Genomic DNA, 57,671 nt, shown 5'->3' on the forward strand with positions numbered 1-57,671 from the left:
CCTCACCAACTTCTTCAACCGCATCAACACCACCATCGAGGAGCCCGCCGGCGCCACCTGGTAACCGGCGCTGCCGACACCTCCCCGCGGTGGCCGACCGCGGTGGCCGACCGGCTCCCCGCGGTCGTTGGTGGCGGTGACCGCGCGGGAGAACCGGCAGAAGGCCGACAAGGACCCGGCTGGATGGTGGGTGCCGGCCAAGGACGCTTTTTGCACCTACCTGGTCGACTGGGTCGCCACCAAGACCCGCTGGAAGCTGGCCGTCGACCAGACCGAGAAGAAAGCCCTTCAAGCGCGGGCCACCGAGTGTCCGCTCACCACCCGGGTCAGCACCGAGATCGCCTCCTGAACCGAAGGAGGGCCAGTCTCCTGGTGTCCGGCTGAAGGGGCCACTACCGGCGGCCTGCTCGGCGGGCGAGGCCCGGCGGCTGGTCCAAGACTCGTGCCTTGTGGGCCAGACGCCGGGTCCGCCGCCGGACCACTGAACAGCGTCACGCGGCACTCCTTCACGTTCCGAGAGCACGTACACGTCCTCGGGGCAGTGCGCCTTGCCCACGGGGCGGCCTTCTACCAGCACGGTTCGGCCGCCATCGGCCATCGGCCGGCGAACCTCGGCGTGGGGTGCCGCCGGGCGTGCGGCCGGTGGCCCGGCTGGGTCCTGGCGCATCGACGCCAGGACGAACTCGACTGGAGGCGGCACTGGTGTGGGCGCATGCGCGCGTTGCTGACGTTTGTGACCGGACTGGGGAAGCACTCCGGGACATGCACTGTGGACCTCCGCGCCGCGGGAGACCGCCTCCGCAAGCTTCAGCAGCTCGTCTCCCACGCTGCGCAGGTCGGCGGCCACACGCGCCCTCATGCAGGCATCGTCACCGTCCTGTGTCACCAGCGCCGAATAGGCCCTGTTGAGGCGCTCGACCATAAAGCCCACTCTCTGGCGTGCCGCATCCCTGCCCCAGGTGTTGCCGACCCCGACGTCTTCCTGACTCACGTGAACCCACCTCGTCCTGAGTGCCAGGCCGTTCCGCTAACGACAACGAGCGCCCACCAGGCATGACATCAAGCCCCGGCCCACCACGAGGCACACCGCAGGGAACGGTCGGCTGCACCGGCATGCGCCCTGCTGGGACCCGCCAGCTCTGACGGTGCCGCCTCCAGGGCTGATCAGGTCGCGCCTTGGCGATGAAGCGGCTGCAGGTCAGCCAGTCCTCGTCTCGCTGGCTTGGCATCCGGGATGTGACGGCGGGCAACCCCGCCGCCGTGCGCGCAGCGTCAGCTCGCGCCATCGCTGTTCCTTCCAGCGGCGGCAGCTGAACCGTGGCTTCTCGCGGATGGTGTCGGCGGTCTGGTCCGGGATGCCGAGGAAGGACCTCGCCCTGGGGACGAGTTCGCCGCCGTAGGCAGAGTCGGCCCAGGCGGCGGTCACTTCGGGGCGGGCGAGCCGGATGCGGAAGAGGGGTCGCGGGCCGGGCCGCCGTCGCGGTCCATGGCACCACCGCCATGCACGCGGCTGACGCATCAGGTCTCATGGATTCGTAGACTGTGCCCCATGAATGCGATTACACACAGTGTGCGCATCGCTGCTCCTGGTGATGGGGTGGTGGTAGGGCTCCTGGCGGAGGACGCGCTGGAACACACCGATGAGACGGTGCGTGGAACTGGGCGTCCGGAAAAGAACCTGCTGGGGCATATTGACGCGCGCGGAGGAGCCATCCGCACTCGCCACGGTCATGCCGTCTGCCGCGTGGCAGTCGACCAGCAGAACAGGGTGATCGGGATGGCCCATGTCTGTCCGCCGCTTGAGTGGATCGAGGACCACCCCATGGCCCTTCGCTCTGCCTTGGGCCGAAGCGTCATCGAGTTGGGAATGCTCGCTGTCGATGCGAGGCACCGAGGACAAGGAGTCGGAAGGTCGCTGCTGGCAGCGGTGGAGGAAGACGAACGAACACGTGGCGCTGACGTGCTCTTCGCGAAGGTGGCGTGGGACAACTGGACTTCCCTGCGCTGGTACCGCGATCAAGGGTTCACCATCGCTTCTCCCGGTGAAGCATTCCTGGTCCATACCCCAGCCGGTGAGAGCAATCTCGTTGACCGCGGGGACGGACATGCTCTGGTGTTCAAGCCCTTGGCCGCAGGCGTCCACATTCTTCGGAAGCGCCGGTTCTCGCACTCCTTCCTCCATCTGTCAACTCTCCCTGTGGATTCATCGCATGGGCGGTGGCTGTTCGCTACAGGGTCACCGGTCGCCACCTAGCTGATTGAGGCAAGCGATGAGAGCCAGCCGGACACCAGCGTGAATTCCACCAGGCCGCCGTGAGCCATCCGAGCACCTGGCGGGGCAGCGTCCGGGCCGGTAGGCCGCAAAGCCCGCCTGGGAGCCAGCGTCACGCCGGTTCCAAAACGGACTCCGCTCGGCGGGGGCTCCTGGCGGGCGACGATCGTTGTCAAGGCGTTCGTTGGCTTCTTCCGGCGGTCGATCTTCTGTGCTGCCCTGATCGCGCAATCCATCACGTGCTCCACCTCTGCTCCCGTGCGGTCGAGCATGTTGCGGACGGCCAGGAGCGCTTGCCATGCGGCCACCCGGGACACGGTCTCCTCGACCGTGCCCAGTTCCACCGACAGGTAGTGCGCGAAGCCGAAGTGCGCAGCGCGCGCGCTCCTCTCCCGGGCGGAGGCCCTGCCAGCTGCGGCGAACCAGACGCCGGCCTCCTGGGCGCCGAGGGAGGTGACGACGATGTGCAGAAAGGACTCGACGTATTCGAGGGTTTCCGAGGAGCGATCGCCTTCAACGAAGGGACCGATGCAGCCCTCCTCCATGCCGAGGAGGAAGTGGATGGTGAACCTGTAGGTCATTGACCCATGCCTACCGCTCTCCGCCGGGTTCGTGAACTGCGGCACGCGGCGCTCGTCGACGAGAGCGTCCGTACGGACGTTGACGCGCACCGCTACGTCACACGATTGGCAGGTTCCGGCCGGGAGCAAGGTAGCGGTGAGGGAGTGAGCCGGGTACACCAGCTCCCGCGCAGGCTGCCACTGTGCCGGCCCTTGAACGGGACGCCATGACGACAGGCTGGCCTGACGGTGGCTGTCCTCACGAGCCCGAGTCGTTGCGACGGCCCCGGCGCTTCTGTTCCCGCAGGTGCACTGTCCGTGCTTTCACCGAACGGGCTGCTGCCAGATGCCCCACTTCCCCCGCTGACAGCGGCACTTTCTACCTGGCCAGGCAGCGCACACGGCGGCGTGAACCGAGTGCTGCAGACTCAGCAGGCGCCGGGCACCGGTGCCATCTGGTGCTGGGGGATCCTGCAACGGGGTCGGCCGCAGACCGCGCCGTCTACCTTGACCGCCCGGCAGAACTCAGCGTGCCTCTTGCAACGGTCGTCGCCTGGGGCGGGCTCCGTCCGGCACATCCGGAGGGCGCCGTCGCCTGTCCAGGTGCAGCGGCCGAGGTCGGCCGCGCGCTCGGGCGTGTGCAGCGCACACGGCGTGTCCGCGGTCTTGACCGGATTGAAGCACCATGTCTTCGGCATGGCCTCGGTGGGCAGAACGGCGTCCAAGGGTTCCATGCAGAGCGGATGAGAGAACAGCTCAAGCTGCCTGGCCAGCTGAGGTTCGTCCTGGGCCTGTGCCAGGTCGGCAAGGGCCAGTAGGAGCTGGGAGGACGCCTCGACGTACCACTCCGCATACTCGTCGCCGTTGACAAAGCCGGGAGTGGGACGAAGCCGGGAGGCGGCTTCGAGGGTCCTCACGACGGAATCGGTGATATCGATCATTTCGACCTTGCCAGGAGCGAGAGCGGACTGGTGCTGTTGACCGGGCCGGCAGCCTGGTCGTATCCGCAACGAGGCTCGCTCCCGAAAGTGACGTCAGGTTCGACGTCTCTCGCAGGGCCCAGGTCATTCCGCTGCGTGCACCAGCAGAGTGCAGCGTCGCGCGGCTTCGGCATCCTCCTGCACTACCTCGGTCTCGGCGGCGGTGAAGCCTTCCTGGCTGAGAGCTTTGGCCCATGCGTGCTCCTGGAGGATCCAGCAGCGCATGGCGGGCGTGATTTCGGCCTGTCCGGGTCGCCGGTGCGGTAGCGGGCGAGGTGGGGGAACACGAGCCGCCTATCGGGCGCAGTGCGTGGCGTGCGGTCCGGCAGTCGCATCACCCGATCGGATGGCCGTGCGAGAGGGACAGCGACGCCCCAGGGCTGTCACTCACGTGGTGGCGATGGAAGCCCTGGGGCGCAGGCGGCCCGGTTGTTGCGGGAAGACTGCCTACGGCCCGGCCACTGGGCAGTCGAGTCTGAGGGTGCCTGGCGTCTTCCGGTGAGTCAGTCTGTGGTTTCGTCGGTGTCCCAGTCGATGGTGCGGCGGTATTCGGGGTGGTTTTTGTCCATCTGGATGCCGGCGTGGACGGGCAGGGGGTGGCAGGTGCGGTGTTCCCAGGCCAGGGCGTGGTTGCACAGCCGGGCTGCGGTCAGGGCGTAGGGGAGCGCTTCTTCCCCGTCGGGGTGCTGGATGACGGCGATCTCCGTGGCGGTGAGGTTGTACCAGGTCTCGGCCTGCTGCTCTTTGTCGTCGCATGCCCAACGGCTCTGTGTGCGCCCTGACTTGGCAGAGGGAGTTTTGCCGTCCATCTGTGGGGGGCGGCGACTCATGATGAATGTGGTGCCGGTGTTGTTGAGCTGGAAGAGAGCGTTGCTGGTCTTGTCGCCGTCGCTGGCCTTGCCTTCATCGTCGATCTCGTGGAAGACCGCGGGCAGGGGGATGCTCGGGTCGGCGCTGGAGGTGGTGCGGATGACGGCGCGTGGCCGGTGTTCGGGTGCGAGTGTGGCGCCTGGGAGTGCGGGCCTGCCGTTGGCGCAGCCGTCGTCGTCGGGGTGCAGGTCGGCGTTCTTGTTGGCCAGCAGTGGCCAGACGGGCCGGGTGGAGTCACCGGAGACGTAGAGGACGTAGCCGTTCTCAAGGTGTCGGCTCAGCTCGTACAGGGCCTGGTCGATGCGTCGGGGAAGAGTTTCGTCGCCGCGGCTGCCTTCGGGGATGGGACGGCTGCGGGACAGCGACTGGGCGCGGGCGTAGTTGAACCAGCCGCCGCTGCCGTCTCGGCTGGCGGGCAGGTATGCGAGGGCCTTCCAGTGTTCGCCGACGGGTACGAACGCGGTGAGGGCCCACATGAGCTTGGGTTCTTCGGTGCGGTTGACGTGCTTGTCGCCGAGCTGGGCGCGCATGTGGAGGCCGAGGTGGGCGACACGGTCCTTGAGACCGCTTCCTGTGGAGATGGTGCGGGTCAGGCGGGGATGGACCAGGCCGGCGGAGCGCAGCATGTCGCCGATGGCGTGGTGTCCGGGGAAGTCCGCAGCGAGCTCCATGCCGAGGGCCTCCAGCGGGGAGGTGGCCTCGCGGGCTTTCTTCTTCGAGCGCCGTTTCTTGGTTTCGGGGGTGAGGAACTGAGCGATGACGCCGTGGCGTGCGAGATGCCGGGAGACCTCCGGCTTGGCGTCCAGCTCATAGGGGTCGATGGCGCCTTCCTCCCCTCGGCGGGCCGCTCGGCGCTGGCGGCCCCATTCTTTGGCGTCGTATTCGGTTTCGACCAGGGCCAGGATTCCGGTGTCCTCTGCTGCGAGGCCGGGCAGGGCGTCGGTGAGTGCGCCGCGCCGGTCATGGTGGCGGCCGTGGGCCAGCAGTTCCGGGGCCCGGTGCAGCAGCACCTCGGTGTGGCACCCCAGGGGAACGATGTCGTCGTCGGGCATGCCGTCGGCGAGGTCGGGCCGGTTGAAGTGGTAGGCCAGCAGACGCTGCATGCGGGTGCGCATTTCCTGGTGCTCGTACAGGGCCAGGACGCGCAGCTTCGAGCAGCCTGCGGCGGCCATGATGTCTTTGAGGTCGGTGTCGTCGAGCAGCGTGGTATCCCGGCCGTACTCGGTCTTCCGGGCGGCCACCGAGAGGACCTTGGCGACCTGCGTGCCGTGGACGAGGTTCTGGCCGGTGACGGTGGCCAGGTGGTCGGCCAGGGCGGTGACGGTGTGCAGGCCGACGCCCTTGCCGATGGGGAACGATGTCGAGAAGGGGATGAGCGCGCGGAAGTTGCCGGGCTCGCCGGACAGATCCATGGCGCCTGTGGGCAGGAATTCGGTGTCCTGGGGGCTGCGGGGGAAGACGGGCTCGTCCATCAGCCGCACCCAGGCGTCCAGAGCCAGACGGCTGGTGTGCTCCAGGTGCGTGTACTGGCCCTTGCCGCCCAGGTTCAGGCAGAGCAGGGGGCGGCTGGGGGAGCGCGGCGCCCACCAGGCGGTGCGGGCACTGTTGATCGTGTTGCTCAGCCGGGACACGCGGGGTGTCAGGACCACCAGCGGCTTTGGCAGCGCGTGCAGCGATTTCATCGCTACCTCTACCCGCAGGGCGGCATAGTGCCGCCTGATCTTCCACCCCTCCGGCTGCAAGATCTCTTCGGCCGTGTTCTTGGCGCTGTCGTTGGTCTTCTCCTTGGCGGGGCGGGCGTCGAGCCAGTTGTTCGACCACAGGTGCTCGGTGTCCCAGACCATGACGTTGTTCTCGGTGTCCGGGCGCAGCGGGATGGTGCGGCCATCGACCTTCAGGTCGGTCTTGGTGACCAGGGAGGCGAGGTTCCAGCTGGCCGCGTCCCACACCCAGCCGTCTGCGTCCACGGCGCGTTGTCCGATGCTGACGTGGTCCCAGATGGCTACCTGTTCGGGCTCCACGGAGGCGAACAGGTCGGCCAGGCTGCTGCTGTAGGCGAGGGAGATCTCGTCCGCCGGAGTCTGGAGCAGGGCCTGCTCCCACAAGGCCACCACGGCGCGCAGGTGCGCTGCCGGCAGTCTTGTGGACAGGGCGAGGAACTGGGGAGGGTTCTTCTTGCTGGTCGGGGACAGGGAAGCGCTGGTGGAGCCGCTGGCGCGGAGCACCGTCAACAGTGCGGCATAGGGCAGATTGGCCTTTGAACCGGTTTTTCCTCGGTAGATGGCACGCAGTTTGTTCCATTCGTGTTCGATCTTGTCCGGGAAGCGGTACAGCCACGCTGTGCCCATCAGTTCGCGGGTCAGAGGGCTGGCTAGCAGGGACATGCGGGTGGTGTTCTGGGGCATCACTCAGGTCCTTGGTCGTCCCCGTTCGGGGCGGGGATGAGGGTGACGGGGTTGGGCGGCAGGTCCTCGCTGTGGGCGAGGTCGAGCCAGGCGGTGAGCGTGGAGCCGTAGACGCGGCGCAGGAGGTCCTGCTCGCCGGTGTCGAGTTGTCCGTAGTAGGCGCGAAGCAGCCGGGGGAAGTCGCAGCCCAGCTGCTGGTTGAAGAAGGCATGGTCGACCAGGTAGAGCTCGACGGGGGTGCCGCCGCGGCGCGCGCGCCCGGCCAGCTGGATGAGTTCGACGAGGATGCCGGCCAGGATCTCGGTCTTGAGGAACTTCGGCATGAGGGAGAACCGCGGGTCGGTGCGCAGCAGCAGCTCCCGGTGGCGGATGGCGGCGATGCGCTGGGAGGCGAGCATGGCGGCGGGGTCTGGGCTGAGGGTGCCCGCGGCGATGCCGCAGGCGTTGATGCTCGCGTACATGACCGCGGGCTCGTGCAGGTGCGTGATGGGCCTAACGCCGACCCACACCGAGGCGAGCGCCGAGCGGTCGGTGTGGGGGATGAGGATGTTCAGGCCCCGTGAGACCACCGAGATCGGTGCACAGATCACCTTCACCCTCGGGTGTGTGGCGGGGAGGTCTTCGAGCTGGTCGATGGTCACCCGCACCACACCCTCAGGCAGAGTCACAGCCCGCGTGGAGGAGCCCTGGTTGTTGCTGACGAGGACCGCGACCCATTCAGGACGGCCGCACGCAGCAGCGATCCCGGCGGCCATGACCTCTGCGTGGAAGTAGGAGTTCCCGGCCAGCAGCGCCAGCTCCCGGCGCGGGTCGTGGCGGGCGACCTTTTCCAGGTGTGACGACATGCGGGTGTGCCAGAGCCGCTCGGCGAGAGTGCGCAGCTCGGAGGGTTTGCGCCTCTCCTCAACGCCGCCGATCGCGATGGGCTGCCAGCCGGCATCGGTGGCCGACACACTCCCGGCGTGGGCGGTGACCGCCCCGTCAGTGGCATCCGTCATCACGTAGGCGGGGAGGGTATGCACATGCTGGAGAGCAGCCCGCGGGAAGAACGCGGTGGCGGAAAGGCCGAGCACGCTGCGCCGTACCCCGGCGGTCGCCAGTGCGACGGTGTCGCCGAGGCGGACGGTGGAGGTGTGCGGGTCGCCGCTCAGGGACTGCAGTGACAGGCGTCCGGTGCCGCTGGCGTTCTTGTCGAGTTTGAATCCGTACAGGTTCTGCCCGAGCGGTCCGTAAGGGATGGGCTCGTCGCGGGTGATCAGCCCCATCGTGGAGACCAGGTCGGTGGCCGCATTCAGCTGCCCGAGCAGGGGGAGGACCGACCACTTCAGGGTGTGGAGCTCATTGTGGAGCGCTCCGAGCCAGGCCCGCACGAGAAGGTCGTTGACCAGTGCGGCCCGTTGGGAGGCGGGCAGATTGAAGGGAGCCTCGGCCAGGATGCGCGCGATGGAGTCCTTGAAGACCGCCAGCTTTCTGCTGCGATGGGTTCCTGGAATCTTGCCGGCCAGGGCCTGGCCGATCTGGTCGGCGAGCGGCTGCCAGCCCTCCGGCAGCTCGGCGCTGGTCCTCTCGCCGGGGAAGAGGGCCAGGTATGCCTGGTGGACATCTTCGGTGACCTCAGCATCCGCACTGGCGCCGGTCAGGGTGCGGCACAGCTCGGCGTCCTTCTTGCCCACCATGTACCAGCCGGACCCGGGCCGGTTCTGGCGTTCTTGTTCGGACTCCAGATACAGATGCCCGGTCAGGATGTTGTCCAGGAAGGTTTCGCTCAGCCGGCGCGCTTCCATCAGCGGGCCGGTCACCAGCAGGTTCTCCAGCGCCGACAGGCCGCCTCGGTGCCGGTCGACCTCTTCCAGCCGTCCCGCATGTCCCCGGCCGCGGCTGATGAGGGTGAACTCCTGCGCGCCGTAGGTGCACCAGGTGGACTGGAAGGCGTCGACCTCATCGATGATTACGACGCGGCAGCGGCGCAGCACGAACTCCAGAACGCTCATGTTGCTGACGACCCGCTCACCGTCCACCTCGACGGGCACCTTGCAGCGACCGCGGATCAGGTTGAGGTGGTTGGTGACGATGATGTCGGCCTCGGCGGCCTGCCGGATGTGCTCGAAGCGCTGGCAGATGCCCATACGTGGACACAGGTGCTTGCCACCGCCCTCCGGCTCGACGGGACCATCGACCCACTCCAGCCGGGTGCAGGGCAGCGTCGTGCGATCCAGCCGTGGGCCGTCCACCTGCCAGCCGGTCATCTCACATCCGCTGGCGAACCGCTCGAACCTGCCCTCACGGCCCTGGGCGAACGCGAGCGTGGCCTGGTCGTCGATGCTTGAGGACGCCACCCACGGCACCACCCGCAGCGGCTTTCCGGCCCGCTCGGCAGCGTCCTGCACAGCGCAGACCGTCTCCTCGACCATCCCATTGTCAGCAGCCAGCTGTTCGGCCGTATTCAGCCCCTCGCGGATGCGGCCCACCACGATCAGAACCGGGCCCTGGCCACTGGCCGCCAGCAGGTGTGCCGCATCCCGCATCAGCACGCTCTTGCCCACACCGGTGGGCGCATTCAGCAGCGTCATGGCCCCGGCCGGCAACCTCAGCTCCGCCGCTGTGCGGCCGTAGGCATCGGTGAGCCGGTCGAAGAACCCCTGAAGCAGACCAGGTTTCCATCCGAACGTCTCCGGCCAGGCCGCGGCCTGACCCACCACGCGCTCCATCACCGCTCTCCGGGGCAGATGGGCCTCCTTAAGGAACGGCTCTGTGTGCAGCCGGACCGGGGACACGAAGGCGTTCTTCTCGCTGGCAGGGATCTCCACCGTGTACAGCCGATCGCGGCCGAAGGACCACAGGCCCTCGCCGGCCGTCGGCAGCGGCGCCTCCAGACTGGCCCGGTAGCCCTCGGCCTCCTGAACGAGGTGCTCGGCCAAGGTGAGGGGCTCTTGCGCATGGCAGGCCACCAGCCAGTGGGCCTCATCCGCGTTCGAGGTCTCCGGGATCTTGAACAGCGCCGCGGGGGCCACGGCGTACTCCAGGGCCGCCTCGCGGAACGTCTCCGGCTGCGCCAGGTCGCCCTCCTGCTTGAGCGCCTGCCACAACCGGCCCACCAGCTCATATTCAGGGCGCGGCAGTGACCTCCACTTGCCCCACACATCGGTGCGCCGGGCAGCGAACATCTGGGCGAAGTCCAGCGGCACGCCGCGCCGCCCCTCGACGGTGCCGAAGGCGAAGTAGCGCTCGGACAGGGCGAGACACGCTGCGATGGCGCAGCGTTGCAACGCCTCGCGGACATCACCGGCCCTCACAGTTCTGCCCGGCACCAGCGAAGCACCGTGGTGACGAAGTCCTTGTCGGTCATCACCTCAAGGTCCGGCCGCCCGGCCAGGCGCTCCCGCAGCCGCGGAAGGTCGGACCGGCGCCGGTGGGGGACCACGATGATCAGCGGAACCGCTGCGCCCAGCACGGGACGCTCGAGTAGCGCATCGGCCAGAGCGTCGAAGGACCGCCACGCCTTCGCATCCACCCGCCACTCCCTGGCCACCAGCGGGTCGGTGGCCATGATGCGCAGGTCGTAGCGGTCACCCTCTGGGTACATGAAGACCTCAAGGCCGGCGATGTCTGTCAGCGCGTCCCGGATCGCGAACTCCATGCGTCCCGGCAGCGTCAGATACCGCCACACCGTCCGGGAGACCGCCAAGTAGTCGCCGGCGGCCGGGAAACCTTCTACTCGACCGGCTGAGCAGCCTCCGCCCTCCAGGACCGGAGGCCCGCTGCCGCCACGATCCTGGCGGCAGGTGTACTGCGCCCCTTCCAGCAGGTGGGCGTCGCAGGAGACGGCGAAGACCCCGCCCCCGGCAGGCTGCGCGCGCATCGGCCAGGCGCACACAGGGCACGGGAAGCACCAGCCCGCTGCGTTGCACCACGGCCAGGACGAGACCGGCTCGAAGAACCCGAACCGGCCCCACAGGCCGCCCCACTTCTCCCACAGGACACCCTGCTCCGCCACCGGATGGCTCGCCAGCAGCTCACGCACCTTCGCGTAGTCCTCCGGGGGAAGGCGCCGGATCTCCGAGTACAGCTGCTGCTCCTCCTGTTCGGCGCGCAAGCGCGCCCAGGGCCAGTACTCCATCAGCGCCTGCTGCGACACGAAGTGCTCACGTCCCAGGTCCTCCACGGCATCGCACAGAAGGCCGTCTGAGTCCACCAGCCTCACCTCGCCCAGCGGGTCCTCGCCTTCACCCTCGATGGGCAGGAGGGGCGTGAGCCCCTGGCGCAAGCCGCGCCGCAGCGCGCGCATATCCAGGGCAGCCGCTGACCCGGCGCCGTGTGTCGAGCGGAGAACTCCCAAGCAGTCGATGAGCCGGGCTGCTCGCTGGCCCGGATCACCTGTGCGGTCCGCCTCCGCCACGGCGGCTGCGCAGCACGCGGTCACCGCCAGGTCGCGGCGCCATCGGTGGCTGTTCCGTTCCACAAGACCCATGACGGGTGGATAAACGAAAGAGGTGATGAATGTCGCGTACGGTGCCGATCATGGACACCAAAACCGCCCTATCGGCTCAGTACGAGTCCGCCGCCAGCACCGTCCCCTCACACGAGACCGCCGAGCCCTGGCTGTGGGCGGACGCCCCGGACACCCCCCTGGCCGAAGACGCTCACCCATGCAGCGGCAAGTGGCTCTGGTTCACCCCGCTCAGCCTCCTCGACCGCTCCTGGGCCGCCATCCGCACCGCAACCGAAGACGGCCTTCTCGGCTACCGCAGCAAGGCAGGCACGCTCATCAACACCCGCACCAAGAGCGACGACACCCGCCGTCCCATCTGCGTCTACACCCGGGACTGGCACGACATCGACGATGTCCAACGCGTTCTGACCAACCTGCGGGCCCTCGGCATCGTCGACGTCCTGCTCTACAAGACCGACAGCGATACCCTGCGGGGCCACTACGGTGCCGGCGCCAGCACCTACATCGCACCGGCCACCAAGACGACACTGGTCATCCCCAAGCGCACGCGTGAAGCACTCGAGCACCATCATGCTGCGCGAGCCCAGGCCCGAAGGGCTGCAGCGGTCCGCCGGAAGGCTCCAGAGCTGAAGCACGTCTGAAGACAGCGCGCTCGTTCACTACGCAGCGGCTGCCTGTCGCAGCTGGGGGAACCGGGCTTCCCACAGGGCCCGCGCGGGCGTCGGCAGAAAGAGAGACGGCCACAGTGCCCGCAGAGTATCGGCGTCCAGGAAAGCGGCCAGGTCCGCGGGGTTGAGGGCTTCGCGGATCACCGTCTCGTACATCACGGCCACCTCGCCGGCGTCCGCCAGGTCGTAGGTGTAGGGCGGCCCCCAGTCCAGCCGGTGGGGAAGGCACACTTCGCCGCTCGTCGGGCCGTGCAGCTCGGCGAGTGAGTCAACGACGGCGTACGGGCGTGCGGCGGCGTACCCGATTCCCTTCCTGCTCATGGCCCCAGCGTGTCGCAAAACAGTGGTCCTTGAAGAAAGCCCCCGCACCGGTGTCGCCGGGGTTCGTCAGTATGACCGCGAGAGGTGATCGAGGAGTTACTCCCTGGTCCCTCCGGCCGATCAGGCGCCCGGTACTGTCAGGAGGTCAGGTGGCGAACGCGGAAGGCAGGGACGGGGTTTAATGACTGACGGAGGGCCAGCGGAGGTCTTCACCGCACTCGCGGAGGATGATCCCACCTCGGTCGCCGGGTACCGGCTGGCAGCCCGGCTCGGCTCGGGCGGTATGGGCAAGGTCTACCTCTCCTACACCCCGGGCGGACGTCCGATCGCCATCAAGGTGATCCGCCCCGACTTCGCCGGGGATCCCGTGTTCCGGCGCCGCTTCCAGCAGGAGGTGCGCGCCGCCGAGCGCGTTCAAGGCCTCTACACCGCACTGGTGATCGACAGCGACACCGAGGGCCCGCAGCCCTGGCTGGCCACCGCCTACGTGCCCGGCCCCTCGGTCGCCGAGGCGGTGGCCGCACACGGGCGGCTCCCGGTGGACACGGTGCTCTTCCTGGTCGCAGGGATCACCGAGGCGCTCCAGGTCATTCACAAGGCGGGCATCGTCCACCGGGACCTGAAGCCCTCCAATGTGCTGCTCGCGGACGACGGGCCGCGTGTCATCGATTTCGGTATCGCCCGCGCCGCTGATGCCACCTCGCTCACCAGCAGTGGAGTCACCATCGGCACCCCCTCCTTCATGGCGCCGGAACAGGCGGAGGGGCAGCGGGTGACGGGGGCCACCGACATCTTCGCGCTGGGGCAGATCGCCGCATACGCGGCGGTGGGCACCCCCGCCTTCGGCGAGGGCACCTCGCACGGCGTGCGCTACCGCATCGTGCACGCCGAGCCGGCCCTGGACGACCTCCCGGGCGAGCTGCGGGGACTGGTGACCCGCTGCCTGGCCAAGGCGCCGGCGGACCGGCCGGAACTCGGCGACATCCTGCGGATGTGCCAGACGGCCTCCGGAGACACCCAACTGCGTCGGCCCGGTGACTGGCTACCGGCCGCCGTGGCCGCGGACATCACCCACCGCGCGGCCGCACCACCACCCTCCCAAACCCCGCCGTCGACCAGGGCCGACACCGCACAGAGTCAGACCCAGACCGCGACCCGCCCCCCCGGGGCCCGCCGATGGCGGACCGGCCCCGCCGGCGGCCCAGGCGCCGCCGCCCTGGCCGGCCGGGGCGCAGACTCCGCCCCCGGCGCCACCGCCGTTCCCCGCCGCGCCCCCCATGGCGGCCCGGCCAGTGGGCCCCCACCACCCCACGCCGCCCGGAGGCGCGTACCCGTCGGCCGGGCACTTCCAGCCCCACCCGCCGGGCCCGACCGGCCCCTACGGGCCGGTCTACCCGCGCCCACTGCCGCCGCCCCGCAGGTGGGACCGCGGTAAGAAGATCGCCGCCGTAGTGATCGTTTTCACCGCACTCTGGTACATCTTCATACTTGCTTCCGCTTTCCAATGACCCCGAGCACAACCGCCCGGCACCATCCGTGAGTTTCGGGCTCGACGTCCTCCGGTCCGGGCGGGACAGGGGTTCATTGCGAGGTCTGGCATCCGTACGGCCGCCACGACTGTGGCAGAGAGAAAGAACCGCGGAGGCTAGCGCGCACGGTCCAACCCCGCCGTCGTCCCCGCTCTCCGTTCATTCCCTCAGCGTGCTGCGCCGGGCGGGACAGCGCCCAGGCCCCTGCACCGCCGCACCGTGCCCGGGGACCGGTCGTGCCTCATCGGTACCCGAGCGCAGCCCTGCGCCGCAGCTGACCGGTCTGCGGGAATGCCGGTATCACGGCCTGGCCAAGACGCAGCTACAGCATCAGCTCACCGCGGCCGCGAGGAACTTTCACCACCTCAAATGCATGATGGACCGACACCCCAGGAGCCTGCGCTCGCACTTCGCATCGGGCAGCCTCCGGCCTGCCCGGGTAGAACGCGACAGGACCGCGTCCAACGCGGGCTGGCTGTCAGTCCCATGAGTTGAAGAGTGTTGCGCCAAGCGTCTCCGGCCGCCAGTGCTTGATCTGGCACCACTCCGTCGCAGACAGAGCAGAAGTGTCCGACTCCGCCAGCGGCGACTGGAGCTGTGCCGCGCTCAGGACGACAAAGCCGACGTTGGTGAGGACGGTGGACCAAGTGGGAGGGTTTTGGAACTCGTCGGTGTACCAGCAGCGCCGGTCTCCGACGAAGGCGATCAGCGGGTAGTGAGCGTGGAACAGCGCGACGTGTGTGCCGTCCCGATCGCCGATCGTGGCGCTGTGGAAGTTCTGCGGGTACTCCTGTTCCGTGAAGTCCTCGACCTGTCCGCCCGCAGCCCGCGCCGCGGCATACCAGGCGGCACGGCATGTCCTGGGATCGGTACTCGGCAGGGCCGGGTCACCCCGGTCGCGGAACCCGGTTACGCCCATCTTCAAGCGGAAGGCGACCTGCGAGTCCTCCACGTTCACCCCTCCGAGCAGCCGTTCAACGTTGATGGCACAAACCTAGTGATCACCGACCTCCGTTGGCACAGGACATTCACCAACGGTGTCGTCTGGATGCCGCACGCACGGGACGACGCCCGCTGACCCCAGGCCCTCGACCACGAACGCCAGGAGCGCCGGGCCTTCTTCGAGCGGCGCTGCGCCGTCATCGATGCCGAGAGGATCCTGTGGGACGCTGCCCTCGGCTTCGAGGGGACCGGCACCGCTGCCCTCGCCGGCGCTGATGGCGGCTGCGGGTGTCACCGACGCCGGGCTGGAGCTGTTGGAAGCGTTGGACGATCCTGGCTGGCTCTTCGAGCTGCTGGAGCAGCTTGGCCGGGACGGGTTCGCCCGCGAGGAAGTCCTCGACGACGCCCTCGCCACAGTTGTGGCCAGCGCCTGCCTCACGCTGAAGGAAGCGAGCCAGGCCCCTCACCCCAGCCAGGCGGCCGAATACTGCCTCACCGCTGACCGGCACTTCACCCAGGCCGTGACCCTCGCCAGCATCGACACCGGCCCTGAGCCCGACTGAGGCAGACTCTCCCACCACGGCACGTGGAAACCACCGACGAGCGACCCAGACCGCGGCACGGAACCTGGGGACCCCCCTGAAAGCTGCGCTTACCGGCCTCCACACGCGCCACGCGACGAGAGAAGGACATGTACCGAGAGTTCGTCACCCCCGTAGACCTGGACGTTTTCGAGAGGCTGGATGCCTGGCCGGAGACGATGGACGACGGCTCACGGCTCCTGGCCTTCTCCTACCCGAGCGGCGAACACCTCACCTTCGCCTACAGCCCGCTGGGTAGATCCATCCGCCTCCGGTGGACCAACAGCACGGGAGCGACAGTCCTCGACCTGTTCCGCGAGAGCGCCACCGAACTGATCATCCGGGCAGACCCGGAGAAGAAATGCCTGGTCATCCGTTTCGACATGGGTGAATGCAGCGGTGAACTCCGCGTACAGACCCACCCCACGGTCACGGTCACCGACCGCATGTTGCTTGCATGACGCCGCGCAGAACCAGATCTGGCTGGAGATCGTCCAGATCGCCCTCGACCTGCTCGCCCGGCTACCGATGCTCGCCTTCACCGGCAAGGCCAGGCGGTGGGAGCCGAAGAAGCTCCCCCTGCGGCTGTTCTCCGCCGCCGCCCAGCTCGTCACCACCGCCCGTCGCCGGCGCCTGAGGTTCACCTGCCACTGGCCCTGGACCGACGTGATCACCAGCGCGATCCAACGGCTCGCAGCCCTTCCGAACCCCGGCCGACCAGCAGCGTTCACTGTCCCGGCGAGCCTGATCAATCACCGGAACCGTGGAACCCGGCGCCCGTCCTCTCGACCTAGTTGAGGGCAACAAGAATGCCACTAAGAGACCCGGAATCTTTCCCAGCTGATCTCCTTTGGAACGAAAACGATCACATGGGGCACGGGGTTCACAGGGGAAGCCGCCACTGCACGGAAAACCATTTCTGCGCATCCCTCACACTCCCACTCGTGCGAGTGATACTCACACCCGAATTTCCTAAAACCCTCACTTCGCACGGAAGTCCGATCAGCCTTCGGCCTTGCGCGACTGTGCTGACGCAGCCCCTCGCCGCTGAAGAAGGGGCCTACCGGCACCGAACCCAGACCGGCCAGCCCTCGGTCAAGGCGACCAGGACCACAGACGAACCGCCGCCGACACCGGACCGAGCGCCGGACTACCGAAACCAGGGTCATCGGGCGTGGGGCGAAGAGATGCCCGCAATGCCATCACCGAGAACACACCACCGCTGATGTGCCGATCGCCTGTAGCCCTCCCCGCACGAGCGATACGGGCTGTGCACCCCGCCGACGTTCGGTCGGTGACAGGGGCTGCCGCCCTACCCCCAGGCAGCAACCTGAATGACGACGACGTCGCTGCAGTTCTCGCCGACCCATCTGAACTGCACACCTGAGCAAAACGATCAGCCCATACCCGCGTCACCAGATCAGCGACAGAGCCCGTTCGTCTGTACACGCCTGAGCACTTTTCTCGGTACGCCGACAGACCACCTCCGCGCGGGCGGAGAGAACCCGGCCTGGACCGTCGTGCCGCCCGCGATCAGCGGACCACCTCCGCGCGGGCGGAGAGAACGCCGTGGGGCCGGGTCACCTGGTCTCGCCTCGCGGATCACCTCCGCGCGGGCGGAGAGAACGAGGTGTGGTTCTGTCCACGAGAACCGGCAGCGGATGTACACCGGTTTGGGAGGCAGCCGCCACCCGAGAGGGAATCGAAATGTTCACGGGCTTCGACAGCAGCGCCGGCACGGAGAGGTTGCTGCTGGGTGCGATGGTCGGCACGGTACTGCGGACTCACCGCCCCGCCGGAGCGTCAGGCGTCACCGCGGACGTAGGCGCCCCCAACCGTCCAGATAAACGGATGGTCGAGGGCGAGCGTGACGCGGCAGGATGCTCCCCATGACCTTGCCCACCCCCGAGCTACACACCGCCCGTCTGCGACTGCGGCCGTTCACCGACGCCGACGCGGCGCCGCTCTACGCGCTGCACAGCAGCACTCACGTGCTGCGTTACTGGGACTCCCCGCCGTGGACCGAACCGGCCCGCGCCCAGCGCTTCATCGCGACCTGCCGGACGATCGAGGAGGAAGGCACGGGAGCGCGGATGGCCGTCGACCGCGTCTCCGACGGCGCGTTTGTCGGCTGGTGCGACCTGACCAGCTGGAACCCGGACTTCCGCAACGCGTCCCTGGGCTACGTCTTCGACGCCACCGTGTGGGGTCACGGCTACGCCACGGAGACTGCGCACGCTGTCCTGCGGTGGGCGTTCGACACCCTGGACCTGAACCGCGTCCAGGCCGAGACCGACACACGCAACGTGGCGTCCGCCCGGGTCCTGGAGAAGCTCGGCTTCGTCCGCGAAGGCACCCTCCTCGAGGACTGCGTCGTCAACGGCGACGTCTCCGACTCCTGGATCTTCGGCCTCCTCCGCCGCGAGTGGCACCCGACGGCCGGCCGCTAGGACAGACCCGCCCGCCTTTCGGTCCGCAACCCCCACCGAGGCCACCGTGGGCTGCTCCGGCGAGCTCAACGTCTTGGTTTGCCCCACCGATCCCGACTGGAGCATCCAGTAGGTCATAGGGTCCGCCCAGAGCGGCAACAGCCTCATTGGCATGTGCGGATGCTGTCGCTTCTCGTGAACATCCAACACGGCGCGGCCCGGGTGCCTCCCGAAGCACTGAACAACCGCTGTCGAAACCGGTGAACAAAGCCAGAGGTGCCCCCTGTTCCCAGCGCACCCACCCGCGGACCACCTCCGCGGGGGCGGAGAGCACGCGGCGGCCGTGCTGGTGCTGCCCTTGGCGGCGGGACCACCTCCGCGGGCGCGGAGGTGATCCGGTCCCGGGCCATGCTGAGGGCCTGTGGGAAGCCCAGGGGTGACGGGCTTGGCCAGCAGGAACTGCCCGTGAGCATGCTTCCGGTGCACGCGGCTGCGGGGGAACGAAGCGGATGGCCTCGGCTTTCCCGCCCGGCTCGCCAGGGGTGCCTCAGGGGCTTTTGAGGGGCTTTCAGCTCTGTGACAGGGACTTCTGAGGGACGTTCCGCCGTACAGAAGGGTAAGCCCGGGACAGCGCTGAATGACGCGAATCACCTGGTCAGAGCAAGTGCGCTCAGCACTCGATGACGTTCACCGCGAGGCCGCCGCGCGCTGTCTCCTTGTACTTGGCCTACAAGACAGCGGCGGTCATGACAGGATCGATGGTCGTACCGTGGTGGTTGTATCAGCGGAAGTTGGCGGACGCCAACCTGATCGACTGGCGCGGCGGCGGGGCATACGGGTGGGGGCCGCGCAAGCCGTGACGTCACCACCACAGCCCCGGCTACGTCCACCGCGAGCTGCACGACAGCGATCAGCACTGCCCAGCGGCTCCAGTCCACGCCCGTGCGGTCCTCGTCCATGGCCACCTCCTCGTAGGTTGACGAGGACCGTAGGCCGAGCGGGGAGAGGCATGCGGCGGGTTGTCCACAGGCGCGACAGATCGTCAACCGGCGGATCGCGCTTGTGGAAAACGGGTGCCCGTCCGTAGAAGCGAGTCAGGCGCTACGCAGTCGCCGACGGGCTCGCCGTACCCGCGCTCGCGACTCGTCGCCCATCCCCCGCAGCGCATCAAGCACCGTGAGGTCGGCGTCGAGGAGCGACGCGGCGTCGCCGTAGCCCTGCCGCATCAGCAGGTTCGACAGCCGGTGCCCGTGCTTGTCGTGGCCGAACGCGTCACGGAAGCGCAGTTCGTCGTGCTGGCGGTTACGGCAGGAGTAGCAGCCCCCGCCAGCAGGCATCGGCTCGGCACCCTCGACCTCATCTCGCACGCGGGAGGCGGCCTCTGCGCTCGTCGCTGCGGACGCGGCGCGAGCGACGGGCCGGAAGCCATCAGTTTGTGCGGTCTCGGTATCGGGGGTGACATCACCGGGGAAGACTGCGGTCACGTGCAGAATCTTGGCGTCCTCATCGATGAGGCCGATCACCGTCCAGTCACTCATGCCGCCATCTTCGCCGCCGAACCAGCGCAGATGGGTCGAAATGCTCGACTTCACCCGTGCTGGCTGTCCTCTGTGCGAACCTGAGCCAACGTCGGCGTGGCCCCGCCGGCAACACTGGACGGGGCCGTCCGCCTACAGCAGCCAGCTGGATGCATACGGATGCTGCCAGCATTCCACCCGGCACTGACAGGCGGTCGGAACACCTACGCTTGCCCGGGGACCACGTCGCGGGGACGCCGCCAGACTGCGGGCGATGCGGAAGACCCCCGCATGCGCCGGGGACCACTCGGCCACGGGCGGCGTGACCGCGTTCCCGTACGGAACACCCCCGTACGCGGGGACCACGGCCTGGGCGTGGTCCGTGCTCGATGCGGGTTCGGAACACCCCCGCTCGCGCGGGGAACACCTCGCGGGCACGCTCCAGTGCCGCCGTGAGGTCGGCACACCCCCGCTCGCGCGGGGAACACTTCTCCGTGGTCGTGGGGGTGGACACGGTGTCCGGAACACCCCCGCTCGCGCGGGGAACACACCGCCAGTGCCCAGCCCGGGTTGCCCTACAACGGAACACCCCCGCTCGCGCGGGGAACACCCACGGCGCACCGCGCCGGAGCTGACCAGCTGCGGAACACCCCCGCTCGCGCGGGGAACACCCAACAACCAAGGTCAACAAAAGCCGACCCAGCGGAACACCCCCGCTCGCGCGGGGAACACCCTCTTCGTACATTGCTCGTCTGTCCCGGTGGAGGAACACCCCCGCTCGCGCGGGGAACACCACGTCCTCACCGCGACGCAGCAAGGCGCTTCCGGAACACCCCCGCTCGCGCGGGGAACACTGAACCAGAGATCCGCGTTTCTCGAACGGATGCGGAACACCCCCGCTCGCGCGGGGAACACCGTGGAGCACGCGATCCCGGACGTCATGGAGTAGGAACACCCCCGCTCGCGCGGGGAACGCTACGCGGGGATGGGGATGCGGCAGCGGATCTGCGGAACACCCCCGCTCGCGCGGGGAACACTTCGGCGAGCGGTGGGAGACGTTCTCGGGTCGCGGAACACCCCCGCTCGCGCGGGGAACACGGAGGAGGCCGGGCTGACCTATGTGGTCGCCGCGGAACACCCCCGCTCGCGCGGGGAACACCCCGGCGCGATCGTCAGCAGCGGGCGCGGGCCTGGAACACCCCCGCTCGCGCGGGGAACACATGTGCGGGGCGCCCCTGCGCTGGAATTCGAGCGGAACACCCCCGCTCGCGCGGGGAACACTCTCGGATGGTGACGGACTCGGCGGTCACATGCGGAACACCCCCGCTCGCGCGGGGAACACTTCACGACGGAGCAGGCGCAGGTGATGGTGCGCGGAACACCCCCGCTCGCGCGGGGAACACGTTCGGGTCGGTGTCGAACAGCTCCTCTTCCGCGGAACACCCCCGCTCGCGCGGGGAACACTGGCCGGTACTGGGCGTTGTGGTCTCGTACGGCGGAACACCCCCGCTCGCGCGGGGAACACTCCAGGACGATGGCCCCGCCGTGCAGCACCTGCGGAACACCCCCGCTCGCGCGGGGAACACCCAGGAGGAGAGGGTCGCCCGTCGGGCACGGTCGGAACACCCCCGCTCGCGCGGGGAACACTGGTGCTGAGTGGGTACGCTCATGGTGGATCCCGGAACACCCCCGCTCGCGCGGGGAACACTACGGATGGACCGTAGCCCCATGCCTGGATCTCGGAACACCCCCGCTCGCGCGGGGAACACTCCGCGTGGTACCGGGCCAGGTCGTCCGCGCGCGGAACACCCCCGCTCGCGCGGGGAACACAGTCACAGCCCGCTGTCACAGCCGCTGTCACACGGAACACCCCCGCTCGCGCGGGGAACACGAAGGCGAGACAGCCGAATCCGGCGTTTGCAGCGGAACACCCCCGCTCGCGCGGGGAACACCACAGCATCCAGCAGCGCCTGACCGAACCGGGCGGAACACCCCCGCTCGCGCGGGGAACACGCGCGGTGGTCCCACTGCCGGGCCTCGATCCACGGAACACCCCCGCTCGCGCGGGGAACACAGTTCTTCGAGATCCGCGCGCAGCGCGACGACCGGAACACCCCCGCTCGCGCGGGGAACACCGAACCTGCGCGTGCAGCTGCGGGTGCGTGAACGGAACACCCCCGCTCGCGCGGGGAACACCCTTCCTCGTACCGGCCCTGGCTAGCGATGTACGGAACACCCCCGCTCGCGCGGGGAACACGGTCTGGGTGTTGGCATATGCCGATTCGCGGGCGGAACACCCCCGCTCGCGCGGGGAACACGTGTTCAGCGGCTCGTCCACGCTGTACGTGGTCGGAACACCCCCGCTCGCGCGGGGAACACGCGTTCGGGGTGGAGCGGCCGACGAGCCGTACCGGAACACCCCCGCTCGCGCGGGGAACACCTGGGCGCGTTCGTCGTCGGAGAAGTCGCGGCCGGAACACCCCCGCTCGCGCGGGGAACACACTTCCTGACCTGCTCCGTTAGCGTGGCTTTGCCGGTTCTTTACTGCTGCGGCTTCTCGTCATTGGTACATGGTGGCAGAGCGGTACCGCAGTTTGGGTGTCCATAGGCTTGTTCGGGCGGGTGTCATTTTGGAGCACGTCTCGAGGCAAGGTGCCCGTGAGGGTTCGCAGGTCGACGCGGTGGCTCGTCGCTTAAGGACCGCGCGGGCAGCATGCCGATGGGTGCGGCCGTTCCTTCGCCGAGCCGGGGGCCGGGGTATGGCTGGCAAGCGTGTCTCGGTCTCTGCAGGGGGCTGGGGGCGCGACCGAGGCGGGGCCTCCCTGTCCCGGGCAGCGCAGATCGGGCGACTGAGCGCTGGTCCCGTGGCCAAGTGCTCCTACGGTTGGGCCGCCCACCCCGCACCTATGCGACGACTGCAAATTCCAAGTGATCGACATCGAGCAACGCGATTGCCAGAAGCAAGAGCGCGAGTTTCGCAAGCTGGCACCGCAGCCCGTGCAGAGAGCCGGGAGCCGGCTCTCCCGGCTCCGACGCTGACACTATGCGCAGGAGATCCCGTAATTGGTTGCTTTGACCGACGTCCCGCCCCAGCGCCAGCGCCGAGGCTGACATCAGCGGGCGGGATGACCGTGACGTGCCCGGTGGCGAGCAGCTTGCGGTAGGCGACCGCTACCACCGGTGCCCAGGTTACCGACCGTTACCTCGCTGGGCTGGGCGTCGTCTGAGATTCTGATTGCCCTGGTAAGAGGCACATCCTCGTCCAAGACAAGGATTAGACGGGGAAGCACGATCGGCGCGACCAACCCGCCAAGCTGGCGGGAAGCTCGGTGCTGACGGAACCATCCGCACATGTGTCCTCGAACGTGAGCCCGACGGGCTGCCCGGGCGCACCGGTTCCAGTCCCGGCGTCGGGCTTTGAACTGCCTGTGGTGAATGCGGTTGGCCTGCATCTGGACCATGTCTGCGGAGTCGCCAGGGTGCATTGCCTCGATCACGGTAGCGATCCCGGCGGCGAGCGTCCTGATCAGCAGGGTCAGTACCACGAGCAGCAAAAGAGGGAAGAGGGCCTTCCATGGAACGCCCAGTACAAGAAGGTCAAAAATCAGATTGTTCATCAGGTCCTCCCCGTCGAGGGCTCAGGCAATAGCATCCACTCCCAGGTGTGGGAAGGGCCCCCGATCAGCGGGCCCTTCCCACCTTGCCGCATGTCCCCGTAGCTCGCTGGGAACCTTACGAGGCGAGCGCTTTCTACAGCCGTGTGGCCTGTCGGGGCAGGCTTGTACGTGCCGCCTCATCAGCATCAATGGGTAGGACAAGCTGAGGCAGCCGGACTGTCGAGTTCGGTGTAATGAGCCTCAACACCAACAACACCAGGTTGTCCCATGAAGCCTTGAGTGTCGTAAGCCCTGGATTATCTACAAGTTCCATTCCTGTGTGCTCCTCTGTCTTCGGCTCTAGGCCTTTGGCGGGCCTGGAGCCGAGCGGGATGGAGGGCTAGCGTCCCTCCCGCCCCCGTACGGACTGGGCCTCCAGGCCGTACGGGAGCGGGACGCTCTAGTTCTCCTAAATATGCGGAGGCTCGTAGCCGAGGTGTCTGAACTTTCCCTGCCGATAAGCTCTGTTGACTTTCCGCACGGCCTTGTACTTCATCTGCGTCACAGCTTTGACAGTGGTAGGCGGATTGAGCCACTCGGCTACTGCAGCGTTGTCCTCACCCAGGACCTGCGCCAGAACGTAGACATGCGCCTCGCGCTTGGTGAGAACCCCGGACTCGATGACCCCACGGGCTGCCTCGACCAGCTCAGTATTGAGCTGCAGCATGCTGTCGAGCTGGGGGTCGGTGTACTGCCGCTGGCGCAAGGCGTCCAGATGCTCGTCACCGACCAGCACTTCGATGGCCGTCCGCAGCTTGCTCAGTGCCTTGGTCACACAACTGTTGAGGTACGGGTCAAGATTCTCGACCGGCCCATGCCTCACGAGCCTGCGCTCAAGGCCAGCGAGAATCGACTGCCACATATCCTCGGCCATCTGCCAACCAGCCTTCCGGGCCATCCGCGCGATGTGCATACCGGACTGCTCAAAGGCGATCGCCAACTGCTCGCGTGTCTCGTTTGAGTGCCCGGGCAGCACGTCGACTGATGCTTCCGCATCGGCCGCAGGCGTGGAAGTCTGTACGGGAAGGTCAGAGGATGCTGAGCTCTCGCCGCGCATCTCTTCGGGCATGGGTACTCCTGAGTCGAATCGGGTTGTCGCCCACCTTCAGGCGCAGCACCCCTCCCGAATCACCGAGGTTGCCGTATTACATGCTTAGTGTGCAGTCCAGGAGATTGGTTCCCTTTCAGCGGCACGTGGCGGTGCGACTGCGGTCGGTGTCGGGCAGGGGCGCGTCGCGCCGGCCTTGCTGCTGTGGTGTGCTGACGGCCTAGGTAAGGGCTGTACCGTAGCTGCTGGTCGCGGGGCCAGGCGGATGCCGCGGGTGCTGCTCGTGGACGCAACCTCAACAACCGCATGGCCATGAAGGCGGTCCTCGAGCCCCTCGACCAGGAAATCGTTGCGGTCTCCTCCGGCCGCGAAGCACTCAAGGAGCTGCTGGGCCACGACGACATCGCCGTCATCCTGCTGGATGTGCACATGCCGGGCATGCACGGCTACGAGACCGCCGCCCACATCAAACGCCGCCACCGCACCCACGAAATCCCCCATCATCTTTCTCACCGCCATGGGGCCCGACGACTCCGCCTGCGGGCTACGCCGCAGGCGGAGTAACTTACCTCGCCGAACCCTTCGCCCCCTGGGTCCTGCGCGCCAAGGTCGCCGTCTTCACCGGCATCCACCTCGAACGAAACCAACGCGGTAACCACTGACCGTTCCAATACTGCTTGCATGCACCGTCCCGCAGCATGCCGGTCCGGGGATTGTGGCCCGCAGGCTGTACTGTGACCCAAGCCGGACGCCACTGCCCACGTCCAACAACGTCAGGTGTGCCGCCCCGGGTGTGTCCCGTCAACGGCTGATCTTGGTTGTTAGGGGTGCGTGAAAAAGGGCCCGCTGCCGCGCGCAATTGGTGCGGTGCGGTGGTGCGCACGGTGCGGTGACGGGGACGATGATCCGCCGAACCCGGCGGCCGCTTCGGTGTCGCCAGCCTCCACGGCCTGACGGTAGTTGAAGGTGCTGAGTACCTCGTCCGGCGTCAGCGGAGCGAGGGGCACGGTGGGGTTCTGGAACATGGTCGGCTCCTCACGTACAGGCCGCCCCGCTGATTACAGTGGCCTCGGGGCCGATGCTCGGGCCGCGGGGCTGGGGATAGAACCCGTACACCGAAGGTGAACGCACCCGCTGGGCCGGCGCTCGTGTTGCCCTCTTCTCCAGGCTCGCTAACTGTGGCATTCCGTCCATTCCGGCAAGGGGGAAAGCTCCGTCCCGCGACGCTGCGCGATGGGTCGGGGAAGAGGCGCTGCCGTCCAGGGCGTGCCGTTGGGAGACTGCGGGGATGACCACGCAGCGGCTGCCGTTCCCGATCCCGGACGAACGCGCCCACCTTTTCGTCGACAGCTACGCTGACATGCACGGCCTCGTTGAGGACCTGGTCGTGCCCGCCGGCATACCCGAGGCCGCGGCCACCGTCCTGGCTACGGCCCGCGAGCTGCTGCGCCAGTCGTACTACTGCTACGAGTTCTCCACCGTGGCGGTCATGCACTCCCTGATCGCGGTGGAGATCGTGCTGCGCGACCGTATCCCGGACGCGGGCAAGAAGCCGCTGCACCAGCTCATCAAGCAGGGCGCCTCCGACGGGATCCTGACAGCCCGGCAGGCGGAGTACCTTGACGACGGCCGGAAGATCCGCAACGGCATGGCGCACGGCCAGACCACGCACGCGGTGATGCCGCCGGCCATGGCGGTGCCGATGGTGACGACTTCGTTCGCGATCGTCTCCGAGCTCTGCACCGCACCTACCTGACGATCACGGCTCGGTAACGACACTCAGTGAAGCGTCACACCGTCGATTTTCGCCACACCTCTACCAGGTGACGGCGGGATTCTGTCCGGAGTACCGCGCCACCTGCGTGAGGAGCCTTGCCATGACGTACACCAGCAGCGCCCGGCAGCCCGAGCCGGAGTCGCGTCCGACCCGGACAAGGGGTGCTGAACGCCCGGCGGGCGGCCCGCAATCCAGTGCCGTGAACGGTGCCGCGAACGATTCCAACGTTGTGCCCATCACCGCAGCTCACAGCGCGCGCCAGAGGACCTCCCGGCACGCTGACACCTCTCTCCCTTCCCCTGAGACATCAGCGAAGGGGAAGAGGTCCACTCCCACGGCCGGGAAGGTGCGGGCCGATGCGCTTCGGATGCTGGGGTGTGTGCGGATAGCCACGGTGCGGCAGATGGCTCAGGTGATCACGAAGGATGAGTCGGACGGCCGGTCGTACGTGCGCAGGGCGATGAAGGAACTGGCGGAGCTGAGGCTGGCGGAGACGAACGGCAAGGCGGGCAAGCACCCGATCTGGAACCTGACTCCGGCGGGACAGAAGGCTCTGGCCGACGGCAACGAGCTGCCTCCCCGTCCGCAGGCCGGCACCGGAGCGAAGGCGGTGAAGGCCGGGTTCGGTCCGCACGGCGTCGCGGTGACGGACATGATCCTCGCCTACGGCGGCCGCAAGCACCTGACCGACTGGCAGGTGGAGGTCAACCACGCCATCAAGGCGACCGGCCTCAGCTTCAACCCCGACGCCGTCCTCGCGCTGCCGACCAAAACCAGCGAGGTGCGCCTCTTCGAACTCGACAACGGCACCATGTCCCAGGCCCGCCTCGCCAAGGAGGCCTGGGACTACGAGCGCTACGCCGGGCACCGCGTCTGGGAAGGCGCCCGCGGCACGATCGGCAACACGTTCCCGTTCTGGCAGCGCCACCGCTACACCCGCTCCCAGACCTTCCCGCGGCTGCACGTCGTCCTGGCGGGCAAGGAGGAGCACCTGCTCGACAACCGCCTCCAGGCGCTCGCCGACGACGTGAAGGGCATGGCCGTCGCGGTGTGGGTGAACACACTGCCCCGGCTCCAGCGAGGCGAGCCCTGGTACGAGATCGGCGTCGACGACCCCGACCGGCGCCGCCGGTGCTACCCCGAACCCGTAGGCCGCTGAGCCGCGCGCGACGCCGGGCAAGCCCTTCGCGCGAGGGGCTTGCCCGGGGCACGGCTACACGAGGGCGGCGGCCACGGTCTCGAGGACAGCGCGCTGCTGCGGATCGACGGGCGCGTCGGCCTGGCGCAGCGAGCGCAGCGTGCTGCCTTCGACGCACAGCCTGCACAGCCCGAACACCGGCATCGGACCGGCACCGATGAGGGTGTGCGAGGTGGAGCTCTCGTAGACAGGGCGGTAGCAGCCGGGGCACAGCTGGCAGTCCTCGGGCTCATCCGCCGGCAGCGCGTCGGGGCCGAGCAGCGGGACGATCCGGCGGAGGTTCTCCCCGGCCTCCGCCCACAGTCCCATCGGCCGTTCCGCGGACCGCTCGAACACGACGTCGCTGTCCGGGCCTTCGCTGGTGCGGACCCGGGCCAGCGTGCCGACGCCTTCCTCGGGGTGGTCGGGAAGGAACGCCAGGACGGTCCGGTAGCCGGGCCCCTCGGTCACGCCGAAGACATGTCCCTGCCCGGCAGCGAGCGCCGCGGCCACCTCCTTCAGCCCCTGGCCGTCGTCGTCGTTGCGCAGACGCAGCGGCCACGCAGCCGGAGCGTCGTCGATCTCGGCAGGGGAGGAGGTGATCAGGATGCCGTTGCCGGACTGGCGGACGTCCAGGTGCTGCATTCCCCGGGTGGAGTGGAAGGCGGTGCCGAACCATTCCGTGGTCGGCTGGCTCTCGCCCCGTGGGCGGCGTGGCTTGTGCTGCTTGTGACGTCCCATGTTGTGCCTCGCAGACGTGGGCCCGTGCACGGGCCGGATCGGTCCGCTGACCCCACAACCGGCTGCCCGGCAGGTCGGGTGCGCCACGGGCCCGTCATTCACCCGCCCAGCCGATCCGGCTGTCGGGTGCCCGCTGTGAAAGCGGTCGTTGTCAGTCGGCTACGACGTCGCGTAGTTCCTGTACGGCGCGTTCGCGGTGGTGCTGTGCGGGGATCGCCTCGTACAGGTCCAGGGCGCGACGGCGGACCAGGCCGGTTCGGTAGTCGACGGGCAGCGACTGTGCGACGGCACGCCTCTTCGCTGTCGCCGTCGTGATGGGCACAGGCGGCACCGTAGATGTACAGCAAAGTGCGCGTCATCGTGCTGGTCGGCGCGGACAACTCCAGCGCCCGCTGCTGGCTCTCCTGAGCGCGGAGGGTGTCCCCGAGCGTGGTGAACGCGTGGCTGAGGTGGACGTGGTGCTTCTGCTCGCCGTACGTCAGCCACGTGTCCGACCGCTCGCACTCGCCGGAGCGGGCCGCGCTGACGGCGGGTGGGCCGGGGCGGGCCGGTCGGCGGTTCCCCACCGCCCCGCTGCCGCGCTGCGCTTCGTCGTCTGACGTCTCGTCCGACAGATGGAAAGTTCCGATCGACCGGCACTTGACCGGCCTGCCCTCCATCCTGGACACATGACGTCCAGTGACCCCGCCCCGGCACACGCGCAGCCATCGATCACGACGGTGACGCGGCACGACATCTTCAGCTATCTGCGCGGGATATCGAGCCCCTGGTGGGGGAAACTGGACGAGGTCACGTTCCTGGAGGGCCTCTACGACCTGGACCGACCTGCGGCCGAGAACGGCCAGCTCCCGACTGTCCGTGCCGATATCCAGCAGCACCGGTTCAACAACGAAGATCTGCCCGACGACTGGATCTTCGAGGACTCTCGGTTGGAGCTCTCCGACGGGCCGGACGAGGTGCTGCTTGCCTTCCTGGCACGAATGGTCCATCCCGAGGTTGCGGCCGGCGTCGAGGAGGCGATGAAGCAGGTTGAGGAGCTGAACCGGCTGCTGCCGCTGAACGACGACGACACGGGCAAGCTCGACCTCGTCCTCGGGCAGACCTACAGCCTCCTAGACTGCGCCGGCGAGGAGACCGCATGCGACCTGCTGCGTACAGCTGTCCTGACCCTGCGCCGCGACGGCGGCTTCTTTAACCCCGTGCCTGGTGACGGTTGGACGGCGGACACCTACGAGGCGGTCCTGACCGTGGAGCGCGAGCTCCTGCCCATCTGTGCCCCGGAGACGAAGGAGGTGATCTGGGGGACACTGGAGACCCTGCTCAGCCAGCTCGGACGCACCGACGTCCAGGACCTCGTGGTCGAAGGCGATACCCGGCCGCTGCCCCACATCCCGCCGGACTGGCGGGCCCAAGCCACTGCACCCGCCACCCCCATCGTTCGTGGTCTCCGCCTCCCCTTCACCACCACCGAGTTCGACGTCACCCGCGGGGACTTCGCCGACCTGGAGATCCGTGCCTCGCATGACAGCAGCGGGTTCCACTACCTCTACGACACCCGCGCACGTCGGATGATCACCGACTTCGTTCTCGACGCCCGGCCCCAGGTGGCCACGCTGTGCAGCGTCACCATCATCAAGAAGGGCAGCACCTTCACGCCGAGGGTCAAGCTGTGGAAGAAGGACAAGAAGAAAGCAGGTGAGGTCCCCGCGACGAACACGTTGCCCGACACCGGGGCCACCCGGGCTGTCAAGGCGCTCGTCGACACCGGGGATGTCCACGAGAACTTCTGGAAGGTCATCAACTTCCTCCAGGGCTGCGCCGGGCTGAGCACGCCCGGCGGCTCCCTCCAGCTCGTGGCCGGAGACGAGGCCCAGCTGACCCAGATGCTGACCGGCCAGGACCGGACGATGGTTCTCGGTGCGGTCAGGACCGCGATCGGCGGCGGGCTCACCGAGGAGGACATCCGGTTGATCAGCAACCGCAGGGAGCAGCTCAAGAGGTTCGAGCGGCTGCTGAACGATCCGCACTACTTTCAGCAGGAGGAGAGCCTTGCGACGACGCGCGGGGCGGAGGCGGTCTGGCAGGCCTTCTTCGAGGCGAACCAGTGGATCTTCGGCTACGGGCTCAACCTCATCGCCTGTGAATCCATCGACGACGGCAAACTGGAACGCATCACCACCGGTGCCGACATCTTCGGCGGAGCCGGGAAACGCATCGACGCCATCATGCGTTCCAAGGGCCTGATCAGCAGCATGCTCTTCTGCGAAATCAAGACCCACGACACGGAGCTGCTCGCCAAGGCCCCGTACCGCGCGGGCGTATACCAGGCATCGAAAGAACTGGGCGGCGGCGTGGCGCAGGTGCAGAAGACCGTGGGCAAGGCCCAGCAGCTCATCTCCCGCGAGTTCCTCAACCATATCTACGACGACGACGGCACTCCGACCGGCGTCGAACTGTCCACCACCCGGCCCCGGCAGGTCGTGGTGATCGGGAGCCTGCGCGAATTCACCCACAACGGCCATGTGAACCCGGAGAAGATCAGCTCCTTCGAGCTGTACCGGACATCGATCCAGGACGTCGAGATCATCACGTTCGACGAGCTCTACCAACGGGCGTGCTTCATCGTCGAAGATCGCTAAGACTCCCATCCACCGGTCTGGTTGGCCTGTGGGTGTGTCCAGTACGTACGGCGGCCCGCGTGTGGTGACCGTCGTACGGGGTGGGCCGCTGGTAGCCCCGGCTCGGACCGGGACCACCAGGTCGGCGGATGTGGGCTCAGCGGGGGCGCCGGGTCAGCGCTGCTGGATCCACCAGATGATCCACGCGGTGCCGCTAGCGCCCAGGGCGCCAGTGGAGCCGCGGACGATGCCGTGGCCCGCGGTACTGGCGAGGGCGCGCAGGCGACGGCGGAGACCGCCGTCCAGCAGCCGCCGCAACCGGGTCCGGATCTCGGACCGGATGTGGCGCAGCTTGCCGCTGCCCTGGTGATGCCGGGTCGACGCCGGCCGGTCGGTGCCCTTAGGCTCGTTGGACATGCTGATGGTGCCTCCTTGGGGAGTGACTGTCGGTTTCTTCACTGGGCGGCTCCCTGCTGGAACAGGGGGCCGTCGCCCGTTTGCGGGGCGGCGGCCTGAACCGCGCCCGACCCGTGTGCGAGGGGCCGGGAGTCGTAGGACCGGGGCTGTAGCGCCCCGGTGGTGTTCATCGCGGAATCGCGGCCCCCGAGAGCGCGGGGATACGGGAGCCGATCCGCAGCGCGGTGCGGGCGATGCCCTCGGGAGTCCAGGCGGCCTCCGCCGCCTCGCGCTCCGTCTTGTTGACGTTCAGGTCGAACGGCGCGGCGAGGGCCCAGCGGACGTGCGTGCTCTGCCCAAGGACGGAGAAGCCGTCCAACTGCTGCTCGGAGAGGAACTCGTACAGCAGGCGCTTCTTCTTCAGCTCCTCGATGCCACGCCCGACCGTCGACGGGGAGATCCCGTACCAGAGTGCGTACTCCCTGGCCTTGTACAGGGCGAAGGACGGGCTGCGCTGGCTCATGAGGATGAGCAGCATCGCCTTCGCCGGCATCGACAGCTTCCGGTAGTAGTGCTGCTCCCAGTACGCGAAGGGCACCTTGAAGTAGGTGCTCTTGCGGGAACCCTCCTTGTCGCCCGACGGAAGCGTGTACGGGTCGCCGGAGCCGTCCTCGAGCAATTTGGTGATCTTCGTCATCCGGCCGTCCGGCTCGGTGCTGATCAGCTTCAGTTCCTTGAGCTTGTGCAAGTGCCGGGAGACTGCGGCGCTCGCGGTGCCGTTGGTGGCGAAGGAGATCCCCGCGGCGCGGCCCCAGGTCTCGGACCGGTGAACGACGCCCCAGTCGGCGCGCGCGGTGACGCAGTGGATCAGGAGGAACAGGTCCAGCCGCTCGTTGCTGCGCAGCATCTTGGAGAACGGGCCGGGCCGCGTGACCAGGCGGAGGCCGGGATCGGCATCCTGGACGAAGGCACGCCGGACGGGGACGGCACGGCCGGTGCGCTTGGACTGCTCCAGCAGCATCCGTATCGTGTCGTCCTGGCTCACGGCCATGTCCCGCTTGAGCACGGTCAGTTCGGTGTTCACGGAGTCCATGTTCACCCATCGGCCGCACGAAGCGGGTGCCGAATTCCGGTGCGGGCCGCTTGGCCGCTTCCCGTTCAGACCGGGCTATCGGAAAACAATTGGATAACTGATGACCCCAGTAGGAAACCATTGGTGGCTGAAGCCGCAGGCAGTCGCGTAAACGACACCTGGAACCTTTAACGCTTCAGACGGCGATCTTTGATGTTCTGGGGTTCGACTCTTGGATAGTTCACGCCGTGATTCCGTACCTGGTAGAACACGGCGGCGAATCCGGTTCAGAGCCGCGCTGGTGACGTCTCTTCCCGTGGCTGCCAGCGGCCTACGCGGTCCGTACGACTGCTCCCGTCCCGAACCCGACAGCACGAGACCCCGGGCCTGACGAGCCCCGGGGTCCGGCGTGGTGGGGAAGGTGCAGTCAGGGAAGGGCTCAGTAGTCGTCCCGTTCGGAGGGCGGCCCGTACTGCTCGATGAGGTCGCAGGTGCAAGTGCCGCCGCCGTACACCGTCTTGTCGCACTCGTCATGGTGGTGCCGTACCGGCGGCCGCTTCGGCGGGGCGGCCGGGGCGGGAGGCCGGTCAGCTCCGGACCGGGCTGCGGCCCGGAGCTCGTTGTCCACGACGGCGGAGGCGATCTCGTCCTTGCGCCACTTCTCGGGGGAGTTGTGGTTCACCAGGCCACCCGCGTAGGCCATGCGCAGCAGTTCGGCCTCGGTGTGCTTTCGGGTCAGTTCGTAGGAATGCGCCCGCTTACGCGAAGGAAATTCACCCGCCCGGATGCCGCTGCCGTACGGTCCGACGGTCGTGGTCGGGGCGACCACGGACCCCGACCATGAGGCCGACCATGGCGGCCTGTCCCCGACCACGACTCCGGGGGCGGGGCGTGTCTGAAGTGACACGTAATTCGAACAAGAGATCTAATGCCGGTATGGACGTGACCGACTTCCCCGACGATCTGGTGCAGACGCAAGCCGCCTGTCACGCCACCTACGACGCGCTCGCCGCACCCCGCCCCCGCGACACCACCGCCCTGCGCCGCCGCCTGCTGCTCCTCTCCGTACGGCTGTGGTGGCACCCCTACTGGGAAACGGTCTCCTCGGTGCCGGCGGCACGGTCCGCGCTGCGCCACCTCGCCCGCGCCCACGGAGCCGTCCGGGCGGCCTGACCGGTCGTCCTGGTCGACCAGGAGCACGAGGTTGCGGCAAGGATTGCGCCTATCTGTTGCGCTGGATGTTGTGCCAAGGGTTGCGCCAGGTGTTGCGCGGCCCGCAGGACCGTCCCCGTGTCCGTGCAGGTCATCACCCGGGTTTGCCGTGGTCGGCCCGCTGACAACCCCGTTGCGGCTGCTCTGCCCATGTCCCTTGGCTGGAGTGAAGGAGGAAGGGACGGGCGGGATGGGCGGCGCGGCCGCGGCCGAGGATCGGGGCGCGCTCAGCCAGTTGCGCGTCGGCCGGGGCCGCCGCGCCTCGCCGCCGTCAACCCGGCTACGACTGCGGGTTGTGTTGGATCACTTACGCAAGAGTCCTGATTCGTGCTACTCGTCTACCGGGGCGATGTAAGCGAGATCGGCGGGGGCGCATGACATCGGAGGGCGTGGAAGTACGGACTCGCAGGGCGAGCCGCGTTCAGGATGCTGTGCGCATCCTCTTCCTCTTGGATCACTGTCCATCCCCGGGTAGCGGGTGCCCAGCCCATCCGGACGCGGTGGCGGTGCTGCGCGGACAGAAGAAGCTTCAGGCGCTCGACTTCTGGCTCCGCAACCCCGATTACCTTGCCGATGAACTGCTGAACGCCGCGGAGGCCGGCCGGAGCGTTCCGGGAGTCAGCCCTGTCGACCGGGCGGCTGCATTGCTAGAGGGCGATGAGCCGGATCTTGAGTCCTATCCCATGATCCGCTGGCGCTATGGCGCCTACGAGTCACTCGATGACGCTCTGGCATTGCTGGTCGCGCATGGACTGATCGGCATCGACGCCATCGGGACAGCGCCTGACATCGACCGCTGGGATTACTGTTTGCTGCCGGCGGGCCGACAGGACGCACAGGAGATGCGCTCGCAGGAGCCGGATCTGTCTTGGTACGACGAACGCGCGGCACTGGTGCTGCTATTGGCCGGGGACCGCAGCGGCAGTGCCTTGAAGGAGCTTCAGTACGCGCAGGGTGAGTACGAACGAACCCACATGGGTGAGGACATCGCTGGCATTCTCCCGCGCGTCCGGGCCCGTTTGTCGGCGCTGCAGAGCAAGGTGAGCGAGGGGAGCGCATGAGTAACTTCACCGAGACTGTTGCCCGCCGTGCTGGTGTGGACGTCGCGGAGGCCGCAGCAGTGCTCGAGCATCACCGGGTACGGGAGAGCGGCGTGCTGCCGCGACCGCACCGACTGGCATTGACCTCGATCGAGTTCTCAGGAACCAAGGCAGGCAAGTTCACCGACGACTTCCGCTTCAGTTGGCGGCTCAGCGACGGGTTGTGGTGCCTAGCCGGCGACAACCTCAAGGGCAAGAGCACTGTCCTGGAAGTGATCTGGTGGTGCCTGCGAGGCAAGAACAAACGGCTGCAGGACACCGCACGCAGATGGATCTCCCACGTTCGGCTCGAAGGCCACATAGACGGTGAGCCCTTCAGTGTGGAGTTCCAGCACAAGGACGGCGTACCGACCGGACGCCTGGAGACCGGAAAGACCACCTCCGGAATCGACTTCGCTGGTGAAGCCGAGTTCGCCTCCGTGATGAGCCAGTTCATGATGAACCGTCTCAACCTGGAGATCCTCCGAGGGTGGCACTCCGACGTCAAAGGCGAAGAAGACGGCAAGGCCACCGTCACCGACTGGGCGCTGTTCAGCCACGCACTGATCTGCCGCAACCGCAACGCTGAGGTCCTGCTCGGAGAGACCAGCGAGAATGGATCCGTCGTCAGCCTGCTGCAGATGTTCATCGGCCTTCCCTGGACCAGCACACGCCGGGACGCCGAGACCGCCCTGAAGACTGTCCGGCAGCAGCAGCGGGGCGAGAAGCGTCGGGCTACCGAAGACACCCAGGCCCGTGCGAGCTCCCTGCAACGGCTCAAGGACGAGATCACTGCTGCCGAGGCGGCCCTCGCCAACACTGGTGTCGCCCCCGCCCTGGAAGACCAAGCCTTGGCCATTGAGCAAGCCGCGGCCCATGTTGCGTCCTGCGCGGGATGCCATGCCACTGCCGTACAGGTGCATCTAACCGTCCAGCAGAACTACACCGAGCTGCACCAGACACTCGTGGAAGACCGGAAGCGGCTACGCGACATGAAGGAGAACACGGCAGCCAAGCGCTACTTCGGGGCTCTCGCCCCGACGTGTTGCCCGCGTTGCACCACCCCCGTCGCTGACCTCGCTCAGGCGCGCGGCGACCAGGCGGCGGACCACTGCTCCGTATGCGGCAGCGCACCTCCCGAGGATGCTCCGGAGGACACCACAGCTATCGACCAGATGAGTGAGAACATCGCCTCTCTGGCCGCTGCGGACGACCAGGCCCGCACAGCGCTGCGGCGCGCGGAGAAGGAACGGAAAGAAGCCGAAGCCCAGCTCGACGCGGCCCGCCGTGCGATGGCCGCTGCCCAAGCAGCACTACCGGATGCCTCTGTTCTGCGACGCCAGCTTGACCTGGAACGTCTGCGCGGCGCCCTGAAAGAACGCGAAGCCACCCACGCTCGCGCGGGTGGAACAACGGCGCCAGCCCCAGAGGAGAAGATCCTGGAGGCTGCGTACAAAGAAGCCGACGTGCGCGCCGGAAAGGCGAGTAAGCCCATCATGGACCGGGTAAGCAGCGAAATCTTCGACCTCGCCGTCCGACTGGGATACGACAATCTTCAGGGCGTAAAGCTGCAGGCAAACGGTCCCATGAAGCTCCAGTTGGACGATGGACCGTCTTCGTTCCAGAAGGTGACCGAGGGCGAACAGCTGCGTCTGCGCATGGCCACGCTGCTGGCTCTCCTCCGCGTCGGCCAGCAGCACGGCGGCCGCCATCCCGGACTCTTCCTCATCGACTCCGCCGGCGCCCAGGAAATGATCCCGACCGACCTTGCCGAGACGCTACAGCAACTTCGGGCGATCTGCGAAGAGACCGACGGGCTGCAGATCATCGCCGCTACGGCCAACCGTGAACTCGCCCGTACGGTCATCCCTGACGACCGCGCGAAGATCGCTGAAGCAGGGGCCTTCATGTGGTGACCATTACTCCGTCGACGCGTTAACGCGTCATTCATCGCAGGCCGCCGCACGATAAGGAGGGCCCACCGTGACGCCGCTCGAGACACTCCTAGCTCGCCGCGGAGACGCCCCCACACTCGAAGACTTCGGCGGCGAAGACCGATTCTTTGCCCAGGCAGATGAACTTGCCACCTCTCGACTGTGGTTCCGCGCGGCCGAGGCTCTCCTTGCTGCCTGGGATTGTCTCAACAGCCCAGACCGCGCCGCAGCCTTCATCGCCGAAGCACTCACGGCGGAGAACCGGCCGGGCGTCGTCGGAGACCTCCTTGACCGACTGTGCGACCACCCCGGGTACCTGAGGGACCACTCCACCGCGCTGAATCGAATCGCCCTGCGCCGGACCGAGCCCCACGCCACGGCTCTCGAAGCTGAGACCGCAGGCTTCTTCCTTGAAGCCGCACTCCGCCTGGCACTCGCCGGAGGAGCCATCAAGCGTTACGGAGTCCTTGACGTCCTCACTGACCCACAAGCCCCCTCCGCACCCATCGGGTACGCACGCCAAGTCGTACGGGCGCTCGGAGCAGGCTATGAACAATGGCGCGACGCAGACCTGACTAACGCACTCCACGCATTCCTTGACATACCGGCTCTACGGTCCGACGCTGCGTTTGAGCTGGCTATGTGCCACCTCTCCGACGCATTCAACGCCGCAGATCGCTCAAGCCTCCTCACCCAGCTCACCGCCAGCCGCACCCACTTCACCGAAGCCATCGACTCCGACCAGGATCGCCCGGACGCCACCGCATACCGGGCCGCAATCAACGCCGTCCTGGCGTTCGAAGCCAACGACAACGAAGCCCTCAGCACCGAGGCAGCGCAACTACGCCGCTCCACCTCTGAACACGCGCTCTGGCTCACCGGTCTACGAACAGGCTGGCGAGATGGCCGCTACGACACCGAAGCAGCGTGGTACACCCTCAGCGCCGATCTCGAGCACGCCGCCGCCCACCTCGATTCCCCCCTCCCCACCTGGCCAAGCCAGACGATCCAGCACGTCTTCGCTGCCTACATCGCTCACCGCTCCGTACGCCTCACCCCAACCGGCGACGCCTCTGCGCTGCAGCTCCTCGTAGCTCCCCGTATCGAAGATGCCTTTGCCGCCCGCGAAGGACTCCTACTGCACGTGCACGCGCTGCTCGCCGACGCTCCACCCGACTGGGACCGGCAGGCTGCCGAGGAACTCCGGTCAGCAGTCGAGTCCCGGCTCGGGCTTCCGCCTGAAGAACCTGAGGACGGCCCGGGAAAAGACGGAGCGGCCGACGACTTGGCCGCCGAACTTGGTAGGGCGGTTCTAGCGGCCCTGCCTCCCGACACGCTCAACGGCCTACATGAGCAGCTCACCGACACGTACAGCAGTCACATCAAGACACTGCCCAAAGCAGAGCAAGACCTCTTCAACGAGGTCATCAGAGGACTGCAACCTTGCCCGGACTTTCAGTCCTTTTCGGTACGGGAGCACTTCATCCGCCTCGTCACCGCGACAATCCGATTCCTGGCGAACAGGACGAACCGCGGCCGTGACAAGCACACGAAGAAGACTGCCTACCTCTTCGCGCCCAAGCCTGGAGAGAAGCTCCCGCTGGAGATCGAGCTGCAGGAAGATCTGCACGACTACCTCGACAGCGCCTGCTTCGAAGTGCAGATGGAAACCATCGACCGCAGCGGAGGCCGCGCCGACATCCTGGTGATCTTCCCAGGATTCAGCATCGTGATCGAGTGCAAGCGCGAACTCAGGAAGGCGGAACCTGCAGACCTCAAGCGCTATTTGGGGCAAACGGTGGCCTACCAAGCCGCAGGAGTCACACTCGGCATGCTTGCCGTTCTGGACCTCACACCGAAGCCCCAGTGGCTTCCCAACCTGCGGGACAACATGTGGACCGAACACATCCCCGCCCCCGATTCCAGACAGCTGGATCGATGGGCGGTTGTCATGAGGGTCCCAGGAAACCGTACTACCCCGCACGACATGTCATAACGGCACGGAGTCCCAGACGTTTCTCGCCCAGGGCCCCGCGCGGCCCGGACGGCAGCGGCGTCACGCCCACTCCACGCCCAGCTCCCGTAGCGCCTCCAGTTGCTCCTGGGTGAGCTTGTCCCGCCTCGCGCGAATGTTCGAGTTCCATACGCCCAGTTTCACGACCACCGGGTCCGTCTCGCCGTCCACCGCGATCTCCTCAGCGTGGCCGCACGGTACAGGTCGGGCGCCTTCCCGCTCTACCCATTGCGCGAGGGCCGTCAGGCCCCGCTGGAACGCCTGCTGCGCCTTGCTCGGGCCCCTTGCCGCGCGCCCGGCCGCCGGGGCGGCAGACGGCTCCTCAAGCGGCTTGATGCCCAGCACAGTCAGCCGCTCCCGCTGCTCGGGCAGGAGCCGCGCCCAGGTGCCCGGCTGCTTCGGAACACCCCCGCTTGCGCGGGGACCAACTTGTGCGAGTCGGGACCAGGTTCGGCGGGCGGCGGAACACCCCCGCTTGCGCGGGGACCAACAGTTCCTGACCTGCTCTGTCAGCGTGGCTTTGCAAGTTCTTTACTGCTGGGGCTTCTGGTCATTGGTACATGGTGGCAGAGCGGTACCGCGGTGTGGTTGTCCTTAGGCTTGTTCGGGGCGGGTGGTGAACATCGGCCTGATCGGCCTGACCGGCCGCCACGCTCTGGACGGCGGCTATCACGCCGTCATCGAAGGCATCTTCTACGCCAACCACTACGGCGCCATGCTCGCCCAACTGCTCGCCGGACGCCGGCTATCACTGCGGGGGTGGTCCTTGCCGTTCGCCGAGACCCTCGCCTGCCACGTGGCCAAGCGGATCGCCTGCATGGTCAGCAGGACGCAGCTGCGCGACTGGTACCGGCCGCGTGATCTTCTTCCCGGCGGCATCGAGACCGTCTTCGACGCTGGCAGCAGCCTGCCCGAGACCGTCGACCGCATCATGCTCGACTCGGGCCTGGCCGGCCTTTCCGCACTCGAGGAATGACGGGAAGTGCCCCAGCGATCCACCGCAGCTCCTGACTCGCTGCCGCCCCCCGAAGGTCCGCCGCGAGTACGCGCACCGCGTTCTTCAGCAGCGTTCAGCAGCCGGCCGGGGCCTGGCGGCCGTCGCCCGACTCGTTCCGCCCGGCGGCGTCCTCGGCGCGCTCATCTAACCCTGAGAACACTGTTGGTGAGTTCGGGCTCGTCTTCCGGACCCGGGCGGGCGGCTCTGCTGAGGGCTGTAGGCGTCACCGGTGGCTCGTCCCCGGTTCCCCGCCGGTTCCGCGTTTGCTGGCGCCCGTGGCGGGGGAATGGGATGCCGGCGCGTGGCCGCCCTGATGCGAGGTGACCCTGGGCACCGCGAACGGACCACCCCCCCCTCGCGCGGGGACAACGTCCTTCAGTGCCTTGCGCGCGGCGGCCGGACCACCCGCGCTCGCGCGGGGACCACGTGACCACGGGCCCCGATCTGTTCGCACGCCACGGACCACCCCCGCTCGCGCGGGGACCACGGCCACCAGGACGCTGGAATCGCCCTGGTGGCCGGACCACCCCCGCTCGCGCGGGGACCACACCAGCCCCGTGGCCGCGATCAGAGTCGCCACCGGACCACCCCCGCTGGCGCGGGGACCACTCCCTGTCTTCCTCGTACTTGTCGAGATGCCGCGGACCACCCCCGCTGGCGCGGGGACAACTTCGCCGCCCCCGGGACCCCGCTGCCCCCGTCAGGACCACCCCCGCTGGCGCGGGGACAACGCGATCCCCTGCCCCGTCTCCAACCGGCTGACCGGACCACCCCCGCTGGCGCGGGGAGCACGTCCGATGCGCCGGCGCATCGGACGAATCCGGCGGACCACCCCCGCTGGCGCGGGGAGCACCCGGACCAGCCCGGCTTAGACGTGGTGCAGGACGGACCACCCCCACTGGCGCGGGGAGCACGCTGGATCCCACCAGATACGGCGGGACCTCCTCGGACCACCCCCGCTGGCGCGGGGAGCACGCCGGCCTCGTCGGGGCCGCGCTGCGCCGCGACGGACCACCCCCGCTGGCGCGGGGAGCACTCCTCCCCGTGCCGCATGTGCCGCAGCACGACCGGACCACCCCCGCTGGCGCGGGGAGCACTCCTCCAGCACGTTCTGCAGGTACGGCATCCGCGGACCACCCCCGCTGGCGCGGGGAGCACTGTCGCTTCCTGCTGGATTTACGATAGGGCAACGGACCACCCCCGCTGGCGCGGGGAGCACACGTCGACGCGCAACCGGCCACCGGCCAGGACCGGACCACCCCCGCTGGCGCGGGGAGCACCGGACCGGCTCCAGGGGGATCTGCGGACCGTCCGGACCACCCCCGCTGGCGCGGGGAGCACAGATGCCGCTCGAAGCGGGCGAGAGACCAGTCCGGACCACCCCCGCTGGCGCGGGGAGCACTACTGCGGACCCTTCGCGCGGTGTTCGCGGGCCGGACCACCCCCGCTGGCGCGGGGAGCACCGGTCGCGGATGTCGCGGGCGAGGGCGACGGCCGGACCACCCCCGCTGGCGCGGGGAGCACACAGGCGTATTTCACTCAAGCGAGTTCCCATCAGGACCACCCCCGCTGGCGCGGGGAGCACTCGGTGTGGTGCCGGTCGGGGATTCCCGCCCCCGGACCACCCCCGCTGGCGCGGGGAGCACCTCGCCGACTTCGGCCGCGGTCGGCTCGTTTCCGGACCACCCCCGCTGGCGCGGGGAGCACTCGGCGGCTGACGCCAGCCGCCGGGCCGCCATCGGACCACCCCCGCTGGCGCGGGGAGCACGCGATCAGCATCGCGTGCGACATGTCCTCGGGCGGACCACCCCCGCTGGCGCGGGGAGCACTGGGTGATCTGCTCTTGATGCTCGGCCGCTTCCGGACCACCCCCGCTGGCGCGGGGAGCACGCAATCTGACTGACGGCCGGGGCGACCGCGGTCGGACCACCCCCGCTGGCGCGGGGAGCACGTGGTGACCTGATCGTGGAGATCACCAAGCAGCGGACCACCCCCGCTGGCGCGGGGAGCACTTCTGCAGTTCGGTGACCGCGTCGAAGGCGGACGGACCACCCCCGCTGGCGCGGGGAGCACACGGCAGCGTCGATTGCCTCCCAGTTCTCCTCCGGACCACCCCCGCTGGCGCGGGGAGCACCTGCCGCTGCGCATCCCCGGCAACACCCTCAGCGGACCACCCCCGCTGGCGCGGGGAGCACTCCAGCAGCGCCTCCCGTCCGGGGGCGTCGTGCGGACCACCCCCGCTGGCGCGGGGAGCACTCTTCCTGGCCTGCAGCTCTATAGCGGCTTTGCTGTTGCTTGACCATGGTCTGTCGGGGTCACGCCCTCATGCTGTCAGAGGCATGTGATGGAGTTTTTGCCTCTGATGGAACGCGGTGGGGAGGCGCGGCGTGGTTGATACGCGGTTGTGTGGGAAGTCCGACGGGCTGGCGACGCCGTATCCCGTGGTGGGGCATCTCGTTGACTCCGCGGTGGTGTGCGGCAGTGTGTGGGATCGCGTGCTGGCCGAGGGGCAGCGCAGCCGGGTCGTGGAGGCGTTGGGTGTGGGTGTCTCTGAGGCCAGGCGGATCGTCATGTTCTGGGCGGGACTGCACGATCTCGGAAAGATCATCCCGTCTTTCCAGGGCATGCTCCTCAAGGCGAGGCCGGCTCATTCCGGGTTCCTCAGTGAGGCAGCGTACGCGCACGACCGGTGGGCTGACTCCACAGTCGGCCGGATACGTCATGAGAGCGCCACCCACGCGGCGCTGCCGCAACTGCTGGCTCGGCTCGGATACCCGGCTGCCGGGGGGCGGCCGGCGAAGCTTCTGGCACTACAGGTGGCGCAGATCCTCGGCGGGCATCACGGCCGCTATCCCTCGGACAACGACCCACGGGATCTGCGTAACCCCTGTGCCCGGATGCCGGAACTCGGCTCCGGGGCGTGGGCGGAGCAGCGGCAGCAGCATGCTGAAGCGCTTTACGAAGTGCTGGGGCGGCCCGCTGTCCCCAATGCTTGTGCGATGTCGCCGACTACAGCGGTTGTGATTGCGGGAATGGTGATCGTCTCTGACTGGCTCGCCAGCCAGGAGCATGTGATCGAGGCGCAGCAGAAGGAGATCGAGGCGCAGGCGGACTATGGTTCCCCAACATCGTTGCGCGGTCATGCGCGGAGGATGGGACGCGTGGCGCCGGTCCTTGTGGAGGATGCCGGCCTGGGAGGGGCTGGTTTCAGGACCGGTGGCTTCAGTGAGTTGTTCCCCGACATCCGTTCGCCCTATTCCCTGCAGTTGAGTGTGGCGCACGGGTTGTCCGGCACCCGGTTGCGGGGGCCGGGCGTTCTGCTGGTGACGGCGCCGACGGGGGAGGGCAAGACGGAGACGGCGCTGTACGCCGCGTCGCTTCTGGGAGCAGCGTGCGGGGGTAGGGGGCTGCTTTTTGCTCTGCCGACCCAGGCAACGGCGAATCAGATGTATGGCAGGCTCGTGGAGTTCGCTGGGCGGAACCTGCTGGATCCAGCGCAGCTGACGCTGTTGCACGGCGCCGCCGACTTGTACGCGCCCTACGCCAGGCCGCAGAGCGACGATGCTGTGGACGCACCTGAGCCGCGGGTGGTATCCGATTGCGAGCCGGGCGCCGAGTGGGATGGCCGGGTCTCGGTCGAGGCGGGGCGCTGGCTGCGCGGCCGGGGGCGGGGGATCCTGGCGCCGCTGGCCGTCGGCACGGTCGACCAGGCGTTGATGGCCGTGCTGCCGTTGAGGCGGAACGCGCTGCGGCACTTCGGGTTGTCCGGGAAGACGGTCGTCATCGATGAGGCGCACGCCTACGATGCCTACACCCACGCCCTGCTGCTGCGGTTGCTCGAGTGGCTGGGAGCTTTGGGTGTTCCTGTGGTGCTGTTGTCCGCGACGCTCACCGGTGATATCGCCCGCGGGTTGGTGAGGTCCTACCTGACGGGTGCCGATCCCTCGAGCGCCTCCCGCCAGGTGCCTGTGCCGGCGTATCCGGGGTGGGTCTATGCCTCCGCACGCGATGACCTCGTCCTCGGGCCGGACGAACCGGTCCGCAGCGAACGGGGGCGCAAGCTCGCGGTGATGGTCCGCCGCGTTGCGCACACCTACGAGCCGGACAGAGCCGGTGGTCGGCTTGCCGCCGTGCTCGACGCGCTCGACGGTGTGATCTCCGGGGGCGGGTGCGCGGCGGTCATCTGCACCACTGTCGCTGAGGCGCAGCAGACTTACGCAGCGCTCCGTGACCACTGTCGCGCCCGCTTCGGGGCCGGATATCTCGGCTGGGATGACTGCTCGGCGGAGGACGATCAGCGGCAGGACGCAGCCGCGGGGCCTCGGTTGCGGCTGCTCCACGCTCGGTTTCCCGCGGGTCGTCGCGCTGGGCTCACCCGGGAGGCCGAGAGGTGGTTCGGCCGCACGGACAAGCTCGGGGTGCGTCGGCCTACCGGTCCCCGCGGCGCCGTTCTGGTCGCCACGCAGGTGATCGAGCAGTCTCTGGACCTCGACTTCGACCTGGTCGTCTCCGACCTGGCGCCCATGGCCATGCTGCTGCAGCGGGCTGGGCGGGTTTGGCGTCATCGTGAGCCGTCCCCGTCCCGTCCCGCATGGGCTGATGTGCCACGGCTGGTGGTGCTGGCGCCGGCTGGGGAGGACGGCGACCTGTCCGTGCCGGGATCGTGGGGCGATGTGTACCAGCACTCGCTGCTGCAGCGAACCCTGGAGTTGCTGGAGCGGCGGGCCGGGAGACCGGTCACGGTGCCCGATGACGTCCAAGCGCTGGTGGACGGGGTTTACGCGGAGGAGTTCGTATCCGTTGCTCCTGAGAAGTTGATGGAGCGGGACTTCCGGCGCCTGGCGGACGATATGGCCCGTGGCGCCTTGGCCGAGATGGTCGCCCTGCCGTCACCACACCGCGTCACCTCACTGCATTCGCTGACCACCAGCGACGCCGACGAGGAGTTGGTCCGCACCCGGCTGGGGGCCGAGTCCGTCCAGGTGCTGCCTGTGTTCGAGAACGAGGACGGGCGGTGGCTGGATGAGGCGTACAGCGTGGCGTTGCCCGAGTCGGGCCGGGGAGGGGCGGGGCGTTTCACCGTGGCCGAGGTGCGCGAACTGCTCTCTTGCGTGGTGCCGCTCGCCCACGGGCCTTGGCGTGCGGCGTGCGGGCCGGCGCACGACCCTCCTGCCGACTGGGGCAGGGAGCCCAGGCTGGCCCGGATCGTCCTGTTGCCGCAGCGCGTGACGGGCGGCGAGGTGGTGGGCGCGGCGCTGGGGGAGTACCAGATCACCTACGACCATGCGCTGGGCCTGATCACGCGGCGTACAGCGTGAGACGTAAATACGTACTACGTACCTACTCATCTTCAGGTGAGGACCTGTACCCCGTGCCTACAGTTGTCGTGCCGTGACGGTGAGTAGGACGTTCGCCGCCCCGCAGCCAGCGGGGCGGCGAGCGCTCCAGGCCCCCGCCTGCGCGGGGATTTGAAGTCTGAGCGGGACCCTACCTGCCTGCTCATCGACTCACCTCCGCCTGCGCGGAGCGTCTCCGCAGTGCGGAGGTCTTCAGCGTACGGCTCTCCTACGGCCGTTCCTACCCATGGGTACCGCTTGGTGCCGCGTGTGATCGAGGTGCTGCTTTTCATGTCCTGTACTGCGGTCGACACCGACCGCTTCCCCCTCGATCGCCGACCGTGGGTGCCTGTCTTCGTGGACGGCACAACCGAGCGGGTCGGCTTGCGCGAGCTGTTTGTCCGCGCCGGTGAACTCGAAGGTCTGGCTGTCGCGGTTCCGCCTGCCGCTTCCGGGCTGATGCGCGTGCTGTATGCGATGGCCGCTCGGATCACCGGCCTGCATCAGCTGCCGAACGGCGGCACGGAGGCATGGCTGGACCGACGCTACGAACTGCTCGAAGAGGGAGCCGGGTTCGACCCGGACAGCGTCAACGCCTACTTCGACAGGCATGCCGACGGGCTGCGTCTGCACGATCCTGTCCGGCCGTTTCTGCAGGATCCCCGCTTAAGCGAGGAGTGCTCCGGCTCGTCGGGGGTGAACAAGCTGGTGATGTCCCGCCCCGCGGGCAGCAACCAGGTGTTCTTCGGGCACTTCACCGATGCGGAACCGGCGCTGCTTCCGTCCGGGGAGGCAGTACTCCACCTCCTGACTCAGCTCTACTACGGCCAGTCCGGGCAGTGCACCCCGCGCACGGTGGCCGGGCAGCGGTACGGGAACACCATGGCCGGGCCACTGCGCCGCTCGCTGTCCTGCCACCCCTTGGGCCGGAGCCTTTACGAGACGCTGCTCCTGGGCCTCCCCGCTCCCGGCACCTGGCCCCAGCGCCCTGATGCTGACCTTGACGATGAGGACAGCTGTCCTTGGGAGCGCACGGAGTTGCTCGATCCCCTCCAGCCTCCGAAACCGGCTGTCGGTCCGCTGTCGATGCTCACGGAGCAGTACCAGCACGCTGTTCTCCTCCGGCCCGGGCCGGACGGGCACAGTGTGGTCGACGCGGTGATCACGTGGGCGCTGCGGACCAACCGGCCCGAACTCCGTGATCCTTACCTCATCTGGGACGAGACGAAGGAGGGGGTCCTGCGCAAGAGATACGCCGACGCGAAAAGAGCGCTGTGGCGGGACCTGGATGCCATGATCCTGCAAAACCGCGGTGACGGCGGACGCAGGCCACCGGTCTTCGACGGGCTGACGGGCCTGCAACTGCCCGAGGAGGTCTTCCGGCAGCTGAGGGTTACCGCCTACGGCTTCGACCAGGACGGTCAGACGCGGGATACCGCCTACTTCAGCGCAGTGACGCCACTTCTGTTCCCTCTTCTCGACTCGACCGAGGTGGAGGCCGACACCGCACTGGCCCTTGGGGCCAAGGAAGGCCGGGAGGCTGCGGAGAAGGCCGCCTGGCACCTGGTCACCGCGCTGCGCGCGGCTTGGCGCACCTACACCTTGCCGTTCACCGAGGAACGGCCAAGGACTGAGCGGACGGCCACCGCCGCGAAGAACGGGCCGGCCAAGGGCGAGGGCCCTTGGCCGGAGGCCGCGCTGGCCGCCTACTGGCCAGCAGCAGAGGAGTGCTTCTGGCGGATGCTGGATGCCGAGGACTTCACCGCGGCTCTGCCCGCCTTCGGACGGATCGCCCTGAGCGTCTACGACGAGGTCACCGCATCGGTGGCCGCCCAACCGCGGGGTGCCAAGGCCCGCGAGAGCGCGCGCGGACTGGTGCGGACTCTGCTCGTCCACGAGCGTGGCCGCAGCCGCTGACCTTCTCACGACCGGCTCGCGACGGCAGCGGACGGCGCCCGCACATCCCTGCCCCGCCATGTGCATCGACAAGGCCCCCAGCATCGGAAGAAGCCCCAGCATGATCGCCTCTGACAACACCACCGAAGAAAGCGGCACCCCGCTACCGGGCCGCGTCCCGCGCCATGAGCGGCTCACCGGCTACGACACGTTCGTCGCACGAGTACGGAAAGCCTGCACCAGTCCCGGAACCCAGCAGGCACTCCGGCGCGGCCTGGCCAAACCCGTGCACGAGGTACCCGCCCGCACCCACGCCGCACTCCTCCGCGACAGCCTCGTGCCCGACACAGCGAGAGGAGAGGAGCGACGCGCCTACTACGCGGTGGCCGCACTGATCGCAGCCCGCCCCCGTGCTGAGCGGGCCACAGACTCCCACGAGGTGGAAGCCCGCACCACCGACCAGGACACACCAGCGCAGCCCTCCACTTCCCCCGGGCAGACGGCCGAAGGCGTAGCTCCGCACAGGAGCGCTGAACAGAAGCGGTCCTGGGGAACGAGTTTGGGCGCGGCCCTGGCTCAAGCCGCCGTCCGCGACAAGGAGCGCACCAACGGCACCGAATCGCGGCTGCACCTTCTGGTGCGGCAGGAGACCGACGGGCTGCATCGCATGCTGCCCGCCGTTCTGCGCCTGCTCGGCTCCTCTGGCGTAGTCGCCGACTACGGGCGGCTCCTGTACGACATCGCGCGCTGGACCTACCGGCGAGACGAGACGACCACCCGCTGGCTGGAGGACTACTACCGCACCCTCCGCAGCGCCGAGCGCGGCAAGACCTGATCGACACGGCACCGCTCAAACCTCAGCACAACCCCTGCGCCCAGTCTTCGAACAGAACCAGGAACACACCATGACCACACCCACAACGGCCACCGCAGCACCGACAGATGCAGCCTTGCAGACCCCTCGTTTCCTTGACGTACACATCCTCCAGACCCTGCCCTACAGCAACGTCAATCGCGACGATCTCGGCTCGCCCAAAACCGTCACCTTCGGCGGCACCAGCAGGACGCGGGTCTCCAGCCAGGCGTGGAAGAGGCCGACCCGGCTAGCGGTCGAAGCACGGATCGGTGAACGGGCTCTGCGTACCCGCAGGCTTCCAGTTCAGATCGCCAACGCTCTCGCCGACCGCGGCTGGCCAACGGAACTGGCCGAGCTGGCCGGCGTCCAGGTCATCCGGTCCACCGACTCCAAACTCGACCTGGAGAAGGACCTGAACACCGCGTCCTTGCTGTTCCTGCCCGACAGCGCGGCCGAGAAGCTGGCCGACATCGCCGAGGAGCACCGGGACAAGCTGCGAAAGGCGCTCGGCACCAAGACAGCGGCCAAACCGCTGCTGCCCAAGGAAGCGGTCCACGAGGTCATGAAGTCGCGTAACGGCTCCATCGCGCTTTTCGGCCGCATGCTCGCCGAGATCCCCGGCGCCGGAGTCGACGGCGCAGTGCAGGTCGCCCATGCCTTCACCACCCACACCACCTCGGTACAGGCCGACTTCTTCACTGCGGTCGACGACGTCGACCAGTGGGCCACCGATGCCGGCAGCGCCCACATGAACACCGGCGAGTACAGCAGCGGCGTCTTCTACCGCTACGCCACTCTCGACCTGCAGGACCTGGCACGAAACGTCTCCGACCCGGTCACGGCAAAGGAACTGGCCGAGGCGTTCGTCACCGCGTTCATTCACAGCCTGCCCTCGGCCAAGAAGAACTCCACCGCTCCGCACAGCATCCCCGACCTGGTACACGTCGCCGTCCGCTGCGACCGGCCGGTCTCCCTGGCTGCGGCGTTCGAAGAGCCCATCAAGGCCGGCCGGACGGGCTGGAGCGAGCCTTCACGGGCGGCCTTGGCCGCATACGCAGCCAAGGCAGGCACGCTGCTGGGCACCACCGGCCTCCTCCACAGCGCATACGCCGGCGTGGACGACACCGACAGCGAAGGGCTCGGCACCCGGAGCGCCTCCTACCCCGACCTGGTAGCCGGTGCGCTGGCCGCTGCCTGGCCGGAGAACGGGAGCACCACGGCGTGAACGCAAGCGGCCTCCTGATCCAACTCGGCGGCACCCCCCTGCAGTCCTGGGGCGAACACAGCGCCTTCACCGACCGCGACACCCTCGCCCACCCCACCCGCTCCGGACTCATCGGCATGATCGCCTCAGCTCTCGGCATCCCCCGCGAGCAGGCCGTCGCCGACTCGCCAAAGGCCTCCGCAGCGGAGACGCAGTTTGCCCGTCTCACTCGCCTGCGGTTCACCATCCGCCACGACCGCCCCGGCGTGCGGCTACGTGACTACCACACCGTCGGCGGCGGCTACCCCGCCCATCGCACGGTGCCCACCGCCAAAGGCGAGCGGCGCAGCCCGGGAAAGGCCACCATCCTCTCCTCCCGCCACTATCTGGCCGACGCCGCCTTCACCGTCGCCATCACCGCCCCGGACGACCCCGACCTGACGGCCGAGTGTGCACAAGCCCTGACCACCCCCCATTGGCCGCTCCACCTCGGCCGCCGCTCCTGCCCTCCCGGCGCGCTGCTCCTCCTGAGCACCGAGGCACCCGATCCGGTCGCCGAACTGCTGCGCGTGCCCATGGCCCGCCCCCATCCCGGAGACACCCCACCGGGAAGGACCGGTACGGCCCAGATCCCCGACACCGTCACCGTGCGATTCACAGCGGATACACCCTTCCCCGCGGGTTTCACGGGCTCTGCCTCCAGCCGGAGCCCCGTCACGACGCTGAATGACGAACCCGTACGGCTCACACCCCGCGACCGCGTCCATCGCAGCCGCCCCGCATACACGGCGACCTGCTCACTGCCCGCCGACCTGTGCAAGGGCTACGGCCTGGACTACCTCACGGCCCTCGACACCCACTTCCACTCCGTGCCCTCCCCGTCCGAACGGACCCACACATGACCACCACGACCTGCCCGAACCCACCCACCACCGCAACCGAAAGCGCATGGCTCACCCGGCTGCGCCTCAACACCGCCCACCGCGCGGTCCAGCGAGACCTTGCCAATGCCGCAGCCCTGCACCGGCGCGTCATGACGCTTGTGCCCGAGGATCTCGGAGACAGCCCTCGCTCCCGTGCCGGCATCCTCTTCAGGCTGGACGACGACGGCACCGGGACACCCGCCCTCCTGGTCCAGAGCCGCATCGCCCCCGACACCGCACGCCTGCCCCACGGCTACGCCCAGACACAGACCAAGGACATGCGGACTTTGATCACCGCACTGCGTCCCGGCCTTCGCGTGCGCTACCGACTACTGGGCAACGCCGTCCGCCGCTGCGGACGCAACAGCACCGAAGGCCGCTGGAAGCAAGCCATCCCCTTGCACGGTGAGGAAGCCGACCGCTGGTGGGGCGAACGCGCCACCAGCGCCGGACTCCTCGTACACACCGTCCGCTCCGAGCCCTGCGAACCTCTCACCGCCTGGCACCACACCGGCGAACAGCCAGGTACACAGCGCCAGCCAACGAAGACCGGCCGCAAACACCGGAAAGACACAGTGCTGGTGCCACACCACGCCACACAGTTCGAGGGGACTGCGACGGTCCATGACGCCGACGCCCTGCGGCACGCACTGCTGCACGGCATCGGCCGCAGCAAGTCCTACGGGTGCGGTCTGCTCAGCCTCGCCCCCGCCGGGCACGAGAGCTGAGAGGTCCCGGCGCCGTGACACCACCCTCCCCGCATGAGAAAAGCCGCGAAAAAAGCTCAGCCCGTCGCCGCATCGCCGCACCGACACTTGCCATGCTCCCCAGGGTCGGCGACTCACTCTCCTTCCTGTATGCGGACGTCGTCCGCATCGTCCAGGACGACACCGGCGTCTGCGCCGAAACCACCACCGCGGACGACGAGACCACCCGCGTCTACCTGCCGACCTCCGCGCTCTCCTGCCTCCTCCTCGGCCCCGGAACCTCCATCACCCAGCCCGCCATGGCCACCCTTGCCCGACACGGCACCACGGTGGTGTGCACCGGCTCGGGAGGCGTCCGCTGCTATTCGGCCACCACCTCCGACGCGCTCACCACCCGCTGGCTCGAACACCAAGTCCACCAGTGGAGCGCCCCCGAACGCAGACTGGCCGTTGCCCGGCAGATGTATCTCAAGCGCTTCAACGTCCCTGTGCCGCCCACCACACCCCTGGACAAGCTGCGCGGCCTGGAAGGACAGCGCGTCAAGGCGCTATACAAACACCTCACCCAGCAGCACCGCATCGGCCGGTTCAAACGCAACTACGACCCGGCCTCATGGGACGACCAGGACCCCGTCAACCTCGCCCTGTCCTCTGCCAACACCTGCCTATACGGCATCGTCCACGCCGCCCTCGTCGCCCTGGGCTGCTCGACCGCCCTCGGCTTCGTCCACCAAGGCAAGCAGCACGCCATGGTCTACGACATCGCGGACCTGTACAAAGCCGACCTCACCATCCCTCTGGCCTTCTCGTTGCACAACTCGCCCCACCCCGAAGCCATGGCCCGCCGCAGCTTCCGCGAAGGACTGCGGCTGTACAAGCTGCTCCCCAAGATCGTCGCTGACATCCAGTCCCTCCTTGCCCCCGGCGAGACCGAACCACTGCCGGACGGTCACGCCGTTGAGCTGGTCAACCTATGGGACCCGGAAGCCGGTTCCGTCCCCGCCGGCGTGAACTACGCGCACGAGGCGAGCGCGCCCCAGGCCACCGACCCGGCAGACCACCTGGCTAGCAGCGACGACAGCCCCGGTACTCCCATCTGACACGTGCACCGCCGCGCCCAAGAAGATCGGTGATCACCTGTGCCGTCCATGACCGTTCTGTCCACCACAGCCATCCCCGACCACGTTCGCGGCGCACTTACCCGCTGGATGACCGAACCGGCACCAGGCCTCTACGTCGGCACCCTCTCCGCCCGCGTCCGCGACGAACTCTGGCGCGTGGTCAGCGCCTCCGTTGGCAGCGGCGCCGCAGTCCTCGTCCATCCAGACGCGAACGAACAGGGCTACACCCTCCACACCGCAGGCGAACGCCGCCGCACACCTGTCGACTTCGACGGCCTCACCCTTGTCGCCTTCCGCCCCGAGGAACTCCTGGGAACAGCCGACCCGCCATTCTGACCCTCCTCGACCGAAAACCTGCAGAAGACCCCGCGTTCACGGGCATCACTCCACAATCGAACGCCTATACCCAGCTGTAGGCCGCCGCCACGCCTCTGACCCTTGCGGACAATGCTTTACTCCACCCCCCCGTCGCCGGTCCGAACCGCCCCCGCCTGCGTGGGGATCAACTGCCGGCGCCACCGTCTCAAGGGAGATCACGCCCGCTCTCGCGGGGACTACTCGACGTTGCAGTACAGGCCCACGTTGTGGGTCGGAACACCCCGCTCGCGCGGGGACCACCAGGTCGGGGGCTTCGAGGTCGAGCTGGTTGGCGGAACACCCCCGCTCGCGCGGGGACCACTCCTGCAGCAGCTGCAGGGAGATGCGCACCAGCGGAACACCCCCGCTCGCGCGGGGACCACGCAGGGTGAAGCCCGACGCGGGGGACGTCGGGCGGAACACCCCCGCTCGCGCGGGGACCACACCGCTCTGATCCGCGTGAATGACCGCAACATCGGAACACCCCCGCTCGCGCGGGGACCACGCTGTGGCGGTGGTGGCGGCGTCCTGCGCGGCCGGACCACCTCCGCGCGGGCGGAGAGAACCCGGGCGGGGATCGAGTCGACCTGTGGCAGGTCGGACCACCTCCGCGCGGGCGGAGAGAACGCCTCGGCCTGCTCGGCACGGTCGGCCTCCCGCGGACCACCTCCGCGCGGGCGGAGAGAACCAGCTGGCGGAGATGCGCCCGGAGGAACTGATCGGACCACCTCCGCGCGGGCGGAGAGAACGTGTCCGGGTCGGTCTTGGCCTCGTCGAGGATCGGACCACCTCCGCGCGGGCGGAGAGAACCCTCCCAGCCGCTGCGGGACGTTGCCGAGTTGCGGACCACCTCCGTGTGGGCGGAGAGCACTTCGGCGTTGTACTGCGGGCGGCGCTGGGGTTCGGACCACCTCCGCGTGGGCGGAGAGCACTCTCCCCACCAGGTGGACCTCACATCCGGCGGCGGACCACCTCCGCGTGGGCGGAGAGCACACATCGACCCGATTGGAACTGGCGTTGGCGCACGGACCACCTCCGCGTGGGCGGAGAGCACACCCCCAGCCAGCAGCCGAAAGGGAAGACCACCGGACCACCTCCGCGTGGGCGGAGAGCACGCGGGCGCTGCGCTGCCGCGCGCGCACCACGTCGGACCACCTCCGCGTGGGCGGAGAGCACGCGTCCTCCCACGCCTGCCCCTCCCGGAACACCGGACCACCTCCGCGTGGGCGGAGAGCACGGCAGCAGGTCGATCCCGTACCGGGCCAGGGCCGGACCACCTCCGCGTGGGCGGAGAGCACGACAGGCCCCTGGAGACCGACCCGGCCACAGACGGACCACCTCCGCGTGGGCGGAGAGCACCACGCTGTGGTCGGCAAGATCACCGAGCTTGCCGGACCACCTCCGCGTGGGCGGAGAGCACCCGCACCCGGTCCCCGGCGGCCTGTTCTTCGTCGGACCACCTCCGCGTGGGCGGAGAGCACGCGGTGGCCCTCACCCGTCCGAGCTGAGAGGGCGGACCACCTCCGCGTGGGCGGAGAGCACTCGAGCAGCTGCTCGCTGCGGGCGCGCTGGACCGGACCACCTCCGCGTGGGCGGAGAGCACGTGCTCGGCGTCCTCACGTACGGGCTGAGTCTCGGACCACCTCCGCGTGGGCGGAGAGCACGCGTTCGGGGTGGAGCGGCCGACGAGCCGTACCGGACCACCTCCGCGTGGGCGGAGAGCACACTTCCTGACCTGCGGTCTACTGAGGGCTTTGCCAGTTGTTGACTGTTGGGTTGGTCGGCTGTCGGGAGGAAGGGCAAGCCGTCGGCATAGTCATCTGCGCCTTCGTTGTCAGTGGGTCCTGTTTAGGTACCGGTAGGGAGTTGACGGTATAGGGGGAGGGCGTGTGTCGGGGTGTGTTGGCCGGGGGGATCGGTCGCCGTGGGGGAAGGCGTTGGAGCGCCGTGGTGTGGTGTATCCGCTGTTGTTCCATCTGCTGGACAGCGCGGCGATTGCTGGTGGGCTGTGGGATCGCTTCCTGTCTTCGAATCAGCGGGTGTGGATTGCCCGGGGGCTGGGTGTTCCGCAGGGGGTGGCTCGGGGGCTGGTGGCTTTTTGGGCTGGGTTGCATGACTTGGGGAAGCTGACGCCTGGTTTTCAGCAGTGTGCCCCGGGGGCGTATAGGACGGTGAGTCGTGCGCTGCGGGGGGATGCGGGGGATGTCGAGCGGGTGGGGCATGCGCGGGCGTCCATGTTCACGGCGTTCGGGCCGCTGGTGGAGTTGGGGTACGGGGACGACGCGCTTGACGGTGCGGCGGCGGGTGTCGCGGGGATCCTCGGTGGTCATCATGGGCGTTTCCAGCAGGCGGACCCGTTGTTCCTTGCGTCGGCCGATTGTGTGGCGGGGCTGGGTGGCGCCAGCTGGGATCGTCTGCGGCGGGAGTATGTCGCCCTCGTGCACGAGCAGGTGGGCGGACCGAGGGCGCCGCAGCAGGTGCCTGCTGCGGTGGGGGTGCTGGTGACGGGGCTGGTGATCCTTGCGGACTGGCTGGCGAGTCAGGAGGACTACTGGCTGGCCAAGGACGTGTCCGAGAAGGCTACGGCCGGGTTGCATTTCCGGGGGGCGGTGCGCAGTGCGGGAGAGGTGATCGAGCAGGCGGGTCTGGCCAGGGAGGATCTGGAGCGGCTGCCGTTTGCGGAGCTGCACCAGGTCCCAGAGCCCAATCCGCTTCAGCGATCGGTGATGGTGGAGTTGCCGGCTGCGGTGCGGGGCGCGGGCATTTTGGTGGTGACCGCTGCTCCGGGGGACGGTAAGACTGAGACGGCGCTGGAGGCGGAGCGGGTTCTCTCCCAGGCGGCGGGGACGCGTGGTGTGTGTTTTGTGCTGCCGACGATGGCGACGAGTGATGAGATGTACAAGCGGGTTGCCACGGCGGTCGCCCGCCAGTCTCCAGAAGGCGCCTTGGCGGTCACGTTGACGCACAGCATGGCGTGGCTGAATGAGGCATACGGGGACGCGGAACTGGCCCCTGGCAGTCGGGTGGTCAGCCATGAGGAGCTGGAGGACGTCCCGGCGGCTGCGGAGTGGGAGCGGGCCAGGCCGGGGGCGTGGCTGCGCGGGTCGAAGAGGGCGCTGCTGGCGCAGTATGCGGTGGGGACGTTCGACCAGGCGCTGCTGTCTGTCCTTCCGGTGCGGCACAACAGTCTGCGGCTGCTGGGGCTGACGGGGAAGACGTTCGTGGTGGATGAGGCTCATGCGTATGAGCCCTACGAGCGGGAGTTGTTGCAGCGGCTGTTGTCGTGGCTGGGGCGGTTCGGCTGCCCGGTGGTGTTGTTGTCGGCGACGCTGCCCAGCACGGCGGGGGACCAGCTGGTGCGCGCCTATCTGCGAGGCGCGGGCTGGAAGAAGCGGCAGTTGAAGGGCCGGTCTTTTCAGTCGGCTTATCCCGGGTGGCTGTTCGTGGATGCGCAGACGGCCGAAGCGACGCCGATGTCGCCTCGACGCCAGGAACAGCACCAGGAGCATCGGGCCGCCCGCCTGTCGGTGTGTGTGGAGCCGGTCAGCCACCGTTTGCCCCAGGATGCGGGGCGCCTGGCGGCGGTCGGGTGGGAGTTGGCTCCTTTGGTGGAGGGCCAGGGGTCTGCTGCGGTGGTGTGCTCCACGGTGGCGGACGCGCAGGCCACCTACCTCCACCTGCGGGACCGGACGGTGGTGGTGGCGACCCAGGTGATCGAGCAGTCACTCGATCTGGATGTCGATCTGCTCATCAGCGATCTGGCCCCCCCTGTCGCAGCTGTTGCAGCGCGCGGGACGCTGCTGGCGGCACGAGGACTTCTGGCAGCGCTCCGGCTGCCCCGACCACTACCGGACCCGGCCGGCATGGGCGGACGGGCCCAGGCTGGTCGTGCTCAACCCTCTGGACGGGGAGCAGGAGCTGCCCAAGCACTGGGGCAGCGTCTATCCCGCCTACCTGCTCTCGGCCACTGTCGAGGCCCTGGAGGAGCAGCCCGGCGGGTGGGTCGACATCCCCGGTGAGGTTCAGCGTCTGGTTGAACGGGTGCATGTGAAGGTGCCGGCCGGGGCGGAGGAGAAGCGCTACGAGCAGTACCTGCGCCTCCAGGGCGATCTCATGGCGCAGGAGCATGTGGGGCGGTGTGCGGCGGTGCCCGGCCCCAGGGCGTTGCAGGGGCTGCACGAGATGCACCGGGAGACGCTGGATGAGGTGCAGGCGGCGACCCGGCTGGGAGCCGACTCGGTCACCGGGCGGCAGCTCTTCCGTGCAGTGATCGTAGCCTGCCTGTTCTGGTTCCCTGCGGCACGTCCGACCGTCCGCCAGCCGCCTCCGTCGGGGATGTTGCCAAGTTTTTTGATGTCGACGTGGACGAGTTCGCCAGGCCGGTCTCGTTCGTAGCGACGGACCACGCGGCCGGTGGGGCGATCGAGCCAGGCCAGCCGGTTCAGCCCATGCCGCAGCAGGATCCGGTGCACCGTGGAGGCCGGCACGCCCAGGATCGGCCCGATACGGGCCGGGCCCAGGTTCCGGCTCCTGCGCAGCCGGCACACCCGGTCCTCCAGCGCCGTGCTGGTGCGGTGCGGTGTGGTCATCGGGCGGCTGGAGCGGTCCTCCAGGTCGGCCTCGCCTTCGGAGCGCCACCGCCGCAACCACTTGTGACCGGTGGCTCGGGAGACGCCCATCTCAGCAGCCACATGGGCCACCGGGCGTCCGGCTCGGACACGGTCGACCAACAGCCGCCTGCCATGCACGGTCAGCCGGGCATTACGGTGGGACACGAAGACCTCCCTGCGGGGCAGTCCTTAGACAGCTCCACCACAGCGGAGGTCTTCGCCATGATCAAGACCCGCGCGTGCCAACAACGCTCGTGATCAATACACCTAGCGAGGTGGAGCACTGCCCATCAGTGTGGCCGGGACTGCGGTCTGCTCGGGAGTGCAGATGCGGCACAGACTGTACCGGCTACCGTCCCGGGGGCCGATGCGCTCCTTGAGCCAGGATGCCGCTTCGGCAGGTCCCATCATGCGCATGAGCATCGCCCACCCGGAGTTGAGGCCGCCACGCTTCCTGAACCGGGTGGGCTCATAGGGCCCGCGTTTCGATCGGCTCACACCTTCGTGGCTTGACCCAAACGAGTGAAAACCATGACCTGGGGGCTCTCAGCATGGTGTCGCATCCGACACTGATCCGACATCAGTCCTGAGGCACGAAACTTAGGGCCTCATGTAGGAAGGCAGCTGTCAGTTGCCGGGTGCCGGGCTGTGCTATAGACCTGCGATCCATCCCTTCTTGCCCTTGAGGTGGCCGCTCTTGACCTTGATGTACGACCACACCCCGGCATGGCAGGGGCTGTAGAAGCGGGTGCCCTTGTAGACCAGTCCGCGGCTTCGGGAATCCTGGTCGGGAGCCACCCGCAGGTGGTAGGTCACATCCGCGCGGCTGTGCCACGACACCCACCGCTTGCAGGCCTTCGATCCCACCGCCGCTGCCGTCGGCGCCGTGCCCACCATGCCACCGAGTACAACAGCCCCCAGTACAGCGCCTGTGACCGCCGTGTGCCTACGCCGCATCTCTCACCCTCCCGCTTTCCTGGCCCCCGCCCTGCAGCGGGCGGCACCAGGACCAACGAGCCCGCAGCAGGCCGGCAACGTCCACCGAAAGGGTCGCCCCTACAGGCGGGTGCCCGGGCAGGCTGCGCGAGGTGCCGGCCGGTGTCTGCCGGCGCACGGAGCCGGGCCATCAACGGGGCCGGTAGCTGCGCCGTCCGTATGGCGCCTCCTGAACGAGTGCCCCGCACTTGATCAGGCGCCGGATGTGGTGGTGAACAGTGGAGACATTCACCCCGAACCGCTCTCCGATCTCCTTGAGAGTCGGGGCCTGTCCGTCTTCGATGATCGCCTCGCGAATGCAGCGCAGGATCTGCTCCTGCCGGTCGCCTGCGCATCACCGCCCTGCCCGGCGGGCCGCGGACGGGACCCACCGGCTGGCTGCTGCGCATCACCTGCGCGCCGGATGCTTCCGCCAAGATC

42 protein-coding genes, 4 pseudogenes and 3 CRISPR repeat arrays are annotated in these 57,671 nt (G+C 68.3%); of the genes and pseudogenes, 27 read left to right on the forward strand and 19 right to left on the reverse strand.

Features of this window, described 5'->3' with window-relative positions; genetic code table 11:
• Nucleotides 1–201, reverse strand: a 201-nt coding sequence (locus tag JW613_RS30950) for a hypothetical protein (RefSeq protein WP_209214188.1), incomplete at its 3' end; no start/stop codon positions are given.
• On the opposite strand from JW613_RS30950, the gene JW613_RS30955 reads away from it, so the two are divergent.
• Nucleotides 191–349: a hypothetical protein gene (locus JW613_RS30955; RefSeq protein WP_209214189.1), complete on the forward strand. Its 159-nt coding sequence runs from the start codon at nt 191–193 to the stop codon at nt 347–349. The genes JW613_RS30950 and JW613_RS30955 overlap by 11 nt on opposite strands.
• Nucleotides 350–1,549: 1,200 nt before the next feature.
• Nucleotides 1,550–2,254, forward strand: a complete 705-nt coding sequence (locus JW613_RS30960; RefSeq protein WP_209214190.1) for a GNAT family N-acetyltransferase — start codon at nt 1,550–1,552, stop codon at nt 2,252–2,254.
• Here JW613_RS30960 and JW613_RS30965 read toward each other — a convergent pair.
• The 5 genes from JW613_RS30965 to JW613_RS30985 form a co-directional block, all read right to left on the reverse strand.
• Nucleotides 2,251–2,853, reverse strand: coding sequence for a hypothetical protein (locus JW613_RS30965; RefSeq protein ID WP_209214191.1), 603 nt, complete (start codon nt 2,851–2,853; stop codon nt 2,251–2,253). The two genes, JW613_RS30960 and JW613_RS30965, sit on opposite strands and share 4 nt — an antisense overlap.
• Nucleotides 2,854–3,260: 407 nt before the next feature.
• Complete coding sequence (locus JW613_RS30970) at nt 3,261–3,773, reverse strand: hypothetical protein (RefSeq protein WP_209214192.1); 513 nt, start codon at nt 3,771–3,773, stop codon at nt 3,261–3,263.
• Between the two features lie 542 nt (nt 3,774–4,315).
• Nucleotides 4,316–7,087 (reverse strand): RNaseH domain-containing protein, encoded by a 2,772-nt coding sequence (locus JW613_RS30975; protein WP_209214193.1) that lies wholly within the window; start codon nt 7,085–7,087, stop codon nt 4,316–4,318.
• Nucleotides 7,087–10,395: a hypothetical protein gene (locus tag JW613_RS30980; RefSeq protein ID WP_209214194.1), complete on the reverse strand. Its 3,309-nt coding sequence runs from the start codon at nt 10,393–10,395 to the stop codon at nt 7,087–7,089. Before JW613_RS30980 ends, JW613_RS30975 begins: the two co-directional genes overlap by 1 nt.
• Nucleotides 10,377–11,555 carry a restriction endonuclease-related protein gene (locus JW613_RS30985; protein WP_209214195.1) on the reverse strand — a complete coding sequence of 393 codons (1,179 nt, stop codon included), beginning with the start codon at nt 11,553–11,555 and terminating at the stop codon, nt 10,377–10,379. The genes JW613_RS30980 and JW613_RS30985 overlap by 19 nt, the downstream gene beginning before the upstream one ends.
• Before the next feature lie 50 nt (nt 11,556–11,605).
• Here JW613_RS30985 and JW613_RS30990 point away from each other — a divergent pair, with 50 nt between their 5' ends.
• Nucleotides 11,606–12,178: a putative phosphothreonine lyase domain-containing protein gene (locus JW613_RS30990; RefSeq protein ID WP_209214196.1), complete on the forward strand. Its 573-nt coding sequence runs from the start codon at nt 11,606–11,608 to the stop codon at nt 12,176–12,178.
• 18 nt (nt 12,179–12,196) lie between these two features.
• Here the strand turns inward: JW613_RS30990 and JW613_RS30995 are convergent, their stop codons facing one another.
• Nucleotides 12,197–12,526 carry a hypothetical protein gene (locus tag JW613_RS30995; RefSeq protein ID WP_209214197.1) on the reverse strand — a complete coding sequence of 110 codons (330 nt, stop codon included), beginning with the start codon at nt 12,524–12,526 and terminating at the stop codon, nt 12,197–12,199.
• Between the two features lie 181 nt (nt 12,527–12,707).
• Here JW613_RS30995 and JW613_RS31000 point away from each other — a divergent pair, with 181 nt between their 5' ends.
• Entirely contained in the window at nt 12,708–13,961 is a 1,254-nt protein-coding gene (locus JW613_RS31000; RefSeq protein ID WP_307866113.1) for a serine/threonine-protein kinase, read from the forward strand.
• A 572-nt stretch (nt 13,962–14,533) separates the two neighbouring features.
• On the opposite strand, the gene JW613_RS31005 is transcribed toward JW613_RS31000, so the two are convergent.
• Nucleotides 14,534–15,007 carry a hypothetical protein gene (locus JW613_RS31005; protein ID WP_307866114.1) on the reverse strand — a complete coding sequence of 158 codons (474 nt, stop codon included), beginning with the start codon at nt 15,005–15,007 and terminating at the stop codon, nt 14,534–14,536.
• 265 nt (nt 15,008–15,272) lie between these two features.
• Here JW613_RS31005 and JW613_RS31010 point away from each other — a divergent pair, with 265 nt between their 5' ends.
• The 4 genes and pseudogenes from JW613_RS31010 to JW613_RS31025 all read left to right on the forward strand — a co-directional run bounded on the left by JW613_RS31010 (nt 15,273) and on the right by JW613_RS31025 (nt 18,028).
• Nucleotides 15,273–15,560, forward strand: a complete 288-nt coding sequence (locus JW613_RS31010) for a hypothetical protein (RefSeq protein WP_209214198.1) — start codon at nt 15,273–15,275, stop codon at nt 15,558–15,560.
• Between the two features lie 128 nt (nt 15,561–15,688).
• Nucleotides 15,689–16,039 (forward strand): hypothetical protein, encoded by a 351-nt coding sequence (locus tag JW613_RS31015; protein WP_209214199.1) that lies wholly within the window; start codon nt 15,689–15,691, stop codon nt 16,037–16,039.
• Nucleotides 16,032–16,292: pseudogene (locus JW613_RS31020) on the forward strand (transposase); the annotation flags it as partial. The gene JW613_RS31015 and the pseudogene JW613_RS31020, both read left to right, overlap by 8 nt.
• A 1,175-nt stretch (nt 16,293–17,467) precedes the next feature.
• On the forward strand, nt 17,468–18,028 hold the full coding sequence (locus JW613_RS31025; RefSeq protein ID WP_209214200.1) for a GNAT family N-acetyltransferase: 561 nt from the start codon (nt 17,468–17,470) through the stop codon (nt 18,026–18,028).
• Nucleotides 18,029–19,101: 1,073 nt separating this feature from the next.
• On the opposite strand, the gene JW613_RS31030 is transcribed toward JW613_RS31025, so the two are convergent.
• Both JW613_RS31030 and JW613_RS31035 read right to left on the reverse strand, forming a co-directional pair.
• The gene (locus tag JW613_RS31030) at nt 19,102–19,599 is read right to left on the reverse strand and encodes a hypothetical protein (RefSeq protein WP_209214201.1); all 498 of its coding nucleotides are present in this window, start codon (nt 19,597–19,599) and stop codon (nt 19,102–19,104) included.
• Nucleotides 19,600–19,922: 323 nt separating this feature from the next.
• Nucleotides 19,923–22,025: a CRISPR direct-repeat array (repeat unit 29 nt; unit sequence CGGAACACCCCCGCTCGCGCGGGGAACAC).
• A 1,564-nt stretch (nt 22,026–23,589) separates the two neighbouring features.
• Entirely contained in the window at nt 23,590–24,249 is a 660-nt protein-coding gene (locus JW613_RS31035) for a hypothetical protein (RefSeq protein ID WP_209214202.1), read from the reverse strand.
• Nucleotides 24,250–24,490: 241 nt separating this feature from the next.
• On the opposite strand from JW613_RS31035, the pseudogene JW613_RS31040 reads away from it, so the two are divergent.
• The 3 genes and pseudogenes from JW613_RS31040 to JW613_RS31050 form a co-directional block, all read left to right on the forward strand.
• Nucleotides 24,491–24,890: pseudogene (locus JW613_RS31040) on the forward strand (response regulator); the annotation flags it as partial.
• Between the two features lie 626 nt (nt 24,891–25,516).
• Nucleotides 25,517–25,984: a hypothetical protein gene (locus tag JW613_RS31045; RefSeq protein ID WP_209214203.1), complete on the forward strand. Its 468-nt coding sequence runs from the start codon at nt 25,517–25,519 to the stop codon at nt 25,982–25,984.
• A 388-nt stretch (nt 25,985–26,372) separates the two neighbouring features.
• Complete coding sequence (locus JW613_RS31050; protein WP_209214245.1) at nt 26,373–27,164, forward strand: replication-relaxation family protein; 792 nt, start codon at nt 26,373–26,375, stop codon at nt 27,162–27,164.
• A 54-nt stretch (nt 27,165–27,218) separates the two neighbouring features.
• Here JW613_RS31050 and JW613_RS31055 read toward each other — a convergent pair whose 3' ends face one another.
• Nucleotides 27,219–27,923 (reverse strand): hypothetical protein, encoded by a 705-nt coding sequence (locus JW613_RS31055; RefSeq protein ID WP_209214204.1) that lies wholly within the window; start codon nt 27,921–27,923, stop codon nt 27,219–27,221.
• A 151-nt stretch (nt 27,924–28,074) separates the two neighbouring features.
• Entirely contained in the window at nt 28,075–28,245 is a 171-nt protein-coding gene (locus JW613_RS31060; protein ID WP_245226583.1) for a hypothetical protein, read from the reverse strand.
• A 118-nt stretch (nt 28,246–28,363) separates the two neighbouring features.
• Between JW613_RS31060 and JW613_RS31065 the strand changes: the two genes are divergently transcribed.
• Both JW613_RS31065 and JW613_RS31070 read left to right on the forward strand, forming a co-directional pair.
• Nucleotides 28,364–28,522, forward strand: a complete 159-nt coding sequence (locus tag JW613_RS31065) for a hypothetical protein (RefSeq protein WP_209214248.1) — start codon at nt 28,364–28,366, stop codon at nt 28,520–28,522.
• Nucleotides 28,523–28,591: 69 nt separating this feature from the next.
• Nucleotides 28,592–30,562: a Shedu anti-phage system protein SduA domain-containing protein gene (locus JW613_RS31070; protein WP_209214205.1), complete on the forward strand. Its 1,971-nt coding sequence runs from the start codon at nt 28,592–28,594 to the stop codon at nt 30,560–30,562.
• Nucleotides 30,563–30,715: 153 nt separating this feature from the next.
• Here JW613_RS31070 and JW613_RS31075 read toward each other — a convergent pair whose 3' ends face one another.
• The 3 genes from JW613_RS31075 to JW613_RS31085 all read right to left on the reverse strand — a co-directional run bounded on the left by JW613_RS31075 (nt 30,716) and on the right by JW613_RS31085 (nt 32,838).
• The gene (locus JW613_RS31075; RefSeq protein WP_209214206.1) at nt 30,716–30,958 is read right to left on the reverse strand and encodes a hypothetical protein; all 243 of its coding nucleotides are present in this window, start codon (nt 30,956–30,958) and stop codon (nt 30,716–30,718) included.
• A gap of 166 nt (nt 30,959–31,124) precedes the next feature.
• Nucleotides 31,125–32,021: a hypothetical protein gene (locus tag JW613_RS31080; RefSeq protein ID WP_209214207.1), complete on the reverse strand. Its 897-nt coding sequence runs from the start codon at nt 32,019–32,021 to the stop codon at nt 31,125–31,127.
• 427 nt (nt 32,022–32,448) lie between these two features.
• Nucleotides 32,449–32,838 (reverse strand): hypothetical protein, encoded by a 390-nt coding sequence (locus tag JW613_RS31085; RefSeq protein ID WP_245226584.1) that lies wholly within the window; start codon nt 32,836–32,838, stop codon nt 32,449–32,451.
• 107 nt (nt 32,839–32,945) lie between these two features.
• On the opposite strand from JW613_RS31085, the gene JW613_RS31090 reads away from it, so the two are divergent.
• The 4 genes from JW613_RS31090 to JW613_RS31105 all read left to right on the forward strand — a co-directional run bounded on the left by JW613_RS31090 (nt 32,946) and on the right by JW613_RS31105 (nt 38,230).
• On the forward strand, nt 32,946–33,182 hold the full coding sequence (locus JW613_RS31090) for a DUF8825 domain-containing protein (RefSeq protein WP_209214208.1): 237 nt from the start codon (nt 32,946–32,948) through the stop codon (nt 33,180–33,182).
• A gap of 539 nt (nt 33,183–33,721) precedes the next feature.
• Nucleotides 33,722–34,282 (forward strand): hypothetical protein, encoded by a 561-nt coding sequence (locus JW613_RS31095; protein WP_209214209.1) that lies wholly within the window; start codon nt 33,722–33,724, stop codon nt 34,280–34,282.
• Nucleotides 34,279–36,216 carry an ATP-binding protein gene (locus JW613_RS31100; protein WP_209214210.1) on the forward strand — a complete coding sequence of 646 codons (1,938 nt, stop codon included), beginning with the start codon at nt 34,279–34,281 and terminating at the stop codon, nt 36,214–36,216. Before JW613_RS31095 ends, JW613_RS31100 begins: the two co-directional genes overlap by 4 nt.
• 67 nt (nt 36,217–36,283) lie before the next feature.
• On the forward strand, nt 36,284–38,230 hold the full coding sequence (locus JW613_RS31105; protein ID WP_209214211.1) for a hypothetical protein: 1,947 nt from the start codon (nt 36,284–36,286) through the stop codon (nt 38,228–38,230).
• A gap of 60 nt (nt 38,231–38,290) precedes the next feature.
• Here the strand turns inward: JW613_RS31105 and JW613_RS31110 are convergent, their stop codons facing one another.
• Nucleotides 38,291–38,593 carry a helicase associated domain-containing protein gene (locus JW613_RS31110; protein WP_443742848.1) on the reverse strand — a complete coding sequence of 101 codons (303 nt, stop codon included), beginning with the start codon at nt 38,591–38,593 and terminating at the stop codon, nt 38,291–38,293.
• 271 nt (nt 38,594–38,864) lie between these two features.
• On the opposite strand from JW613_RS31110, the gene JW613_RS31115 reads away from it, so the two are divergent.
• The 10 genes from JW613_RS31115 to JW613_RS36495 all read left to right on the forward strand — a co-directional run bounded on the left by JW613_RS31115 (nt 38,865) and on the right by JW613_RS36495 (nt 55,664).
• Nucleotides 38,865–39,224: a P-loop NTPase family protein gene (locus JW613_RS31115; RefSeq protein WP_209214212.1), complete on the forward strand. Its 360-nt coding sequence runs from the start codon at nt 38,865–38,867 to the stop codon at nt 39,222–39,224.
• Nucleotides 39,225–39,642: 418 nt separating this feature from the next.
• Nucleotides 39,643–41,501: direct repeats of the CRISPR family, unit length 29 nt; unit sequence CGGACCACCCCCGCTGGCGCGGGGAGCAC.
• 131 nt (nt 41,502–41,632) lie between these two features.
• Nucleotides 41,633–44,563: a CRISPR-associated helicase Cas3' gene (gene cas3, locus JW613_RS31120; protein ID WP_209214213.1), complete on the forward strand. Its 2,931-nt coding sequence runs from the start codon at nt 41,633–41,635 to the stop codon at nt 44,561–44,563.
• A 288-nt stretch (nt 44,564–44,851) separates the two neighbouring features.
• Nucleotides 44,852–46,498, forward strand: a complete 1,647-nt coding sequence (casA, locus tag JW613_RS31125; protein ID WP_307866115.1) for a type I-E CRISPR-associated protein Cse1/CasA — start codon at nt 44,852–44,854, stop codon at nt 46,496–46,498.
• Between the two features lie 100 nt (nt 46,499–46,598).
• A complete protein-coding gene (gene casB, locus JW613_RS31130) occupies nt 46,599–47,312 on the forward strand; it encodes a type I-E CRISPR-associated protein Cse2/CasB (RefSeq protein WP_209214214.1) in 714 nt (237 codons plus the stop codon).
• A gap of 70 nt (nt 47,313–47,382) precedes the next feature.
• On the forward strand, nt 47,383–48,558 hold the full coding sequence (gene cas7e, locus JW613_RS31135; protein ID WP_209214215.1) for a type I-E CRISPR-associated protein Cas7/Cse4/CasC: 1,176 nt from the start codon (nt 47,383–47,385) through the stop codon (nt 48,556–48,558).
• Nucleotides 48,555–49,439 carry a type I-E CRISPR-associated protein Cas5/CasD gene (gene cas5e / locus JW613_RS31140; RefSeq protein WP_209214216.1) on the forward strand — a complete coding sequence of 295 codons (885 nt, stop codon included), beginning with the start codon at nt 48,555–48,557 and terminating at the stop codon, nt 49,437–49,439. The genes cas7e and cas5e overlap by 4 nt, the downstream gene beginning before the upstream one ends.
• Complete coding sequence (gene cas6e, locus JW613_RS31145; protein ID WP_209214217.1) at nt 49,436–50,188, forward strand: type I-E CRISPR-associated protein Cas6/Cse3/CasE; 753 nt, start codon at nt 49,436–49,438, stop codon at nt 50,186–50,188. Before cas5e ends, cas6e begins: the two co-directional genes overlap by 4 nt.
• 92 nt (nt 50,189–50,280) lie before the next feature.
• The gene (gene cas1e / locus JW613_RS31150; protein WP_209214218.1) at nt 50,281–51,267 is read left to right on the forward strand and encodes a type I-E CRISPR-associated endonuclease Cas1e; all 987 of its coding nucleotides are present in this window, start codon (nt 50,281–50,283) and stop codon (nt 51,265–51,267) included.
• Between the two features lie 39 nt (nt 51,268–51,306).
• A complete protein-coding gene (cas2e, locus tag JW613_RS31155) occupies nt 51,307–51,624 on the forward strand; it encodes a type I-E CRISPR-associated endoribonuclease Cas2e (RefSeq protein ID WP_209214219.1) in 318 nt (105 codons plus the stop codon).
• 558 nt (nt 51,625–52,182) lie between these two features.
• Nucleotides 52,183–53,370: a CRISPR direct-repeat array (repeat unit 29 nt; unit sequence CGGACCACCTCCGCGTGGGCGGAGAGCAC).
• A 164-nt stretch (nt 53,371–53,534) separates the two neighbouring features.
• Nucleotides 53,535–55,664, forward strand: coding sequence for a CRISPR-associated endonuclease Cas3'' (locus tag JW613_RS36495; RefSeq protein ID WP_307866116.1), 2,130 nt, complete (start codon nt 53,535–53,537; stop codon nt 55,662–55,664).
• A gap of 222 nt (nt 55,665–55,886) precedes the next feature.
• Here the strand turns inward: JW613_RS36495 and JW613_RS31165 are convergent.
• From JW613_RS31165 to JW613_RS31175, 3 genes and pseudogenes are all read right to left on the reverse strand, one after another.
• Nucleotides 55,887–56,420: pseudogene (locus JW613_RS31165) on the reverse strand (leucine zipper domain-containing protein); the annotation flags it as partial.
• Nucleotides 56,421–56,906: 486 nt separating this feature from the next.
• Nucleotides 56,907–57,212, reverse strand: a complete 306-nt coding sequence (locus JW613_RS31170; protein WP_209214221.1) for an SH3 domain-containing protein — start codon at nt 57,210–57,212, stop codon at nt 56,907–56,909.
• Nucleotides 57,213–57,381: 169 nt separating this feature from the next.
• Nucleotides 57,382–57,564, reverse strand: a pseudogene (locus JW613_RS31175) (LexA family protein); the annotation flags it as partial.
• Nucleotides 57,565–57,671 lie beyond the last annotated feature (107 nt).

Origin of the sequence: Streptomyces smyrnaeus (assembly GCF_017676345.1) — a bacterium.
In the GTDB taxonomy this organism is placed as follows: Bacteria; Actinomycetota; Actinomycetes; order Streptomycetales; family Streptomycetaceae; genus Streptomyces; species Streptomyces smyrnaeus.

Coding starts and splice junctions, on each gene's coding strand:
- JW613_RS30960 (WP_209214190.1), top strand. CDS start 1,550: ATGAATGCGATTACACACAGTGTGCGCATCGCTGCTCCTGGTGATGGG.
- JW613_RS30965 (WP_209214191.1), bottom strand. CDS start 2,853: ATGACCTACAGGTTCACCATCCACTTCCTCCTCGGCATGGAGGAGGGC.
- JW613_RS30970 (WP_209214192.1), bottom strand. CDS start 3,773: ATGATCGATATCACCGATTCCGTCGTGAGGACCCTCGAAGCCGCCTCC.
- JW613_RS30975 (WP_209214193.1), bottom strand. CDS start 7,087: ATGCCCCAGAACACCACCCGCATGTCCCTGCTAGCCAGCCCTCTGACC.
- JW613_RS30985 (WP_209214195.1), bottom strand. CDS start 11,555: ATGGGTCTTGTGGAACGGAACAGCCACCGATGGCGCCGCGACCTGGCG.
- JW613_RS30990 (WP_209214196.1), top strand. CDS start 11,606: ATGGACACCAAAACCGCCCTATCGGCTCAGTACGAGTCCGCCGCCAGC.
- JW613_RS30995 (WP_209214197.1), bottom strand. CDS start 12,526: ATGAGCAGGAAGGGAATCGGGTACGCCGCCGCACGCCCGTACGCCGTC.
- JW613_RS31000 (WP_307866113.1), top strand. CDS start 12,708: ATGACTGACGGAGGGCCAGCGGAGGTCTTCACCGCACTCGCGGAGGAT.
- JW613_RS31010 (WP_209214198.1), top strand. CDS start 15,273: ATGGCGGCTGCGGGTGTCACCGACGCCGGGCTGGAGCTGTTGGAAGCG.
- JW613_RS31015 (WP_209214199.1), top strand. CDS start 15,689: ATGTACCGAGAGTTCGTCACCCCCGTAGACCTGGACGTTTTCGAGAGG.
- JW613_RS31025 (WP_209214200.1), top strand. CDS start 17,468: ATGACCTTGCCCACCCCCGAGCTACACACCGCCCGTCTGCGACTGCGG.
- JW613_RS31035 (WP_209214202.1), bottom strand. CDS start 24,249: ATGCCCGAAGAGATGCGCGGCGAGAGCTCAGCATCCTCTGACCTTCCC.
- JW613_RS31045 (WP_209214203.1), top strand. CDS start 25,517: ATGACCACGCAGCGGCTGCCGTTCCCGATCCCGGACGAACGCGCCCAC.
- JW613_RS31050 (WP_209214245.1), top strand. CDS start 26,373: ATGCTGGGGTGTGTGCGGATAGCCACGGTGCGGCAGATGGCTCAGGTG.
- JW613_RS31055 (WP_209214204.1), bottom strand. CDS start 27,923: ATGGGACGTCACAAGCAGCACAAGCCACGCCGCCCACGGGGCGAGAGC.
- JW613_RS31070 (WP_209214205.1), top strand. CDS start 28,592: ATGACGTCCAGTGACCCCGCCCCGGCACACGCGCAGCCATCGATCACG.
- JW613_RS31075 (WP_209214206.1), bottom strand. CDS start 30,958: ATGTCCAACGAGCCTAAGGGCACCGACCGGCCGGCGTCGACCCGGCAT.
- JW613_RS31090 (WP_209214208.1), top strand. CDS start 32,946: ATGGACGTGACCGACTTCCCCGACGATCTGGTGCAGACGCAAGCCGCC.
- JW613_RS31100 (WP_209214210.1), top strand. CDS start 34,279: ATGAGTAACTTCACCGAGACTGTTGCCCGCCGTGCTGGTGTGGACGTC.
- casB (WP_209214214.1), top strand. CDS start 46,599: ATGATCGCCTCTGACAACACCACCGAAGAAAGCGGCACCCCGCTACCG.
- cas7e (WP_209214215.1), top strand. CDS start 47,383: ATGACCACACCCACAACGGCCACCGCAGCACCGACAGATGCAGCCTTG.
- cas6e (WP_209214217.1), top strand. CDS start 49,436: ATGACCACCACGACCTGCCCGAACCCACCCACCACCGCAACCGAAAGC.
- cas1e (WP_209214218.1), top strand. CDS start 50,281: ATGCTCCCCAGGGTCGGCGACTCACTCTCCTTCCTGTATGCGGACGTC.
- JW613_RS31170 (WP_209214221.1), bottom strand. CDS start 57,212: ATGCGGCGTAGGCACACGGCGGTCACAGGCGCTGTACTGGGGGCTGTT.